This is a genomic window from Vibrio sp. EA2 (assembly GCF_033042495.1).
Taxonomy (GTDB): Bacteria; Pseudomonadota; Gammaproteobacteria; order Enterobacterales; family Vibrionaceae; genus Vibrio.
The window spans coordinates 115,344-173,014 of the sequence record NZ_JAWLID010000007.1 but is presented as its reverse complement, the minus strand read 5'-3'; the positions used below and the strand labels follow the sequence as shown (position 1 = coordinate 173,014).

The window sequence follows — 57,671 nt, the reverse complement described above, 5'->3', positions numbered from 1 at the left end:
ATGGTACGGAAGAAGGCGTAGAAACAAAGATGGCCGAGCAGTCGCTGGCGGCGATTGATGAAGCTGACGTAGTGCTATTTCTGGTTGATGGTCGTGCTGGTCTTACGCCTTCTGATGAAGCGATTGCGGCTCACCTACGTAAAAATGAAAAGCCAGCAATGTTGGTAGTAAACAAAATTGACGGTATTGATGCCGATGCTGCTTGTGCCGATTTCTGGCAGCTAGGTGTCGATGACATGTACCAGATTGCCGCTGCTCATGGCCGTGGTGTAACTGCACTACTTGAGCGTGCTCTGGCCCCGTTCTTTGATGACTTGCTGACCACTGAGTCGGAAGAAGGTGAGATTGAAGATCTGACCGAATTTGAAGATGCGGAGGTCCTGGAAGAAGAGTTCAGCGAAGAAGAGGCGGAACAAGAGTTCCAACGTTTGCAGGAGCAGCCAATCAAGCTTGCTATCATTGGTCGTCCAAATGTTGGTAAATCAACGTTGACCAACCGTATTCTGGGTGAAGAGCGTGTCGTTGTTTTCGATATGCCTGGGACCACTCGTGACTCTATTTACATTCCAATGGAACGTGATGGTCGTGAATACGTGCTGATTGATACCGCAGGGGTTCGTCGTCGTGGTCGTATCAATGAAACCGTTGAGAAATTCTCTGTCGTGAAAACGTTGAAGGCCGTAGAAGATGCAAACGTGGTTCTACTGGTTATCGATGCACGTGAGAACATTTCGGATCAAGATTTGAGCTTACTTGGTTTTGCACTGAACGCGGGTCGTTCGATCGTACTGGCAGTAAACAAGTGGGATGGTCTGGATAACGATGTGAAAGAGAATGTGAAGAAAGAGCTAGACCGTCGTCTGGGCTTTGTTGACTTCGCTCGCATTCACTTTATCTCTGCGTTACACGGCACTGGTGTTGGTCACTTATTTGAGTCGATTCAGGAAGCTTACAATTCGGCAACGACTCGTGTTGGTACTTCTGTGCTGACTCGTATCATGAAGATGGCGGTTGATGATCACCAGCCACCTATGGTTCGTGGCCGTCGTATTAAGCTGAAATACGCACACGCTGGTGGTTATAACCCACCAATCGTGGTTATTCACGGTAATATGGTTCGTGAGCTACCAGATTCGTATAAGCGCTATCTGATGAACTACTTCCGTAAATCTCTGGAAATTATGGGGACACCTATCCGCATTAACTTCCAGAACAGTGATAACCCATATGAGAATCGTACCAACAAACTTACGCTCTCTCAGGAACGTAAGCGCAAACGTATGATGTCTGCGGTTAAAAACCGTAATAAGTAATCGAATTCAACAATACCCAAGTTTTGCTTGGGTATTTTTTTATCTTCAATACTAGAAAAACGACTATGACGATTCCCGCGACTAAAATTCGCTTCTGTCATCAAACATGGCAGTTAGAAGCGCCTGTACAACGAATTCAACATGAAAATGATGTGACTTATTTGGTCACAGAGACAACGCCTTTTCATCCCGTCAGCCACATTTGGCCAGATCACCCAGCTGATAAAGGGTCGGTTGAAGTCAACGAAGAAGTGTTACCCGTTATCGACTGTCAGGTGGGGGCGGTAGAGCTTGAAACAAACACGCTGTATGTTGGGACGACAATCCCTGTAAAGCGAGATACAGAAGGCTGGGTGTTTGTTGTGGTACATGTGCTAACACGGACTGAATCACTTGAGCCGGGAACGATGGTCTCGTTGCGAGTGGATAAACAATATCAGCTTTCTCTGAGTCGTGGTCACAGTGCCGGACATCTGGCTTACTTAGCATTAAATAAAGTACTGACAGATGGATATTGGCGGAAAGATGCCGACCGTAAAGACCCCCATGGTTATTATGACTTTAACAGCTATGCTCAGGAGACGAGCTTCGTTACCCCGGACAAATGTTTGGATACGTATCGTTTAGGTAAAACGCTACGTAAAAGAGGCTTAAACAGCGCAGATATGCTGGCGGACCTTCATGATATAGAGCACAAGGTTAATGTTCAGCTATCCGAGTGGCTCCAGCGTGAAGAGACGATCGTTATTGAATGTTCTGGTCAAACATTGACGGATTCACGTTATTGGAAGTGTGACTTAGGGGAGGGGGAAATAGCGGTCATTCCTTGTGGCGGCACGCATGCCAGTCATTTAAATGAGTTTGGTTCAATACACGTGACCTTACGAGAATGTGCTCCACAAACCATTGAAATGCACACCGAAGTAAAAGCGTTTCTAGATAATTAGATCTTTTTATTAAATTCTATATTTTGTTTTTTAATCTTTCATGTGTGGAGTTTTTGTCTGCTTTAAATTGGAATGCAGAATATGTAACTTATGCTTTCGGTGTGTGGTTATATAAATATTCTTTTAAGGGGTGATCGCTGATCAAGTGGGTAATATCCGAAGATCAGAGTAAGATCTTTATTAGGCCGTACTGATGACGCACAATTCGCTGTTTCCAATACAGTGATTTTGATCAAGGTTTGCGCTGGGAATTTGTGAATACTGGCAAAAAGAAAACTGAAAGGTAAAGACGTATGCAGCAGAACATCTGTCCGACTTGTGACGTTGAATTAGAATGGACGGGTCAGTATCACTGTAATCAGTGTGACTCAGATTTCAAAAAGGTAGGGTTCTGTCCCGATTGTGACGCAGAACTGGAAAAGCTCCAGGCTTGTGGGGCTGCGAATTACTTTTGTAATACGTGTAATGAACTCAAATCAAAATCTCGAGTTCGATTTGAGTTTCAAAAGATCAACTAACTACACTCGCTCACTACTCAGTTAGTTAACCGTAGAGCGTATCTCACCATTTGCCAAACGGGTGACAAGTTGGTCGCCCGTTTTCACATCTTCAGCTTGTGTAATCACCTTGCCTTGCTCCGTTTGCGTGATTGAGTAACCACGTTTGAGTGTGGCAAGTGGGCTAACCGTATCCAGTTTTTCTGCTGCCATCGCTAATTCGTGACGCATCGTCAGTAATTTGCGATCCATAGCATCGAGTAGCTTCTGTTCTGCTCGCTCAAGTTTCGATTTTTGCTGTGTAAGGCGTTTGACTGGGGAGTTCAGCTGCAGACGATATTGTTTACGTTCAACTGCTTGTTGGCGAACACTGATGAAACGCTGCATCGCTCTTTGCAGGCGCATATCCAACTCATCAAGTTGTTGAGACTGACGCTGTAACTGATAACTTGGATGCTGACGTTCTAAACGGTGTAGCAGTTGTGCTGCTTGCTGTTTTTGCTGCGCTAAATAGTAACGCAGAGCGCTTGCCAGTTTATGCTGACGAGCAACAAGCGTTTGATCTTTATGACTGTTATCTCGGCTTACCAGCTCTGCAGCTGCGGAAGGCGTTGGTGCACGCACGTCAGCGACAAAGTCGGCAATTGTCACGTCTATTTCGTGCCCTACCGCGCTAATGATCGGGATTTGACTTGCCGCGATAGTGCGCGCAAGGATCTCGTTGTTAAAGCACCATAAATCTTCTAACGAACCACCACCACGGCCAACAATTAACACATCACATTCGTTGCGACTGTTGGCACGACCAATTGCTTGAGCGATTTCAATGGCTGCTGAATCTCCCTGAACCGTAGTCGGATAGATCACGACCGGAAGAGATGGGTCTCGACGCTTAAGTACATCAAGAATATCGTGCAATGCAGCACCGGTTTTGGAGGTGATGACGCCGACGCATTTTGGGTGCTCAGGTAGGGGGTGTTTACTGGTTTGAGCAAATAGCCCTTCCGACGCTAGCTTCATCTTGAGCGCTTCAAACTCTTGCTGCAGTCGTCCATCGCCTTCAGGCTGCATACTTTCGATGATGAGTTGGTAGTCACCTCGTGGCTCATAAAGAGATAGGCGCGCTTTTACCAATACTTGATTACCATTTGCGGGCTTGAACGTTACACGACGGTTATTGCCACGGAACATGGCGCATTTTACTTGAGCACGAGAGTCTTTAAGCGTTAAGTACCAATGACCAGAGACGGGCGCTGAGAAGTTTGAGATCTCTCCGACAAGCCAGACGATCCCCATTTCATTTTCCAACAGTAGACGGACTTCTGCATTAAGACGGGAAACGGTGAAAATGTTTTGATTGGTCTGGGAGAGCACAGCTAATCTCGTAGACGTGAGTATGGAAATTAGCGGAAATATAATACATAGCAAGGGGGGGATTGCAAGAAAAAAATGAAAAAACTTGTAGTCAAGCGATTGCGTTGAACGTATAATCCGTCCGCAATATCTAATCCAAATGTAGCTCGTCACCAAAGACAGTTACCCTCATTATGCGAAACGATGAGACTTTGGATTGCTTTTTTTTACTCCTCTAATTGTGAGATATTGCAAATGCTAAGAATTGCCAAAGAAGCGCTGACATTCGACGACGTACTGCTAGTGCCAGCACACTCCACCGTTCTCCCAAACACAGCTGATCTTCGCACTCAGCTAACAAAAAATATTGCTCTGAATATTCCAATGATTTCTGCGTCTATGGATACCGTGACGGAAGCTCGTCTCGCTATTGCACTTGCGCAGGAAGGTGGCATTGGCTTTATCCACAAAAACATGTCTATTGAGCAGCAGGCAGCTGAAGTTCGTAAAGTTAAGAAGTTCGAGTCTGGCGTTGTTACAGACCCAGTGACAGTAAACCCTGACGAAACCATCGCTGACGTAGTCGCTTTGACTGAAAAGCACGGCTTTGCTGGCTTCCCTGTAGTCACTGAACACAATGAACTTGTTGGTATCATCACTGGCCGTGACGTTCGTTTTGTTACTGACCTTTCTAAGAAAGTGTCGTCAGTTATGACGCCAAAAGAAAAATTGGCAGCAGTAGAAGAAGGTGCGACACGTGAAGAAGTGCAAGAAAAGATGCACGAAGCGCGTGTAGAGAAAGTACTGGTTGTGAATGATGATTTCAAACTGACTGGTATGATCACAGCGAAAGACTTCCACAAAGCAGAACGTAAGCCAAACGCATGTAAAGATGAACGTGGTCGTCTACGCGTTGGTGCAGCCGTTGGTGCTGGTGCAGGTAACGAAGAGCGTGTTGCTGCGCTTGTTGCCGCAGGCGTAGACGTTCTACTTATCGACTCATCACACGGTCACTCTGAAGGTGTTCTGACTCGTATCCGCGAAACGCGCGAAGCTTACCCAGATCTAGAAATCATTGGCGGTAACGTTGCTACAGGTGCTGGTGCTAAAGCACTTATCGAAGCTGGTGTAAGCGCAGTAAAAGTAGGTATCGGCCCTGGTTCTATCTGTACGACTCGTATCGTAACGGGTGTTGGTGTTCCTCAAATTACCGCTATCGCAGATGCAACTGAAGTTGCTAACCAATACGGCATTCCAGTTATCGCAGACGGCGGTATCCGTTTCTCTGGTGATATCTGTAAAGCAATCGTAGCTGGCGCGTCATGTGTGATGGTTGGTTCTATGTTTGCTGGTACGGAAGAAGCTCCGGGTGAAGTGATTCTATACAACGGTCGTTCTTACAAATCATACCGTGGTATGGGTTCTTTGGGCGCAATGTCTCAAGGTTCTTCTGATCGTTACTTCCAGTCTGACAACGCTGCAGACAAGCTTGTACCAGAAGGCATCGAAGGTCGTATCGCATACAAAGGTCGCCTAAAAGAGATCGTACACCAGCAAATGGGTGGTCTACGTTCAAGCATGGGTCTAACGGGTTCTGCAACTATCGAAGATATGCGTACTAAAGCTGAATTTGTACGTATCTCTGGTGCGGGTATGCAAGAGTCTCATGTACACGACGTTCAGATTACTAAGGAAGCGCCAAACTACCGTTTAGGTAACTAATTGCCTAGCGTAAACGTTTGCTTTTTCCTTGAAGCATTAATAAGAGGCGAGTACACTCGCCTCGGTTTTAATCACTTAGCCTAAAAAAGACTGCTCAAAATGACTAAAAATATCCATGACCAACGTATTCTGATCTTGGACTTCGGTTCTCAGTACACTCAATTAGTTGCTCGTCGCGTACGTGAAATCGGCGTTTACTGTGAACTATGGAGCTGGGATGTAGAAGAAGCGGATATTCGCGAATTCAACCCAGATGGCATCATCCTATCTGGTGGTCCTGAAAGTGTAACGGAAGAAAACTCTCCACGCGCACCTCAATACGTATTTGACTCAGGTGTTCCTGTTTTTGGTGTATGTTACGGCATGCAGACCATGGCAGAGCAGCTAGGTGGTAAAGTAGCAGGCTCTAACGAGCGTGAGTTTGGCTACGCTCAAGTTAAAGTTTCTGGCGAATCTGCACTGTTTAAAGATCTAGAAGCGATTCAAGATGTTTGGATGAGCCACGGTGATAAAGTAGTAGAAATTCCAGCAGACTTCGTAAAAGTAGGTGAGACGGAAACGTGTCCTTACGCTGCGATGGCGAACGAAGAGAAGAAATACTACGGCGTTCAGTTCCACCCAGAAGTAACGCACACTAAACAAGGTCTACAAATGCTAGAGAACTTTGTTCTTGGCGTATGTGGTTGTGAGCGTCTATGGACCTCTGAGTCTATCATCGAAGATGCTGTTGCTCGCATTAAAGAGCAAGTGGGTGACGACGAAGTGATCCTAGGTCTTTCTGGTGGTGTGGATTCATCAGTGGTTGCTATGCTGGTTCACCGCGCGATTGGCGACAAGCTAACGTGTGTATTCGTTGACAACGGCCTGCTTCGTCTAAACGAAGGTCAGCAAGTAATGGATATGTTTGGCGACAAGTTCGGCCTAAACATTATCAAAATTGATGCAGAAGATCGTTTCCTTGAAGCGCTAAAAGGCAAGTCTGACCCAGAAGAAAAACGTAAGACTATCGGCCACGTGTTCGTAGACGTATTCGATGAAGAGTCGAAGAAACTGGCTAACGCAAAATGGCTAGCGCAGGGTACTATCTACCCAGACGTTATCGAATCAGCGGCTTCTAAGACAGGTAAAGCGCACGTGATCAAATCACACCACAACGTGGGCGGTCTGCCAGAAGATATGGAAATGGGTCTGGTTGAGCCATTACGTGAGCTATTCAAAGATGAAGTACGTAAAATTGGTTTAGAGCTTGGTCTGCCTTACAACATGCTTTACCGCCATCCGTTCCCGGGTCCTGGTCTGGGGGTTCGTGTTCTTGGCGAGATCAAGAAAGAGTACTGTGACTTGCTACGTCGTGCAGACGCTATCTTTATCGAAGAGCTACACGCAGCAGACTTATACAACAAAGTTTCTCAAGCATTTACCGTATTCCTACCAGTTCGCTCTGTTGGTGTTATGGGCGATGGCCGTAAGTACGATTGGGTTGTATCACTACGTGCAGTAGAAACCATCGACTTTATGACTGCGCATTGGGCACACCTACCATACGATTTCCTAGGTAAGGTATCTAACCGCATTATCAACGAAATTGATGGCATTTCACGTGTTGTTTACGACATCTCTGGTAAGCCACCAGCGACGATCGAGTGGGAATAATTCGCAACGATTCTGTTTGATAGAACCAGCCTCCGGGCTGGTTTTTTTTTGTATTTACCTATTTAAGTATTTATGAAATCTAAGTTTCCAATAACGGCTTTTCTCTTTTACATAATGCTCAATTAAAATTTGCGCGCATTTTTTATCAACTTTTTTTAAAGGTATTTGTACATGTCGACAAAACTGGCTAACCCAGCACCGCTAGGTCTAATGGGTTTCGGTATGACCACGATTCTGCTAAACATTCATAATGCAGGATTTTTCCCACTGGACTCAATGATTCTAGCGATGGGCATCTTTTATGGTGGCCTTAGTCAAGTTATCGTTGGCATCATGTGCTTTAAGCGCGGTGACACGTTCGGTACAACTGCATTTACATCTTACGGCCTATTCTGGCTGACTCTAGTAGGTCTGATTGTTATGCCTCACATGGGGCTGCCTGCAAGCCCAGCGAGCTTTATGGGTTGGTACCTGGCACTATGGGGTATCTTTACTGGCTTTATGTTCATTGGCTCTCTTTGCTACCCAACAGCAAAACAGGTTGTATTTGGTTCACTGACTATCCTGTTCTTCTTGCTTGCCGCGCGTGATTTCACTGGTAGCGAATTAATTGGCACTATTGCTGGCTTTGAAGGCATTTTCTGTGGTGCGAGCGCGGTTTATTTCGCAATGGCTCAGGTACTGAACAACGAGTTTGGCCGTGAAGTGCTGCCTGTTGGTAAAGCAAAAATCGCTCGTAAAGTTGAAGCAGTTGCGATGGCGTAAGCGCTAATTTTAGCAAAGTTTAGAAAGCGGACCTTTAAGGTCCGCTTTTTTATTATCTGAGGTTATCTGTATCAAGTGGGAATCGTCTGATTTATAAATTGTTGTGACATTACGCGAGCTTTTTCTCAAAGAATAATTCATTATTTATGTATCCATATACAACGAGTTACATTCTATGAAAAAGCATTTGTCAGCTATTCTCACATTCGCCTTTGCGATTATCTCCTCTCCACTCTTCGCTCAGAGTAGCGACCCACTACCATCTTGGAATGAAGGTGCGACAAAACAAGCCATCATTCAATTTGTTAGTGACGTTACCGACTCAGACTCTGCTAATTTTGTTGCTCCAGCGGATCGCATTGCTACGTTTGATAACGATGGAACGCTATGGTCTGAAAAGCCGATGTACTTTCAGATACTGTTTGCTCTGGACCAAATTAAAGCGCAAGCAGGGGACCACCCAGAGTGGAAAACTACTCAACCGTACTCCCTCGTATTGAATGGTCAGCTGGATAAATTGACGACAGACGATCTGATAAAATTAGTGCTACAAACTCATACGGGTGTAATCAGTGATGAATTCACTACAGTGGTTAAAAGCTGGATCAGTACGGCAAAACACCCAGTAACTGGAGCACCATACACTGATATGGTTTTCCAACCTATGCTCGAGCTATTAGATTATCTAGAAAATAATGGATTCAAAAACTTTATTGTCTCTGGAGGCGGAAATGCTTTTATGCGTGCTTGGGCAACGGATGTCTATAACATTCCGTCGGAGCGCATTATTGGTACCCAACTTTCTGCTGGGTTGGTAAGTCTGGATGGCAGTTATCAAGTGAAGCGTGTGCCGGGCATTGACGTAAATAATGACAAAGTCGAAAAGCCGCTGCAGATTTATCAACATATTGGTAAGCGCCCAATCGCCTCATTTGGTAACTCGGATGGTGACCTGCAAATGTTGCAGTGGACAACGTCCGGTCCGGGGCCTCGTTTGGCTATGTATGTTCATCATACCGATGAAAAACGGGAGTGGAAGTACGATCGTGAGTCGAGCGTAGGCCAACTAGATAAAGGCTTGGATGAAGCAAAAGAAAAAGGCTGGGTCGTTGCTGATATGAAAAACGACTGGGCACAAATATACCCGTCTAGTGTCGCTCAGGATAAGTAAATAGCCAGATAATTCTAACGGAGAAAACAAGAAGAGAGGGGTTAGCCATTGGTTAATCCCTCTCTTTTTATTTGTATACACAGCGTATCTGCACGTTTTAGTGCAAGTTTCAGGTAAAAGCGGACGATGCGTTCGGAGATCGATTCTACTCATTAGAGTGATACAGGATAACGTCTTTGGCCTTCTTTTTTTTATCTATATAATTTTTAGTTAATTTAGTGGAGTTTGGTTTTTATCTTATGTTGTGATTTCTTTTGCTGGTTTTATTGAGTTTAAGCAGTGTTTTATTCTTATGGTAGTGTGAGTTTGCACCTAGTAAGGGCGTTACGATCATTGATTGATCATTTTAGAGAATGCCTATTTTTTATTTTTAGTTATTAAGATAACTTTTGGTTTGTGATGAGGTTTCTTGTCTTGGCTATTATCTAGTCAGTTAATAGCGAATGAGTTGTTATGAGTACAAGGAAGGGAAACCATGAGTAGCACACTATCAAGTTCACTGGAACCAGAATTGACCCACGCGGTTGATCAAACCGATAAGTCTTCTTCAGAACCACGTAAAGCGATTTTTGCCATTTCACTGGGCAATGGATTAGAGATGTATGACTTTACGGTCTACAGCTTTTTTGCCGTCATCATTGGCGAATTATTTTTTAATGTCGGTGGCACTGCTGCTGGCTTATTGTTATCACTTGCGACGTTTGGCGTGGGCTTTGTTATGCGTCCACTCGGCGCGGTACTCATTGGTAACTACGCGGATAAACATGGACGTAAAGCCGCTCTGACTCTGACCATTGCTTTAATGACTATCGGTACCGGAATGATTGCGCTAACGCCTACCTATGAGAGCATTGGCATTGCCGCAACCATAATTCTGGTCGTAGGTCGCTTATTACAGGGCTTATCTGCTGGTGGTGAAATTGGTGCAGCATCAGCAGCACTGATGGAGTCTGATAACTATAAGCGCCGTTGTTATATGGTGAGCTGGCAGTTTGCCAGCCAAGGTGCAGCTGCGTTGTTTGGTGCACTCGTTGCTTTCGCGGTAAATGGCCTGCTCACACCAGAGGACGTGCATAGCTGGGGCTGGCGTATTCCATTTATCCTTGGCCTTTTGATCGGTCCTGTAGGCTGGTACATCCGTCGTCATTTGAAAGAGTCGCATCAGGCGGATTCCCACGCGAAAGATACCCCATTTAAAACCGTTCTGCGTAAACAAGGCCGCACAATATTAACTGGCATGCTAATGATTTGGGGTGGTACAGCATGTATGTATATTGAAGTGTTCTACATGCCAACTTACTTGATTAAAGAGCTTGGCTACGCACCCACTACCGCTTTTGCTGTCGCGGTGATGGCTGGCTTTATGTTGATGATGTTAATGCCCGTGTTTGGTAAATGGGCGGACCGATTGCAAAGCCGTAAAACCCTGCCGCTGATTGGTATGTTCGGTGCTTTTGTCTTTATTTATCCTGCATTTACATTGCTCGGTGGTGAAGCTTCTTTACCGAAAGCATTGTTGATTATTGGTGGTTTAATCACGTTATTTGCTCTGGCTAATGCCTCCTTACTCGTACTGATTATGGAAGCGTTTACTCAGCAGTATCGAGCGAGTGGTATTTCAATGATTTATGGCTTTGGCGTGACGATTTTTGGTGGCTTTACTCCGCTGCTTGTCGCCAGTTTGATCGAGTTGAGTGGCAATAAAATGGCGCCAGCATTTTATCTGATGTGCGCGCTCACCATTAGCGCTCTGGCTATGTTGCGTTTCCCTGCGAGAGTACCTCAATAAGTCTCCCGCTAAAGTAATCGAATAAGTAAAAGGAATTGATGATGACAGTACCTGAATTATCACTACTCAAAAATGTCGATTTTGTTGCCAGCTGTGAGCAATTTATTCAGACTCGCCATGCCATTCATGCCCATCCAGAATTGGGAGCAGAAGTGCCTAACACGGCTAAGCTGGTGGCTGAGCTTTTAACAGAGTGGGGCTATGAAACTCACACTGGTATTGGCGGACATGGCGTGGTTGGCGTGCTGAAGCAGGGGACTTCTCAACGCAGTATTGGTATCCGTGCAGATATGGACGCGTTGCCAATTCATGAAGAGACCGGCTTACCATACGCCAGTAAGATAGATGGTCGCATGCACGCTTGTGGTCATGATGGTCACACCGCTATTTTGTTAGCTGCGGCGCATTATTTGGCGAAGCATGTTTCTTTTGACGGCACGATCAATCTGATTTTCCAGCCAGATGAAGAGGGGTTATCGGGTGCGAAAGCCATGATAGAGGATGGTTTGTTTGAGCGTTTTCCATGTGATGCGGTATTTGCGCTGCACAATATGCCTGGTAAGGAAGTTGGTCAGGCAGCAGTACGCAGTGGGGCATCGTTAGCGTCGTCAGATAAGGTGACGATCCGTCTGACAGGGAAAGGTGGCCACGCAGCCATGCCTCATCTATCAAACGATGTCACGATTGCCGTCGGTCATATCATTCTTGGGCTGCAAAGTATTGTCTCTCGCAATATAAATCCAGCCGATCAGAGCATACTCAGTATTGGCCAGATTGAAGCGGGTAAAACATCCAATGTGATTCCAAATGACGCGATGATGTCACTGTCAGTGCGTAACTTCAGTGAAGCGAATCAGGATCTGATTGAGCAGCGTATTCGAGAGGTGGTCTCCGGGCAGTGTCAGGCGTTTGGTATTCAAGGGGAAGTAGAATACCTGCGTCAGGTCCCATCGGTATTCAATTCATCAGAGGAAACACTGCGTGCCCGCAAAGTGGTCAAGGCGGTACTTGGTGAAGACAATGTCGCCGGGGATGAATCGCCAGTTGTTCCTGGCAGTGAAGATTTTGCCTGGATGCTGAAAGAACGCCCTGGATGTTATTTCTTTCTCTCCAATGGCGTTGGCGAATGGCATGGCTGTTCTGTACATAACCCAGGTTATGATTTTAATGATCAGCTAGTTACGATCGGTGCAGCCTGTTGGGTAGAACTCGTGAATGAGTACCTGGGCAGCGAATAAGTGGTGTAGAATGGCTTTGCATTAGGGACAATAAGGGCAGATATCAGGATGAAGTTACATCAAGTGAGAGCATTTCTGGCGGTGAGTCAGGCAGGAAGTCTGAAAGCCGCAGCGGAACAGTTACATCTGACACAGCCTGCCCTAAGCAAAGCCATCAAAGAACTGGAGCAACAGTATGGCGTTGCTTTGTTTGAGCGTTCTGCTGGCGGCCTCGTTCTGACTCCCTATGGTGAGCGGCTTTTGGGTTATGCGCGTTTAATGAACGAAACGGCTCGGCGTGCCAAGCAAGAGATCGACACCATGCGCGGGGTTCCTAACGGCAGTGTGACTATCGGTGTTACGCCAATTGCTTCATTACTGAAATCGTTAACCTCCAGTCTGAATACATTCATGCAGCGTTACCCAGAAATTTCTCTGAGGATAGTTGAGCTTCGCCCTGCGCCGTTACTGACACAGCTTCGCCAGGGGGAAGTTGATTTCGCGATCACATCGCAAATTCCCGTCATTGATAGTGTGCTGGAGTGGCAGGCGGTGTGTCGTATCCCTAATGTGGTCGTGACTCGTAAGTCACACCCGTTGTGTAATACCCGCTCGTTGAGGGTGTTACACCAAAGTGACTGGCTGACACTGGATTCCCCTGATGATCCGAGTACCTATTTTTATCAGCTGTTTTCCGTCAATGGCCTGCCTCTGCCATCGCGTATTCGTGAATGTACCTCGATGACATTAGCTCGTTCATTAATACAGAATGCTGATTTCGCGGCACTGTTTTCTACTGAGTCGCTTGAGCTGGACTACATTAAAAACGAGTTTACCGTAGTGCCGCTGCTGGATAATATCCCAGACAGCGTCATTTCTGTGGTGCGCCCGAAGCGGGAAATCATGACGCAAAGTGCCACTGAACTATTTGATGGCATATTGCAGGATATGCGAGAACTCTACCCAGACTATTAAAACCAGGCACAATACGAATAAGAAAGGGCCAGCGAATCGCTGGCCCTTGTTGTTGTGTATTGCTGTATTTATTTTTGTAATCTTACAGAGACGTTTCTTCTGCTGTTTTTTGTGTCGCTTCTACAGCGGCGGCGTGAGCAGACTTGCCAGTCTTACGCTTGTATTTCTCTTCCCAGTAATCAGCACCTTTAATACCTAGCGCTACTGGGTTGAACGTATACTCTGTCACCTTTTCTTTTTGTTGTCTTTCATAATCACTCAGCGCTTTAAGTGCTGGTTTAGACATAAAGAAGATGATCAGAATACCGACAATGTTTAACCAAGCCATCAAGCCTACACCTACGTCACCCATTGCCCATGCAAGGTTGGCGGTTTTTACTGTACCGTAGAATACTGCAGACAGAAGGATCAGTTTAAGAATAAACATCAAACCATCGACTTTAAACGTACGGCGGATATAGGCGATGTTTGTTTCTGCGATGTAGTAGTACGCCAGAATCGTCGTAAATGAGAAGAAGAACAGAGCAATTGCAATAAATGTTTTGCCCACGCCTGGAAGTGCACTTTCGATCGCCATCTGAGTAAATACTGGGCCGTTAGCACCAATATCTGCAGGCAGGTTCTGAATCAGGAACGCACCTTCTGCTGCACCATGTACGTTGTAAGCACCAGTGATAAGAATCATGAACGCTGTTGCTGAACAAACAAGCAGTGTATCGATGTAGATAGAGAACGACTGTACCAGACCTTGTTGTGCAGGGTGGTCAACACTTGCTGCTGCCGCTGCATGAGGGCCCGTACCTTGACCTGCTTCGTTAGAGTAAACACCACGTTTTACACCCCAACCAATTGCAGCACCAATACCTGCCATTGGTGTGAACGCATCACCAACGATCATAGCGAAGATGCGTGGCACCTCACTGATGTTAAGCAGAATGATAACAAACGCTGTTACGATATAAGCCAAAGCCATAAATGGAACAACGATTTGAGTGAAGTTTGCAATACGCTTTACGCCACCAAAAATGATGAAAGCAAGAATGACACAGACAACCGTACCAGTGAAAATTTTAGCAAAACTGATGGTACCGATAGCGGTTTCGATCATGTCACCAGAGCCAAATGCCGCTTCTACTGCGTTACCAATGCTGTTCGATTGAACGCCAGGAAGTAGCACACCACACGCAAAGATAGTCGCGACAGCAAAGATCCAAGCGTACCATTTTTGACCCATCGCTTTTTCAATGTAGTAAGCCGGACCACCACGGAATTCGCCTTCATCTTCTTCTTTATAGATTTGCGCCAGCGTTGATTCTGCGTAAGCCGTTGCAGCACCGAAAAATGCCACGACCCACATCCAGAAAACGGCACCCGGGCCACCGAAACCGATAGCGGCTGCAACACCGGCAATGTTACCTGTACCAACACGGCCAGATAGCGATACGGCCAGCGCCTGAAATGATGAAATCCCCTTTTTTGAGCTCTTTCCTGATAGCAATAGACGCCACATTTCAAAGAAATGACGAACTTGAACGAAACGAGTCATGATTGAATAGAATAAGCCAGCACCAAGGCACAAGTAGATCAGTACTGGGCTCCAGATAATTCCATTCAGAAAATCAACTAATGACTGCATGAGTATTTTCCCTGTTAGTTGTGTTTGCGGTTATTTTTCCAACAACACATTACCTTTTTTTGTAACGTAATTGTTAACCTTTTTAGCTTAAAATGCTTGATAGCGTGACGGTGAACACAGAATGATTAACTCTCGTTAATGTCTGGTTACTGTTGCTTATTCGGTGTTATTTCAAGCTAAGATTCCTTGTTTGACTAAGTATGCAGGATGTTGTTATTAAAATGTACTAAAAAATGCAAAAGTTTAATATGCTAATGTAAATGCATATCATGGTTTTATTGGCTATTTATTAATCAGGCGTAACGGAATAAGTTAAGCTCTGATTGCTCAATGACTTTGCTGTTTTCCTTCGTCATGATGCTTGCTAATAGCTGGCCTGAGCCACACGCCATTGTCCAACCTAAGGTTCCATGCCCGGTATTGGTGAACAGGTTTTCGTAAGGTGTTGCTCCGATGATTGGTGTGCCATCTGGCGTCATCGGTCTGAAACCTGTCCAGAACTCCGCCTGGCTAAAGTCTCCACTACGAGGGAATAGATCACGAATGACCATTTCAATGGTGTTTTTCCTCTTTTGCGGGATAGAGCCATCAAAGCCAGCAAGTTCCGCTGTACCAGCAACACGAATTCTGTCGTCAAAGCGCGTCATAGCCACTTTGTACGTTTCATCCATTACTGTAGAGCGAGGGGCGAATTGCTCGTTTTCGATTGGTACCGTCAGTGAATAGCCTTTCACTGGGTAAACCGGAATATTCACATCAAGCTGTTTAAGTAACGCTGTTGAATAGCTTCCCGAAGCCAGAACAAATTGGCCTGCTTTGAACAATCCACGGTTCGTTTGGACACCTGTGATCTTTTTGCCTGCAGTAACCCAATTAGTTACTTCAGTATTGAATTCAAACCTGACACCGTGTGCTTTTGCTAGTTCTGTTAGCTGCTGACAGAACTGGAAGCAGTCGCCGGTCTCATCATCTGGAAGACATAAACCACCAACGATTTTCTCTTTGACTAAAGCAAGCCCCGGCTCTTGTTTGATGCATTGTTCAACGTCCATCAATTCAAAACGTGTCCCGCTTTGCTCAAGCAGTTTGAGATCTTTTTCAATCGCAGTTAGCTGCTGCTCGGTACGAAATACTTGCAGCGTACCGAACTGACGCCCTTGGTATTCAATGGCGTGATCTTTACGTAGCTGTTCAAGACAAGCGCGGCTGTGATTCGCGATAGAAAGCATACGAGCTTTGTTAACTTGGTAGCGTGGCAAAGTGCAGTTTGCGACCATTTTTGAAGCCCAGCTGATCATGTCTGAGTTTAGTGTCGGCTTAATCTTGAGAGGCGCATGCTCTTCCATCAGCCATTTGATCGCTTTAAGTGGAATACCCGGAGCGGCCCAAGGAGATGAGTAGCCATAAGAAATTTGGCCTGCGTTAGCAAAGCTAGTTTCCATAGCGCTGCTTGGCTGACGATCAATGACCGTTACCTGATAGCCTGCCTGAGATAAATACCAGGCCGATGTTAAACCGATAACGCCACTGCCTAATACGATGACTTCCATGCTGTACTCCACACAATAAACAATAATTATTTGTGGCTAGTTTCTTTTGCTTACCTTTTATTAACAATCGATATAAATTACATCTAGAGTTTAGAAAAACTATAGGCTTGAAAATGAGAGGTAATCTAATTAGTGGATTGTGGCTATTTAGTCAAGTTGCTGAACATAACAGTTTTACTGGAGCTGCGAAGTCTTTGCACCTGACGACTGGGGCAATCAGTCAACAAATTATTCACTTAGAAGAAGCATTAGGGTTTAATCTTTTTGAACGCCACTCTCGCGGGATTCGATTAACTGCTAAAGGCAATCAGCTACAGCAGGCAGCCCTGTTTCACTTTTCTGAGTTGGGAAAACTGCTCGATGAGTTGAAGGTCGATAAACAAAACAATGAGATAAAACTAAAGCTGACACCGTCGTTTGCCTTCAAGTGGCTGGTGCCAAAGTTGGAAAGTTTTCATCTTGAATATCCTGATATACAAGTGCAAATCTTTGCCGAAGTCGCGTTGGTTAACAGTGATTTGAAAGATTACGATGTGGCAATTGATTACGGGTTGCACCCTTACCGACATCAAGAGGCAGAGCTGCTGATTGATGAGCAGTTATTGCCAGTCATGAGTCCAAAATACCTTGAGGATCATCGGTGGTTAAAAGCGTCGTTAACTAATGATGATCCTTTATCGACAATGGAGCAGTGGAAAGAAGCCACCTTATTGCATGATGCATTGCCTTGGGATAAAGCCACCCGTGATTATGAGTGGCTCTTTTGGGCCTCATCAATGGGCCTGGATTTTAAAACTGATGTCGGACACTTTTTTAACCGTACGGACATGGCAATGTCTGCGGCTGAAGCCGGAGTGGGAATCGCAATGGCAAGGATGGCGCTAATCGAAGATGAACTGGACACTCAACGCTTGGTATCACCTTTTGACCCAATACCGGCTAACGCGGGTTACTATTTGATCACCAATACCAAAAATGACTCGACAGAAAAGTTTCGTCATTGGCTACTACAGCAAGTGGCAACTGGATAAGTGATTTTCTGCCGTCCATTACCATAACAGTGGCAGGGTTAATAATATGCATTGTGACCAATAGCGACGTTTACTGTGAGAAAAGTAGGCATGATGTGTTCGGCTTTTTTAGAAATAACGAGCAAGGACGAACATGAAAGACGAAACGCTATCGATCCATTTTGGTTATGAAACGGACCCTACCACGAAGTCTGTGGCGACCCCAATTTACCAGACTGTTGCTTATGAATTTGATAACGCTCAGCATGGCGCAGACTTATTTAATCTAGAAGTACCTGGCAACATCTATACGCGCATTATGAACCCAACCAATGATGTTCTGGAAAAGCGTATGGCCGCTTTGGAAGGTGGCATTGCTGGCCTGGTTGTCAGCGCGGGCAGTGCAGCTATCAACTATGCGATTCTGACATTGGCACAGGCTGGCGATAACATCGTATCTACACCGCAACTTTATGGTGGTACTTACACCTTGTTCGCCCACATGTTGCCTAATCAGGGTATTCAAGTGAAGTTTGCCAAGGATGATAAACCGGAAAGCTTGGCGGAACTTATCGATGAAAATACCAAAGCCGTGTACTGCGAGAGCATTGGTAACCCTGCTGGTAACATCATCGATTTAGAGCGCGTTGCGGATCTGGCTCACGCACAAGGTGTTCCTGTGATCGTGGACAACACGGTTGCGACCCCCGTTCTGTGCAAACCAATCGAGTTTGGAGCCGATATTGTGGTGCACTCTCTGACCAAATATGTCGGTGGGCATGGTACAACCTTGGGTGGTGTTATTGTTGATTCAGGTAAGTTTCCTTGGGCGTTGCACAGCAAGCGATTCCCGGTTTTGAATCAGCCTGAGCCGTCTTACCATGGTGTGGTGTATACCGAAGCATTTGGTGATGCGGCATTTATTGGCCGCGCAAGAACCGTTCCGCTGCGCAATACAGGCTCTGCTCTGTCACCAATGAATGCGTTCATGCTAATGCAGGGATTAGAAACTCTATCTCTGCGGATGGAACGCCATACCGAGAACGCACTTAAAGTGGCGGAATACCTCAATCAGCACGACAAAGTTAGTTGGGTAAGTTATGCCGGTTTACCTGAATCAGATCACCATGAACTGGCGCAGAAATATATGAAAGGCAAGCCTTCAGCGATTTTGTCGTTCGGGCTCAAAGACGGTTACGAAGCGGGCGTTCGTTTTTATGATGCACTAAAAATCTTTAAGCGCTTGGTCAATATCGGTGATGCCAAATCACTGGCTTGCCATCCGGCATCTACGACTCACCGCCAATTAAGCGAAGCAGAACAAAAGCAAGCCGGCGTGTCGCCAGAGATGATTCGCCTGTCAGTGGGTATTGAGCATATTGATGATATCTTGGCCGATTTAGAGCAGGCACTAAACGCCTAAAAGCGTACCTGAACAGAGCTTTTAGTCACCCATAGGCCAGCCTTTAATAAAGCTGGCCTTTTTTGTTTTTATTACTTTATTTTCAGTTCATTAGTGGCTTTTGGTTTCCTGTATTCCAAAAGCTCATACCGGTCGAATTTTATTCCCTTGTGAGAATGGCGTTTGTTCAAGATGATGTGACGAGACGGCATTCACTTGAAGGAACTCACATGTCTTATGTTTTTCATCGTCATTGTCACAATACGTTGCCAGTAATCGACCGCGGAGAAGGGGTGTACTTGTTTGATAAACAAGGTAAACAATATTTAGATGCGTGTGGCGGCGCTGCGGTATCGAACCTTGGTCACAGCCATCAAGCGGTTAAACAAGCGATGCTAGCGCAGATAGAGCGAGTTCCTTTTGCTCATACGGGCTTTTTTACCAGCGAAAGCGGAGAGCAGCTTGCTGAGTTAATTTGCCAGCACATGCCAGAACAATTCAACCATGTTTACCTTGTTAGTGGTGGTTCTGAAGCGGTGGAATCGGCGCTAAAAATGGCGCGCCAGTACTTTGTTGAATCCGGCAAGCCAGAGAAAAAATATTTCATTGCCCGCCAACAGAGTTACCACGGCAACACCCTCGGGGCATTGTCGGTAGGAGGGAATGAGTGGCGACGTGAACCGTTCAGGCCAATTCTTCACTCTGGCCAACATATTGCGCCTTGTTACGCTTATCGCTATCAGAGAGAGGATGAGTCAGAGTTGGAATATTCACTGCGCGCTGCGAATGAGTTAGAAGCCAAAATTCTTCAACTGGGCGCGGAAAATGTGATGGCGTTTATCGCTGAGCCAATAGTGGGAGCGACTGCCGGGGCGGTACCTGCAACCGACGGTTACTTCAAACGTATTCGAGAAATCTGCGACAAATATGATGTACTTCTGATCATGGATGAGGTTATGTGTGGTGTTGGTCGCAGCGGTAGCTTCTTCGCTTTTGAACAAGAGCAAGCTGAACCAGATTTAGTCTGTGTGGCAAAAGGGTTAGGTGCGGGCTATCAACCAATTGGTGCCGTTGTGGCTAACGACAGAGTGTACCGAGCTATTGAGTCGGGGAGTGGCTTTTTCCAGCACGGTCATACCTTTATGGCTCACCCCGTGGCTTGTGCAGCTGCGGTTGCTACGGTCAAAACAATCTTCGAGGAAGATCTACTCACAGCCGTGAATCGACAAGGTGCGTTATTGCGAAATGAGCTTAGTTTAGCGCTTTCTGAGTTGCCTTTTATCGGTGACATCCGGGGAAAAGGGCTATTCTTAGGCATTGAGCTGGTGGCGGATAAAGAAAGCAAAGCACCTTTAAACAAAGCCACGATGGCAGATAAGCGTATTAAACAGCGAGCGATGGAAAATGGTTTAATGTGCTACCCAATGGGCGGCACAATCGACGGCGTAAACGGACACCATATTTTGCTCGCGCCGCCTTTCATTTTTCAGCCAAGTCACGTCGATGAATTGGTCGAAAAACTGGCTCGTACACTGCGTGAGGTATCAACAACATGGCAATAGATTCTGTATCCCTTCGAGAGCCCGTTGCGATCATTGTTGCACCAAATGGCGCGAGAAAGACCAAGCAAGATCATGCCAGTCTGCCCATGACCACTGAGGAATTGGTAGTGGAAGCGCTAGCCTGTCAGTCGGCAGGGGCTGCGATGATCCATTTGCATGCGCGTGATGGTCACGGCAAGCACTCTTTATCTGTCGAGGATAACTTACCCATTTATCGCACAGTAAAAGACGCGGTTGGCGAAAAGATGATTGTTCAGTTAACCACAGAAGCCGTCGGTCAGTATTCCCCAAAGCAGCAGATAGCATTAATTAAAGCGGTGAGGCCAGAAGCGGCTTCATTTGCGTTAAGAGAATTGATTCCAAACAATGAAAGTGAAAAAGAAGGGCACGATTTTTTTCACTGGGTTGCCGGGCAGAATATTCTAAGCCAAATGATTCTCTACGATGAGGCAGATATCGATCGATATTTTCAACTACGTAAATCGGGTGTTCTACCTGCTCACAACCAGCATGCACTTGTTGTTCTTGGTCGATACAATAAGGAGCAGCAGTCTTCACCATGGGATCTACGAAGCTTGAATCTAGAGCGATTTAGTCATGAAAGTATTCGTTGTGCTGTGTGTGCGTTTGGGGCAAAAGAACTGGACTGTTTGACGTCTGCGATGTTGCTTGGTCTCGATGTTCGGGTTGGCTTTGAGAATAACCATCTGGACGCGAATGGAAGATTAGCCAAGAGCAATGCCGCACAAGTACAGATACTCAGCGATATGAGCCGACTTTTTAATCTTCCCCTAGATGATGCTCGTAGCTTCAGATCTTCTATTTGCAGTTAAGCAAAGAGGCTTTGTCACCATTAAAAAAGGCTCCAGTTGGAGCCTTTGTTGTGTTCGTCTTTACTGTTCGGTTTGTGCTTCTGGCTGTCGAGCTTTGTGCTGAACAAATACCGCAGCAATTGCCGCAATAGCAAGCGCAAAACAGTAGTAAGAATTTGCAACCACTTCCAGCGGTGACAAATTAAATACTGAGCCGAGTAACAGCACCTGCGCACCGTATGGCAGAACGCCTTGTACAACACACGAGAAAATATCCAGCAAGCTTGCAGAACGACGAGGAGACACATTGTTCTCTTCTGCTAGTTGACGTGCAACGCTACCCGATACAATGATCGCAACCGTGTTATTCGCAGTACAGCCGTTGACCATTGAAACTAGGCCTGCGATACCCAACTCACTTGCACGACTGTTTGCATGCTTAGAGTGGCTTGAACCGAAAGTTTTGATCATACCGCTTACCAGGTTAGTCAAGAAAGCGAGGCCTCCTTGACGACGCATCAGTTCACTCAGACCACCTATGAGCATCGACAACAGGAAGATCTCCTGCATATTGCCGAAGCCAGTGTAAACATCTTGCGCCATATTCGTCAGGCCATAACCTTCGATAGAAGCAAGACCAACGCCGCCTGCAAGCAGAATACCGATAGTCAGAACCACAAACACATTCAGACCAGAGACCGCTAACACCAGAATAGTGACGTATGGCAGGACTTTCAGCCACTCAATCGGGCCAGCTTCCGGCACTTGTGTCGCTGTGCTGTTGTAAGCAAAAATCGCAATTGCAACCAGTGCTGCTGGCAGGGCAATGCGGATGTTCTCTCTGAACTTGTCTTTCATTTCACAGCCTTGAGAGCGCGTTGCTGCGATGGTGGTATCAGAGATGATCGACAGGTTGTCACCAAACATAGCACCACTGAGCACGACACCTGCGGTGAGTGGTAAGCTCATTCCCGCTGATTCCGCAATACCTAACGCGACCGGTGCCACAGCAGCAATCGTCCCCATTGAGGTACCCATTGACGTCGCGATGAAAGCTGAAATGAGGAACAGACCTGGTAAGATCATGCTGGTTGGAATCGCTGACAAGCCTAGATTCACCGTTGCATCTACACCACCAGAGGCTTTGGCTACGGCTGCAAATGCACCTGCAAGCAGGTAGATCATGCACATAGCAATGATGTCTTGGTGACCTACGCCACGCATAAAGTGTTCGATCGAGCGATTGAGCGTATCTTTACTCAGTAGAAAAGCAATGATGATCGCAGGCAAAACTGCAATTGGCGCGGGCAGCTGATAGAAGGCAAACTCTACCCCTTGTAGCGACAAGTAGGTCCCTACACCAATGAATAGTGCAAGAAAGACAATAAGTGGAATGAGTGCGACCGCAGAAGGTGCAACTGCTTGAGTAGTGTGCTGAGAACCGGACATGTAAAACGACAAATCTAATAACAATGAAGGCGAGAAGACTAATCTCACCGCTAAGAGAAGTCAACGTCTAGACGTCTAAATGGCTGGTCAGTAGTGTGCTACGAGCAAGTAAAAACACCGGTTAATGTTTTATCTTATTGATACTATTCGCTTTAATTTTGAGCTTAATTATTCAACAGATTTTGCTTTTTTTCGTTTGATAACCCAAAGTATCATCCATACAAATAAAGCGGCGGTAATTACCCAGACAAAGTACTTGTATTGGGTATATAAATGACTCAGAGAGCTGATGTTCTCAAACGCAAAGTGAGCCAGCAAGCTGAACACCATCACCCAAATAGTTGCCGCGAGCGCATTGCCTAACAGGAATTCTTTACGGGGCATTTTGGCTATGCCACAAGCCAACGGCATAAACTGTTTCATACCTTCAATAAAGCGGCTAACGACCAGGCAAGCGGGCCCGTACTTTAATATTGCTCCCTGAAGCTTCTGCATTTTTGGCCCAGAGATGTAGCCTTTTTCGTCTAACCAGCCTTCAAAGTAGTAGCCAATTAAGTAACCGCAAGTATTGCCGAAAAAGCAGCTTAACCAGGATACCGACATTACAAGCGTGAGGTTCATGACTTTTTCGGAAGAAAGAATCGAAGCCGCGACCATTAAAGATTGGCCAGGCATAGGAATGCCGATACCTTCGAGGAAAATGCTGACAAAAAGCGCTAAGTAACCATACTGCTCAAGCAGCGGCTTCATGGTGATAAGGAGTTCGTTGATCTGTTCCACAAGCTTTACCGTACTTTCCCGGAATAAAGGCAAAAGGCAGCGTTGCCCCAGCGACTGGTTGTCATGTTAAGTTGGTTTATTATTCGAGAGTAAATGATGACTCTCGAATAATGGTTTATAAAGTTTGCAGAAAACGTCCGCCAGCCTCTGTAAATACAGTAGGCTGGCGAGAGTTTGTTATTGCTCTTTCGCCAGGGTAAAACCACCATAAAGGTCGAGACGACGATGACGCAAGTTAGTCACGGAGCCTTCTGTATTAAGTTGCTTGAGCTTGGTTAAGTCGACATCCGCGAAAATGATCATTTCGGTATTCGCGCTTGCTTCTGTCAACGTTGCATCGTGTGGGAAGTAAATGTCAGAAGGTGAAAATACGGCTGACTGGGCGTATTGAATATCCACGTTGTCGACGCGAGGCAAATTACCTACACTGCCGCCAATCGCCACATAACACTCGTTTTCGATCGCGCGGGACTGAGAACAAATTCGTACGCGCTGATAACCGTTTTTGGTATCCGTCCAAAATGGCACAAACACGATTTGTGCGCCCTGTTCGGCCAGCATTCGACCCAGTTCTGGGAACTCACTGTCGTAGCAAATCAGAATGCCAACTTTACCGGCATCTGTTTCAAATACCTGAACGTTATCGCCACCGTCAATGACCCAGTCTCGTTGCTCGTGGGGTGTGATGTGAATTTTGTACTGGGCGTTTATCTCACCGTCGCGTTGGAGCAAGTAGGAGACATTGTAGAGTTTACCGTCCTCTTCAATCACCGGCATGCTTCCCGCAATGATATTGATGTTGTAGGTGACCGCCATTTGCGAGAAGCGATTTTTAATTTCTTCTGTGAAGCTGGCGAGAAAACGGATTGCCTCGACGGAGTTTTGATCTTTTTGTAGTCCCATTAGCGGGGCGTTAAAGAACTCCGGGAAGAGCGCAAAGTCAGCTTTGTAATTAGCTAAAGAAGAGATGAAGAATTCCGCTTGATCCAGCAAATCTTCCAAATCGTTCATTGCGCGCATTTGCCATTGCACAACACCAATACGAATCAGCGTTTTTTCGACATCGTGGACAGACTGAATATCCTCTTCGTAGAAAAAATTGTCCCATTCAAGTAGCGTCGCGTAGCCCATAGACGCATCGTCCTCTGGCAGATAACCACGCATAATACGCTTTACATCAAAATCGTTGGCCAGTTGGAATGACAGGATCGGATCGTGAAGTTCACGTCGCTTAACTTTATCGATGTACTCGGCAACGCTGAGTTCATCCGCGTATTTATGGTAATTAGGAATACGCCCACCGGCTAATATCGCTTTAAAGTTTTTACTGCGACACAACTCTTTACGCGCATCATACAGACGACGTCCTAAGCGTAAGCCGCGATAATCTGGATGGACAAACACATCTAGCCCGTACATGGCATCGCCAGTGACTTTGTTTTGAATTACGTTATTTTCAGTGATGATGTCGCTGTAGAGGTGGGGGAGTGAGATTCGATTGTAATCGACTTTCATAGTCAGCGCCGCACCAACAATCTTACCGTTATCTTCAATACAAATTTGGCCATCCGGAAACTGGTGGATGAGATCCATGATGGTCAGGCGCGGCCAGGAACCTCCTACATCCGGAAATACCAAGTCCATTAATTCTGCGAGCTCCGGGTAGTCCGTAGGCTCAATAGTACGTAAAGAGAGTTTCGGCGTGTTGCTGTCCATATACTACTATCCATTTATCCTTTTTAAACAGTATGGATGAGAATGCCATATTTTTAAGCATACATACACCCAGCTAGGGTTAAGGTTATGCAATCAAAATAGGATTCTTTAAACGTGATGGGGCAACTTACTCTTTAGCCAATCGTAAAACAGTGACACTTTTCTGGCGTTTAAACGGTAACTCGGAATGATCACGTAGTAGCCGTATCCACTTTGCAGAGTCATATTATTTATATGCTGAATATCTCCTCGCTGGATAGAAAACTGCGCCATAAAATCAGGCAACAGTGCCAGACCTTTTTCCATCCTTACAGCTTCACAAGCCAGATAGAAATGCTCAAACCCGACCGAGTGATAAGTGATCGGGTTTTCTAGTGCGTGTTCAATCTTGAACTGTTCCCAAAGCTGAGGACGAGTGGTTTGGGGAATGAACGGATAATGACTAATTGCCTGTTTGTCTTTAAGCGGTGGGTATTGGGTACTGCCAACCAGCAGCAAGGTTTCTTCACACAACAAATGGCTGTACTCGTAATGCGTAGAGAGTGGTAGGCATCTCACGCTGAGATCGTTGTCATTGTTGAGATCTTTGATGGCACCATCACCGGTACGAATTTTGACTCTGATATTTGGGTGCAGCTGGTGGAAGTCATCAATGTTGGGCACTAACCATAAGCTGGCAAAAGAAGGTGTGACATCAACCGTCAGTAGCTCTTGTTCAGAGTTGAATTGAATGAGGCTTGCCGTGGCGTGTTGGATAATCTCAAGCGCTTCCGTTATCTGTGGTAAGTAGCGTTTGCCTTCAGCGGTCAGTTCCACGCCATGAAGACCCCGCTTAATTAACGGTAAACCTAAAAGTTGCTCTAATGAGGCGATTTGTTTGCTCACGGCACCTTGAGTTAAACAAAGTTCATCCGCGGCTTTGGAAAAGCTCAGATGGTTAGCGACAGCCACAAAGGTTCTTAATGCACGGATGGAAGGGTACTCACTGCCTTTTAACATTCATTCTGTTCCATTGAATGGTGATTATTTTCAGAGTAGAAGATTTGCCGGTTGAAGCAAAGTGAAGGAATCAGACAATGACAAAGCGGGTTAGCTGATGAGGTGTTTGGATTTAGAGGCGCTAAAAAGCAAAGGTCTGGTTTGTCACCAGACCTTGCCCCTACGCTTCGAAGCATGCGAATTGTCCACTCTCTGTGCCCCTTACATCACAAAGCGCGGACCTCTAACATCCCCCCGAAGTAAAAGTACGGTTTGTACCGCTGGGTTACCTTAAGCTAGTCATCCTTAAAGGTTGAATTCTTGCTTGAGGATTTCCATGTTTTCTTTAGTCACACCTTCTGGCTCATAACCAGCGGATGTACACATCAGGTACAGCTTGGCACCCTTATTAGCCACATCAACATAATCAAATGCTTGTAGAACATCTGCACCAGAAGCTGTTGCACCGTGTTTTTCCCAGATCGCGACATCATGCTCTTGCAGCGCCGCAGTTGTTCCATCCGCCATCTCTTCTGAAGAAGGCAGGCAGTATGGGATCATACCGATACCACGTGGCACGAATGCGCGTACTTCTGGTAGCATTTTCCAACAAGTATGTGTGAACAGTTCGCTGCTCTTAGAGATATCTGGGTGATGAGATAAAGCGATCAGCTCTAGTGGGTGAGTGTGAACCACTGATCTGTGATCAGAGCCAGACTTGATTTTATCGACCAAGATTTTGATATGGCTAATGAACTCAGAAGTCGGTGCGAAATCATCACTCGCCTTACCACCCCAAAGAATTTGGTAGCCGTTGGCTGCTGAGTTGATTTTAAGTACACAACCAGCGTAGGCAGGATCACGTAATTCACGAATACGTTGACCGGTACCTTTTACGTAGTAAATGCGGTTCGCACTTTCGATTGGTAGTTGTAGTGGCAGTGCTTTTTCTTGCACGTTGACTTGAGGAATCTCGTCGAATAAGTCAGTCACGTCCACGGAGATGTTGCCGCCATTACGTTCAGCCCATTCACGTTGCCACAAGTATTGAGAAACTTCGCTGACTTTCTCGATTTCGCGCATCACTGCATCGTTTAATTGAATCATAGTATTAGCCTTTATATCTAGTTAACCAAACAAGCCAGATAGTGAATCTGACTTGTTTGTTGTTGAGCGATTTGAATTAACGTGTTTCCAGAATGGTTGCTTCGTAGTCTTTCACGTCGTTGATCCAATCAAAGCCAACAGGGACTTCGTTTTGCAGACAGTGGTAGTTCCATACTGCTGCCCATGGTAGAGAGTGTGTTTCTTCGATTAGACCCAAACGAGTGGTGTAGTCGAATGACTCTTCTGCCGCTTTTAGTTGCGCTACGGGTTCTAGCAGCGCTTTAAGCAATGCTTTTTGTGCGTTACGAGTACCGATAACCCAAGCAGCAACACGGTTGATTGATGCATCAAAGAAATCCAGGCCGATAGCGACGCGGTCGAGCAGGTTGTTGCGTACGATTTCACGCATGATTGCCTGAGTTTCGTCGTCGAAAGAAACCACGTGGTCAGAGTCCCAGCGTACCGGACGCGTAACGTGCAGTTGCAGGTCGTTTACGTACAGTGAACATGCGCTGATTTTGTCACTGATGACTTCTGTTGGGTGGAAGTGGCCCGCATCCAGACAGAGTGCCGTACCTCGAGTTGCTGCGTATGCTAAGTAGAACTCGTTACTGCCAACCGTATACGCCTCTGCGCCGATACCGAACAGTTTGCTTTCTACCGCGTCTTTGTGGAATGCAGTGTCGATTTTCTCAGCCAGTGCTTTATCCAGAGAATCTTGCAGACGAGCACGTGGAGACAGGCGGTCAACGGGTTGATCTTTCATGCCGTCTGGGATCCAGATGTTCATGAACGATGCAGAGCCAAGCTCACGACCGAAGTATTCAGAAATCTTACGGCTCGCTTTTACGTGGTCGATCCAGAACTGACGGATCTCTTCATTTGGGTGAGACAGCGTCAGGCCGTCATCTGCCTTCGGATGAGAGAACAGAGTCGGGTTAAAGTCCAGGCCTAGATCTTTCTCTTTTGCCCACTCGACCCAACGTGCAAAGTGTTCCGGTTTGATTTGATCACGTTCTACGTACTCATCAGCGTCGATGTAGATAGCGTGTAGGTTTACACGTTTTTTGCCTGGAATGAGTGAGAAGGCTTTTTCCATGTCCGCACGCAGTTGCGCTGGTGTTTTTGCTGCGCCAGGATGGTTACCCGTCGCTTGGATACCGCCACTTAATGCCGTATCTGGAGATTCAAAACCACGTACATCGTCGCCTTGCCAGCAGTGCATAGAGATTGGCGTTTGGTTTAGTAGTTCTAGTGCTTTGTCAGTATCCACACCGTACTTTTCGAAAACCGCTTTTGCTTGCTCGTAAGCTGAAATGATCTGCTCTTTGCTCATGGTCAGGTACCTTATTTAGTGATTTGTTGGAATTGGGATTTGATTTGTTCCAATCCCTCAATATGGTTTGCAGTAAAGTTCTTCACATCAGAAGAGGCATCGATAATTTGGCGGCCTTCTTCCAGCGAGGTAATAATGTCGGACGCGATAAATTGATTAATCACGTTGCCTAATGCGGAGGCTTCTGTCGGTTCGGTCGAGACCTTGATTTGACAGACATCCGCACAAAGTTGGTTAAGGAACTGGTCTTGCGTGCCACCACCGACGATGCGCAATTCAGTAATTGGTTTGCCGGTGACTTCTGATAGCTCAGTCAGTACCTTATCGTATGCCAGTACTAAGCTGTCGTAGATACAGCGAATGACTTCGGACAGGGTTTCTGGCGCTTCAAGGTCACGTTTCTTAAACCAGTTTTTAATCGCTTGGGTCATCGATGCCGGGTTTAAGAAATCGTTGTCATTTGGGTTGACGATGTACTTAAACGGCTCAGCTTGACGTGCAAGGCTGGCAATATCAGGGAAAGTCAGTGATGGGTTTTCTGCTTTTATGCGCTGAATCAGCCATAAACCCATGATGTTTTTCAGCACGCGATAACGACCGTCAACACCACCTTCATTGGTCAGGTTGTATTGATAAGCTAGCTCACCAGTGTACGGTTCGAAGCTTTCAATACCTACCAGTGACCATGTGCCTGAACTCAGGTAAGCCATGGTGTTATGTGCGATAGGTGTTGCAGCTACTGCTGAAGCGGTATCGTGACTTGCTACCGAGCAGACCGGAATTTGCACGTCACCCACATGGTATTGACCAATAATGCGGTTAGGCATTTTAGGTGGCAGGAACCACTCCATCTTCGCGCCACAAGCATCCAGTAATGGTTTGTTCCAGATCTTATCTTTGCATTCCAGTAATTGGCTGGTGGACGCATTGGTATACTCACAATGCTTAACGCCACTGAGTTTGTAGTTCAGGTAATCAGGAATAAACAACAGAGTATCGATATCTGAGAACCATTCCGGTTTCTGATCAGCAATCGCTTTTAACTGGTAAAGTGTATTGAACGGTAGAAACTGAATCCCAGTTTGCTGATAGATTTGCTCACGTGTCAGTTGGCTATCTTCAAGTAGTTTTTCCAACGTACCTTCAGTTCGCGCATCACGGTAGCTGACGAACTCGCCTAGGTGGCGGCCAAACTTGTCCAGCAAGACAAAATCTACACCCCAGGTATCAATGCCCAGAGAAGTAATCTCTATTCCAGTCGCAAGTACTTTATTGATGCCTACTTTGATCTCTTCCAAGATTGAGTAGAGATCCCAGCACGACTCATTACCATGCATCACTTGCTGGTTTTGAAAACGGTGAAACTCTTCGAGATCGATTTTTCCGTTGTTCAGATAACCGACCATGACACGTCCGCTTGACGCCCCAAGGTCTATTGCAATCACAGCCTTCATCATGATTCACACCTCTTGTTCTTTAGAGGTATTACACCGTGTTTTTCGCTTGAATAACTTCAAAAATCCCCCTGAAAAAACCTATTTGGTGCGTTTTTCTCAAGAAGCTCTTGCGGTATTTCAAACTTTTGATAACTAGGTTCTGCCTTAGTGCGTTGAGGGCAGATAGAACGGGGGAATCGGTATGGGGTACACCTTTTTTTAGAGTGGTTTTTGTCTCTTAAATAAGGGGTTTTGCTGTCGAATTGAAACTGTAGAGAATAGAGTGGGTAGGACAAAAAACTAAGCCCCGCGAAATGCGGGGCTTAGATATACCTTTTCAACCTTAAGCTAGATAAAACACGGAATCTAGAGCGACAGACTGTGGCGAGTTGTCCGGGTTGGTCGCCATAATGTCTTGCATAAAGGACCACCATTTCTGGCAGGCTTCCGTTTCGGCAACTTGCTGCCAGCGCTCCTCGTTCTCGATTTCGACATAGCCAAACAGTTGATTGGTGTCTTCATGGAGAAAGATGGAGTAATTATGGCCACCGTGACTTTTTAATACATCTACCAACTCTGGCCAGATCTCGTCATGTCGTTTTTTGTATTCCGCCTTACAGCCTTGATTTAACTGCATGACAAAGGCTTTTCGAATTAGATTATCCACGCGTTAGTCTCCTATGCTTTATCACGCAGAGTGATCCAGGTAGTTGCTGTAATAAAGTAAATGACGGTCGGATAAATCGCGAAAGATTTAAAGGATTCGAAGGCCGCTTGATAGTCAGCGCCAGATCCCCACACATTCAGTGCCGAAATGACGATTGCTGCCAAAGAAGCCAGAGCAACTGCGCCAGATACCTTCTCCAGCATGCTGGCTGGTTTCGCTTCTGTCTGTTGTTCTTCTTCACGTTTTGCTAGCTCCGCATGGTACGTTTCACGCTGTTTTAGCTCTTCGTGATATTCCGCTTCCTGCTGAGTGTAGTCATCAGCCGCACCCATGGATTTTGCTAACACGATGTAGATCGCCATCGATAGTAGGTAAGTCGGTACGAATAGGAAGAACAGGTGTAAGAAGCCTAGCTGTTCACAAGTCACGGCGAAGACGACGCCAATTGCCCAAGTGATCAGTGCGGCTTTGTTTAGGTCGTTACCTTGGTATTTTGACCATAGTGGTGTCAGACCAATTTTCTTAAATACCCAATGCTCCGAAACGATGATCGCGCCAACCGGTGCAAGCAATAGACCCATGTAACCAACAAAGTCTAATAGGCGAGTAAATACGAATGGGAAACACGCAATAACCGCAGTAACCACACCAACGATAGTCGTGATGTATGCACGTGATTTATTCGGGAAGATACTTTGGATAGCCAAACCTGCGCGGTAGATCGTTGGGTTTGAGGTTGTCCAGCCTGCGATAATAACTGCAACAATACCTGTAGAGCCAAGCACTGCGTAAGCGATACCGCCTGCGTCAAGATTAGCCATGCCAGTTTGCATTAGCAGCATCGCACCTGCGCCCATTACACCAGCACAAATCCATGCAATGTAGTGGCCGAAGAACATACCAAACGCTGAGAAGTAACCGTATTTTGCACTTTTCGCGAAACGTAGTAGCGCCATGTCACCCAAAGAACCGTGCATTGCCAGATTACATACCCAAGCAAAAGCCGCGATTTGCCAGAACGTCATTGATGGTGAACCATCTGGTGTTTGTCCTGTCCAGATGTATTGATCCGCCAGAGATAGGAACTGGCCAAATCCAGTAAAGGTTTCACCGTTACCAACGTTGCTCAGTGCAGGAAGGGCTACCATGCCGCCAGTCACAAAGATAATCAGCAGCCAAGGTGAGCAGACGGTTGCGAACTGAGCACATTTTTGAAAGCCCAATACCGCAATTGCTACCACGATAGCACCTACAGCGAGTGCAACGGCAATAAACGCGGCACTATTTGGATACCAGTGAGTTTGCGCTGGAATATCAAATAAAATACGTACTGCAGAGGCCGACACGGTAATCATCGCCCCGCCCAATGCACAGAACAACACGGCGTTGACCACGTTGTAGACTTTGTTGAAGCCAGGGCCAGCGACTCTGCGCAGATATTCGTAAACGGTTAAGCGAGATTGGGTTGCGATCGGCGCGGTGATCAATGCCCAGGTCAGTACTGCCATTACGTTACCAACCAGCAGCCCCATCAGGATATCAAATGTACTGGCTCCCCATGCGACAAAAGCGGCACCGATAACAAATTCGGTACCGGCTACGTGTTCGCCGGAATAGGAGCCAAGAAAGTGCCGCCAGCCAAGCAGTTTATGTTTGGGCACTCGTTCTTGTTCATATTCATTGAGGGTAACTTCTGTTTCTTGCGTTTGTGTAGAGGTAATAGTTTCAGACATGATTGTCTCCTTGCTATTCGTAAGCTTTTGTTTCTTATGTCTTTATTTTTATAATTTAAAATTTTATTTTCTGTTTCCCCTCTGAACTTCTGACAGTTGTAATCTTTGTCATCAGAAGGATTAGTGTCAGCTTACAAACTTGGTAAATTTTAACCTTGGAGAATTAACATAGATAAGAGGGTATTTTGGTGAGTTTTTTAAGGTGAGCAACTTTGCCTTCACATTTTTGAAAATATCATTAAAAGAGTGATGAAAAGTGAGATACTCGGCTAAGAAAATAGATAGCGAAGCCTCTACATTTAGCCCGTAAAATAAAGAGGTGTAAAATGATCTATCTTAAATCGAGAGAGTTCTTTATGAACTCAAATAGTCCGGTCACTACCGAGCTTAGAGCTCCTCAGGAACCTTATCCTGAGCATGCGCACTCATTTGAAGAAATCATTATTGTTTCAGAGGGTTGTGGTACACATGTCATGAATGATGTACCTATGAATCTGAGCAAAAATTACGTCTGTTTTGTTAAAAAGGAAGACCGCCACTTATTTGATTCAGTCGATGATCTTTATTTGAGTAATATCCTGTTTGAAAAGGAGAAACTCCAAGTTTGCTCGGAGCTTAAGCGATTCATGCCCAGTGAATCAGATAAAGAAACGGGCTGGTTTATTAATCAAAAGACGGCACAGCAAGTGAGTCAATTAATAGATCGATTGCATATTGAGTCTCATATTAATAGTGAAGAGTCGAGAATGATTGCTCAATTCATTTTCCAGCAGATTATTGTTGAACTCTGGCGCGGAAAAATACAAGACGTTGATTTACTGAATAGTAACGATAAAGTTATTTACGCTTTATCACATGTTCAAAAGAATTATTCTGAGGTCAATGAGATTGATGAAGTTGCGCAGGCGGTAAAACTATCATCACGCCAGTTGACGAACAGTATCAAGAAACTAACTGGAATGAACTTTAACCAATATTTACACTATACGCGCGCCAGTAAAGCGCTTTCAGATATTCTTTATACTGATCAATCTATTACTGATATTGCTTTTGGGGTTGGGTATCAGGACAGTAATTACTTCTCGACTAAATTCAAGCAAGTCTTTAATCAGACTCCACGAGAAGCACGAATGCGCCATTCCGGTAATTAATCTTTTATCCTAGCCTCTAATTGCCTGAGCTTAATTATAAAATCCGGATGTAAGACAATGAACAAATAAAAAGACCACCCTAGGGTGGTCTTTAGTTTATGTGGGCTTAATAATTGGAGCAGCTTGTGATAGTGGGGTAACTATCGTATGAAAATAGAAGTGAGCGTCATTGACTGACGCTCAGGTATTTTTACTAAAATGAAACACTTGAAATATTTGAGCAGTTACCGCTTGATTGGTCACATACTTTATAGGTGTACATACCGTACGCATCACTTGCTAGTGAGTCAGAGTAAGCGCCGTCATTATTGGTTGTAGAAATGATCGTACCATTACGGTACACATCTACTTTACGCGCGCTAGCGTTAACCCATTCCAAATCAACGCTAGAACCTCTTTTGCCATTGGATACGGAGGTAGAAAGTTCAATGTATGCTGCTGTTTGTGCATCACAGCCATTCTCTAGTAAGTACGCGTTGGCATCCGCAACTTTTACAATGCCATAGCCGAAGTAGTTATCGTGGCCAGACGAGCCCGCATCAAACGCCGTTTCTTTTAGTGCTTCACGGATTTGAGAACCAGTACATTCTTGATGATTTGACCACAGTAACGCAGCCATACCAGCGACGCCTGGTGTGGCCATTGAGGTACCACTCATAAACCCGTAATCTGAGCTACTAACCTCTACGTTAATCGTCGAAGATGCATGCAGTTGAGCACGATCTTCTAGCGCGGCTCCCACTGCAGGAATAGAAGTCGTGGTTGTTTCACCCAGTGTACCATTCAGCATACCTTCAACATTGTTGACGACAACAGCACCGATACCACCTGAGTTTTCACAGTTCAGTACTTTTTCATCAAAGGTTATTTCACCACGATCTATCAAACAAACCTTGCCGTTAGCATCGGTATCAACAGCGTTGCCTAATCCCATGTAATGTACTTCACCTAAAACATCACCCTGACCTGAGTAGGTAAAGCCAGATGAAGCAACAATTTGCTCGCCAGCCATTAATACTGACGTAGAGGCCATGTCTGCAGGGTAAGTGGAAAGCGTGTTTACACCGCCAGCGGTGACTTCAACACAGGTTGAGTCAATGATCTCTTGGCTGTGTTTGCCTTTTTTACCGCTATACGCGATGGTACATTCTGGGAACTGAGAGAAGGCTGCGATTTGATCGTTATTGTCGTTTGCGCCGATCATCATTACCGATTGGTAGCCAGCAGGGTAAGAAAGGACATCATTGCCATCGTTACCTGCTGCCGCAAGAACTAGCCCGCCGTTGTTAGTAAAGGCTTTAAACGCATTTTCTTCTGCCGTAGTCGGAGCGCCACCACCTAAGCTCATATTGATGATATTAGCGCCAGCATCAGCACATTTTTCTGCTGCGTAGGCGAGATCTGAAGAGTAACCCCAACCATCGGCGTTAAATACTTTAACGATGTGCATTGGTACGCCTGGTGCCATACCGATAATACCATAGCCGTTATCTGCCGCACCTATGGTTCCAGCTACGTGCGTACCATGTGGACCACCGTGCTCATTCCACTTGCCTGTGCCTGAGTCATCATCACCCAAAATATTGTCCCATTCGAAGTCCGTATTAGAACTGTCTAACCCCGAGTCAATAACACAGACTTTAACGGAAGTATTCGGTTGAAAAGTCAGTTGGTCTGCTTGTGATTGATACACGGCGTAGGGTGTTAACTGAGTTTCACGTGCATCTCCGAGGTCATCGCTGTAGCTAAGTAGCTTACGTTTTGCGTCTTCTTCAATAAGCTGAATATGTGGGTTGTTTAAAAGCCCTTTAACGGTTTTTAAATCTTGACCGGTGAAGGTCGCGGCAAAAAATTCTTCACCTTCGATATTGATATCAGCACCCAGTTTTTTGGCTAGGTTTTTAACAACGCCTTTGTTTGCGCTGTCGACTTGAATGATGTAACGATCATCGGCTGCATGCGCGCTAAAAGATAAGCAAATGCCCATCGCGATTAGCGATTTATTTAATATTTTCATAATCATCCCTAAAGATTGTAACGTCCAGTAATCCGCTGAATATTCAATGAAAGCGGTGTGGTGTGTTTCTTTTCTGAATTATCCTCTTCTGCAAGGATAATAAGGTGTCCGTTGAAACTATTTCTGTTTTTTTAAAAGGTGGCTACCCTTTCGTTAGCCACCTTTCATCCATTAGAAATTAATCAGTTAAGTGTTCACAGCGACCAAATTCAGCGCCAGCTTTCACCTTATTAACTAACCCATTCGGGAAACCTGTTTTCACTGAGGCGCCGTTTTCACAAACATACACTTGAGACATGTCAACATGGAAAGCAACAGAGTAACCAGCCACACCACCTGTCATTTTCGCACCTGCACCTGATAGTGACATTGGGTTATCCATGTAGGCGTTTTGCGCTTCTAATACACCTTGCTTCTTGTAGAAATCATCTAATGTCATCCAGCCTAAGCCTTTGATGTAGATTGCACCCGTAAAGCCTGTACGAATATCTCCAGCACGGCCAATAATCACGTCACCGTTATCGCTCATATCACTAGGCGTCAGCCCTGTGTATTTACCAACTGCGGCATGAACCCAATCAACGCCTCTGCTTTCACAGAAGTCACTTCCTAGCATGACTAGCGGTACATCGTTACACCATTCTAAGCCGCCAATATCAGTAAATGCTGCATCGCCTTCTTTAGTGTGATCCCACAACAGAACGTTACCTGTTCTCGTTTGAAGTGCTACTTGCTTGCCATCGTGAGAAGAGGTGTACGCGCCCATTGCACCAACAGCGTCATAAAGGTTGATCATTTCACCTTCATTGACCCATGCTACCGCTTTGTAGCCGCCAAGAGCGCCCAATACTACTTCACCGTTACCTGAAACAGCATGTGCACGAGCCCAAGCATCATTTGACCAGTCAACATTTCTGGTATCTAGCTCGCGCATACCTTCTTTAGGTGTCCAGATGAACGGCACAACATCACCGGTAAAGTAAGTAGTACAGGTTCCATTACCATCAGCATCTTTATAAGCGGTACCAACTACCGTATTTCCTGATGCATCAATATCCCAACCTGTTGCTGCTGATTTACCTTGCTCACTTGCACCACCACACGCATTGCCCGTAAGGTCACCCAGTGGCATCACGCCATTTGCGTCTGTCCAAATAGCCGGTTCGTTCACGCCATTTCTGTCATGATCAGAATTGACAAGGAGCTTGTTACCATTAGCGCTCATTTTTGCAGAGCCAGTGCTGAGATAATCAGGAAGAAGCTTAAAGCCCTTGTTTTGGTCCCAAACGAAAGGAGTGCTACCTGCCATACCTATTGAAGATTTACCATTTTTTGCTAAGTCACTGAGATGTGCAAAGACAACTTGTTTGAAGTCCACGCCATCTTGGTAGCCGTTAAACACTAAATCCGCGGTTTTCGTTTGACCCGCTTCGGCAACGATAGGTGTTACGTCACATGGGTCATCTGAAACTGGGTTACTGCTTTCGTTGTCATTCCAGTATTCAGCAACGGAAAGGATCTCAGATGTTGCCGTTGGGTACGCACCGCTGTTAATTTCTTCTGTATACAACACGTAACGTTGACCCGGAGTCAGGCCATTGATTTTATAGTAACCATCAGGACCGACTTTACCCTGTGTTTGGTTACCTGATTGTGCCGACACGGCATCAAAAAGTGGATCATCGACATTACGTGCGATGATATTTACACCACTGTATTCCGTTGAACCATCTTTTAAGCGCAGCTTACCTTCAATCGAACCATACTGACTCAGATACTCTTGCGTCGGATAAAGGTTAGAGATAGCAACTCGGTCATCTGTGATGTTTACTGTACTTTGTGCTATCGCACCAGCGCCATGGTGGCCAATGAATGGGTACATGGTTTCAATAATCTCAGGATCAGCACGATTAACCGGTACGGTGTAGTAATCACCAGCGTCATGAGCGTGAACGGCTTCGACGTTACAACCTTTTACGCCAGGGAACTTTGGTGAAGATGGCGTACTCGTATAGGCGATATGACCGTTTGTTTGCGAGTGCGACAGGTTGATTGCGTGTCCAATCTCGTGGGAGAACACGCCCGCAATTTGCAGACCTGCATTGTCATTGGCGTATACGTTCCAACCGTTGATGACGGTCGTCGCTTCGATAATCTTATTATTATCATCTGCTATTTCAGGGAAAGAGATACCTAATACAGCTTGTCTGGACACACCAAAGACATTTTCTAAGATGCTGCCATCTGTATCGTAAAGTACCCAAAAGCCGTAGCCATTCTGCTGGGTATAAAATTGCAGTGCGTTAGAGCCGTCAACGTCAGCAACACCTGTTTGCGACTCAATTGTGATTAGGTTTTCGATATCAGCGCTAAAGGTTGAGGTTTCAACATTATTCCATTGAGCGAAAGCAAACTGAGTGATTTGCTGTGCTCGCTCTGTCGACAAAAATACAGAGCCATCATAGTCATAAGTAAATGCGTCACCGCCATCGACGTAGACTGGAATAGGGCCATTAGAGGTGTCCCATACGAAAGGGGTCGGGGCGCCATCATCAGTGGTATATAGTGGACCACCCGCTTGTACTGCACTTGCAGAAAGTAGAGCGGCAATCGCAATTGTTAATGTATTACGTTTCATTATTTCATCTTCCCATTGCTGATCCATTGCTCTGATACCGCTTTACCAAGCAGACTCATAAAAACCGTTGCGTTGTAAGCACCTTGTGTATCCACCATTTGTTGCTCAGCAGGAGCAAGAGCGCCTTCGGCAAATTCCAGATTTTCGAAGATACCTTGGTTATCAAACTCGTTGACCACTTTGCCACCTCGGATAACGAATTTACCGTTCGCCAGACCTGCCGTTGAACGTAGACCAGTCAGTGATGCCGCTTTGTGCATGAACACAACAACGACTTCATCTTGATTCCAATGTGGGAAACCTTCTGGAGCCATCGCTAGCATTTTGTTGCCATTTGGCAGAGTGCGAGGCTTGAGTAAGCCAAACTGACGAAATGTGTATTCAGAGTCTTTGGCATGATTACCTAATGCAGACTCGCCAACTTTGATAGTGACTTCCGTGTAAGGAAAACCTTGTTCAGAAATGCCATCAGTGACGCTTTGAACCTGACCTGAAATGATACTTTCAGATTCAGTAATGAGTTGTTTGAGGTTTTGCGGATTGAGCTTGGCGGCTTGTGCGACGGGCGCAAGCAGCATAAACGCTGACAGCAGCACAGCCATTTTTGATCTGAGTTTCATTCGTTATCCTTGACTATATATTTTTAGCAATTTATTCAGGTAGATCCTCTACCATCAAATCAAAATAACGAATGGCACTTAATTGCGATATCAGGGATTCCCTGATTTTTTGAGAAATATATCATCACGACAGGATTTATTTAATGAGAGTAGATGAGGGGAGTTGGTTGGGAGTATTACGGGCTACAAGTACATCTTTGCTCGATATATTGTTGTTTTTGAAAGGGGGAGCCTTTATGGGTATTTTTCTTCCATTTTTTGTTTTATTTTTTAATGGTAGAGTTCTTGCTCAACTTTTCTTTGCACAAGGGTTGACCTTGCTTCCATAAAATTGCGTCTATCCTTTGATTTTGCAGCATTACAAATGTCTGATTTATTCTGTTTAATTAGATTTGTTCTCTATCTATTTTATGTCTTTTGCAGATATTGATTTATTAAAGGTGTTAATATCAATACATATTGTTGTGAGAGCGATGGTTAATCATTTATTTATTTAAGTTGATGTAAAAAAATAATGGTGTTATTCAAATGTTAATCAATGCATTAAAGGATTAATGCATCACGCTTTAGACACGTATAGTTTATAAGTGTACTAGCTAACTAGTGTAATAGAGTGTTGAGTTTTTTGCTAGTTGAATGGTTCTATAGATCGAGGTAAGAGCCACATGGATTGTGTCAACTTTGAAGATCCAGATAGATGGATACGTTTTCTTAATCAAAAATTACAAAACATCAAGGAGGAAGAGAGAGCAAGCATATCGAGGGAGCTACATGATGACCTTGGACAGATATTAACTGCCGTCCAAATCAACTTACAATTACACAAAAAAGAGTGTTGTCATAGCCGCGACCGAGTAGATGACTCAATAGAGCTAATTGAAGACCTGATAGAAAAGGTGCGCCATAAGTCTGCCGAGCTTAGGCCAGGTATTATTAGTGAACTGTGTTTTATTGATGCAATAAAACGACTTCTTAAGAAAATGTCTGCTTCACAATCAAATAAAATAGACTTTACATCTAAGCCAAACTTTCCGGATGTTAGTCAACAATTAAAAATAGACTTATTCAGAATAATTCAAGAATCTGTAACTAATGCTATTCGCCATGCTAATGCGAGTACTATCTTCGTTAATCTAGACTTTAATGCCGAAAAAATAACCGTTTCTATTTCTGATAATGGTATTGGTTTTGAAATAAAAAAAATAAAACGCAAAGTAAATACTTATCTACATCTTGGACTGTTAGGTATGGAAGAGAGAGTTAAGCGTCATAAAGGAAAAATCCATATCCAATCAGAGATAAATACTGGAACAAAAATATTAGCGGAATTGAAATATGATCTACACGAGTAAAGTATTCATTGTTGACGACCATGATATCGTCAGAGCAGGTATTTGCAGTATTTTAAACACATTACCAAACGTTGAAGTGGTTGGAGAAAGTGGGACTGGAAGCAACTTGATACCTAATTTGAAACAATCTAAAGCAGATTTACTTATTCTGGATGTTTCAATCAAAGGCATCAATGGAATCGAGCTGGTAAGTATGATCCGAAAGCATAAGATAGCCATTAATATTTTAATGCTATCGATGCATAAAAATATTGAGTATGTAGCCAGATGCTTAAGAAATGGGGCGCAAGGCTATTTACTTAAAGACTCTGCCGTAGAAGAATTGGAATTAGCGGTTGCCTCAGTGATGAGTGGCAGCAGTTATATTAGCCAGAAAATCGATAAACCTATGCTTAAGGCTCTGTTAGCTAAAACGCAAGATACCGAGCCTTTGGACTTATTAACTAGCAGGCAGAGGCAAATCCTTCAGCTAATAGTGGAAGGCTATTCAACAAATAAGATTGCAGATGATACCTGCATAAGCATTAAAACCGTTGAAACTCACAGATCAAACATCATGAAGAAATTGAATATTAAGGATATCCCCAATCTTGTTAGGTTTGCCATAGAGAACAAACTGTTGGTTACAACGAGCTGAGATTATTTAGTTTTGATAATTCCCCCTAAGTCTCAGACAAAAAGATTCGACTTCGAATCGTGTTTGGTTAAGGTTGCCATTACAAATTCTTGAACATTTATCGCCATGCTCTCGACCGCTCAACGCAGAAACGAAATTTTGCAATATATCCAAACTCATCAGAAAGGTGAGGTGTCCTATTTTGCTGAGCGATATGGCGTATCAGAAGTGACCATCCGCAGTGATCTTAACCAATTAGAGCGACAAGGCTGCGTTACTCGTTGCTATGGTGGCGCGCTGTTAAACTCTCAGTTTGCTTTCGAAAAACCGCTCAACGACAAAAAGCAGCTCAATAGCGATATCAAGGCGAAGTTGGGGCAATACGCCGCATCTTTGATCCACGATGGCGACAAGATCATCCTTGATTCTGGCTCAACCACAGAGCAAATTGCCTACCACCTGAAAGGCAAAAGCAACATTACCGTGATGACCAACGGGATAAACATCGCTTACCACCTTGCCAATCAGGAAAATGTGGAGGTGATGGTAACGGGCGGTTTAATGAGGAAGAACTCTTATTCCTTATACGGTGCAGGTGGCGAAGCATTTCTCTCAGGTTTTTGCTTTAACAAACTGTTTTTAGGCGTCGATGGCTTTAACAAATTGACGGGGGTAACAACACCGCACCAAGGCGAAGCGGATATTAACCGACAAATGGTTGAAGCCGCGCAAAGTATTATTGCGATTACCGATTCATCGAAGTTCGACCAGCAAAGCTTTTGCTTAATCGCTCGTCCGGAGCAGCTCAATATGCTGATTACTGATAGCGGAATTCCACAAGACTATGTGGCAGAACTCTCTTCTCTCGGCGTAGAAGTACATATTGTTGAATAGGTTGGAGTGACAACCTATTCATTTATTGTTCCCGTTTCCACTTTTTTCATGTTTCATTCGGTCAATCAATAATTTACCCTAATATAAAAACTGTGAAATCACGCAGTTTTAACTTCGAAACCCTATCTTTTTCAACTACTTGCTTGCAGCTTTCACTGTGAAATATAGACAGCCTTTATTTACCTCGATTTCGGCACAGAGTCTTCGTTTTTGAGTGAAAGTTTTACCTTTCACTTCCTTCCAAACGAAAGGCTTTTTTGGCTTAAACCGAAAGGCAAGCGAATGTGAACTCGCTTTAAACTTCACTTTCTGACAGCTGTTTTAATACCAATCAAGCTAAGGCTATCTCTCAACATAAAATTCAAAATCTGCCCGCTGAAATTGTGATGCACAAGATCATGGAAGTCACTGAGGTGTATTCCAAAGCCTGTTATTCCAACGCAGTGGCGCAAAAGGAGACTATTCAATGACTGCTTTTTTAGGCTACGAACGCTCTTGGTTAGAACAGTACAACGGTATTCACACCGCGCAAGAAATCAGCCACCAACCTCGTTTATGGCGTGCTCTCGCGACGATTCTCGAACAAAGCTACAACCAGTTAAGCGCATTCATTGACCCATTACTCGCTCGCGAAGATCTGCGCATCATCCTAACCGGCGCAGGTACATCCGCTTTTGTCGGAGATGCCGCAGCACCTTTTATCCAAGCGGGGTTACGCTTCCAAGTAGAGTCGATTCCGACCACCGATTTGGTATCGAACCCAGAGCAATATTTAGACCCGAGCCGCCCGACGCTTTTAGTCTCCTATGCTCGTTCGGGTAACAGCCCAGAAAGTGTTGCCGCGGTCGCGCTGGCCGATCAATTGGTCGAAGATTGCTACCACCTATTTTTGACCTGTAACGGCGACGGTGAGCTCTCTCGCTACGCAGAAAACGCCAAGAATGCGTACTGCCTGCTGATGCCGGAAGGCTCAAACGATAAAAGCTTTGCCATGACCTCAAGCTTCAGTTGCATGTTGATGTCGACGTTGACGCTGCTTGGTGGTGGAACTCCGCAGCAGTGGCAACGCCAAATCAGCGCTACCGCCACATTATGTGAAGCCAAAATTGACCAGTGGCAAGCAAGTATCAAATCCCTTGCGGCTCTGCCTTACCACCGTTTGGTGGTATTGGGCAGCGGCGGTTTTGCCGGACTTGCCCGTGAAGCCTCTCTGAAATCTTTGGAGCTGAGCGCAGGCAAGGTGATGACAACCTTCGACTCGTCTTTGGGTTTTCGTCATGGGCCTAAGTTCTCCATCAACGAGCAGACACTCGTGATCCAGCTGCTTTCCAGTGACAGCTACACCCGTCAATACGATTTGGATCTGTTTGATGAGATTCGTCGTGACAACCAAACGCTCGCACACGTGGCGATCAGCGAATTTGCTATGAGTGAAGACGCGGTTTTTGAACTTGGTCAGTTTGGTTTAAGTGACCAATGGCTCTGCTTCCCATTCATTCTGTTCTGCCAAATGTTGGCGTTTGAAAAGTCGCTCCAGTTGGGATTGGGGCCGGATAACCCGTGCCCGACAGGTGAAGTTAACCGTGTGGTGCAGGGTGTCACTATCTACCCATTCAATTACTCATTTTAAAAGGAATAAACCATGCCAAATATCGTTTTAAGTCGCATTGATGAACGCCTTGTTCACGGACAAGTAGGTGTGCAATGGGTAGGTTTTGCCAACGCCAACATTATCGTCGTCGTTAACGACGAGGTAGCTGAAGATTCCATTCAGCAAAACCTGATGGAAATGGTACTCGCAGACGGTATCGCAATCCGCTTTTGGACGGTGCAGAAAACCATCGACACCATTCATAAAGCCGCTGATCGCCAACGCATTCTGTTGGTATGCCGCACGCCAAAAGACTTCCGTCAATTGGTGGAAGGTGGCGTACCAATTAGCAATATCAACGTAGGTAACATGCACTACGTGGAAGGAAAAAAACAAATCTCCAAAACGGTTTCAGTGGATGCTGTAGACCTGGCGGAATTTGAACAATTAAAAGCGCGTGGAGTGACCTGCACTATCCAAGGTGTGCCCACTGAAAGCGCAACAGACCTCTTTACTCTTATCTAAATATTAAGGACACCAATTATGGAAATAGGACTATTTCAGGCGTTGATGCTCGGCATTTTAGCCTTCTTGGCCGGCCTAGATTTATTTAACGGTCTCACCCACTTCCACCGTCCGGTTGTACTCGGCCCTCTTGTCGGCCTCATTTTAGGCGACTTACAAACCGGTATTTTGGTCGGCGGTACTCTAGAACTGATCTGGATGGGGCTCGCCCCTCTAGCGGGTGCGCAACCGCCAAATGTCATCATCGGTACGATCGTCGGCACAGCCTTCGCCATCACAACCAAAGTAGAGCCAAATGTCGCGGTTGGTGTCGCGGTGCCATTCGCTGTCGCAGTTCAGATGGGTATTACGCTACTCTTCTCAGCGATGTCAGCGGTGATGTCTAAATGTGATGAGTACGCGCAAACCGCCGACACCGACGGTATCGAACGTGTCAACTATATGGCGCTTGCAGTACTAGGGGCGTTCTACTTCTTATGCGCATTTTTACCTATCTACCTAGGTGCAGAGCATGCTGGCAAAATCGTGGAAGTTCTGCCAAAAGACCTCATCGACGGCTTAGGCGTCGCCGGTGGCATCATGCCAGCGATTGGTTTTGCAGTGCTGATGAAAATCATGATGAAGAACGCTTACATCCCTTATTTCATTCTTGGTTTTGTCGCAGCGGCGTGGATACAACTACCAATCCTAGCGATTGCTGCCGCAGCCACCGCGATGGCGATCATCGACTTTATGCGCAAATCAGAACCAACCCCAGCAATGACAGCATCAGTAGAGGACTTTGAAGATGGAATCTAATGTAAGTGTAAGTAACGAACTCGACCTCCGTGGCCAAACTACTGATGTGCAACCTGCACCTGGAGTGTCTCCTGACGAGTACGAGAATAAAGAGATTGGTGCTGAGTTAACCAAAGCCGACATCAACCGTATGGCGTGGCGCTCACTGCTGTTACAAGCGTCTTTCAACTACGAACGTATGCAGGCATCGGGTTGGTTATACGGCCTGATCCCTGCGCTGAAAAAGATCCACACCAATAAAGCTGACCTGTCCAAAGCGATGCAAGGCCATATGGGTTTCTTCAACACCCACCCATTTTTGGTGACATTTGTCATGGGCATCGTACTGGCGATGGAGCGTTCAAAACAAAACATCAACAGTATTCAAAGCACCAAGATTGCCGTAGGTGCACCAATGGGCGGTATCGGCGACGCCATGTTCTGGCTCACGCTATTGCCGATTTGTGGTGGTATCGGCGCAGACTTAGCGCTGCAAGGTTCCATCATGGGCGCGGTGTTCTTCTTCGTATTGTTTAACGTGGTGCACTTTGGTTTGCGCTTTGGTCTTGCTCACTATGCCTACCGTATGGGGGTTGCTGCGATCCCTGTCATCAAAGCCAACACCAAGAAAGTTGGGCATGCGGCCTCTATGGTCGGTATGACGGTGATTGGGGCATTGGTTGCGACTTACGTACGCCTGTCAACAACCGCTGAAATTACCGCAGGCGACGCCGTGGTGAAGCTGCAGGGCGATGTTATCGATAAGTTGATGCCAGCGTTTCTGCCACTGGTATACACCCTTACGATGTATGCCCTTGTTAAACGTGGCTGGAGCCCTCTCAAGCTTATCGGTATTACGGTTGTTCTTGGTGTTGCTGGTCGCTTTATGGGCTTCCTATAACTCTTATTTCCACATGCAGTATTGGGGCTGTTAAGTCAGCCCCTGTAAGGACAGAAACATGATTGCAGTTATTCTTTCTGGTCACGGTGGGTTTGCATCGGGCATTGAGAAAGCGATTCACCAAGTGATTGGCGAACAACAACAATTCATCGCGTTAGACTTTCCTGAAGCATCCACCACGCAGCAACTTGAAGCGCAGATGCGCCAAGCGATCCAAGAGATCGACTCAGGTGAAGGTATTGTTTTTCTCACTGACTTGCTCGGCGGCACGCCTTTTCGTACCGCATCGCTGCTCAGCCAACAGCGCGATGATATTCAGGTCGTAACAGGCACCAATCTACAAATGACCGCCGAAATGTTGTTAGAACGCGACGAGCTCAAGCTTATCGAATTTCGTGACCAAGCAATTGAATGTGGTCATCGCGGCATTACCTCACTTGCCGCTGAAATGGCGTTGAAAGACAAAACAACCACAGCGGAAGAACATGATGGTATCTGATACTCACCGCTACCGAGCCCAAAGAGTGTTGCACGGCGAGCATTGGCTAGACGACGCCGTGGTCACCGTTGTTGATGGCATCATTGACGCCATTGAACCTTTTGACCAACAGCAACACGACAACACTACCGATTTAGGCCAAGTCAGCCTGATGCCAGGTCTAATTGACACCCATGTGCACGGCGCAAAAGGCTGTGATGTGATGGATGCAGAGCACAGCAGCTTAGACACCATGTCTCGCTTTTTTGCCAGCCAAGGCGTTACCGCTTTTGTTGCGACAACCGTGACGGCTCCGGTCAGTAAAATTCGCGCAGCGTTACATCAAGTCGCCAAAAGCAAGCAATGCGGCGTGCAAGGTGCTGAAATTCTTGGTGCGTATTTGGAAGGGCCTTATTTCACCGAGAAAAATCGCGGAGCTCATCCAACCGAATGGTTTAGAGAACTGTCTGTTGAAGAGTTAGAACAGTGGATTTCATACAGCGATAACCAGCTGATCACATTCGCACTTGCACCAGAAAAACAGGGCGCTCTAGATGCAATTCGCTACTTAAAAAAGCAAGGCATCAAAGTCATGCTGGGGCATACCGATGCCAGCTATGACCAAGTTCAGCAGGCACTCGATGCGGGCGCGAGTGGCATCGTGCATTGCTATAACGGCATGCGTGGACTCCACCACCGAGATCCAGGCGTAGTGGGCGCTGGCTTGTGTCATCCCAACAGCTACATCGAGATGATCGCCGATGGTCATCATGTGCACCCTTGCGCGATTGATATTGCCCATCGCTGCAGCGGATCACGCATGACCTTGATTACTGATGCTATGTGCGCAGCAGGTATGCCTGATGGTCAATATACCCTTGGTGAGTACACCGTAGAAATGAAAGACGGCGTGGTCACTACCGATACTGGTAGCCTTGCGGGCAGCACTCTGACTTTGCTCAACTCCGTCGTCAATATTCAGAACTGGCTCAATTTACCGCTTGAGCAAGCGTGGTTGATGGCTTCTTTAACTCCCGTGCAATCACTCAATTTACAACATCAACTCGGCACTCTGGAAGTGGGCAAACGCGCTTCTATGGTGGCGATTCACTCAGATTTCTCAATTGCAAAGATTGGGTTAACGGACGTCTAGTATTCGACCACGACGCAGTATCCAGTCAGGAGGCTTTATGTATCTAATTTCTTCTCGTGAAATGCTTAAACGTGCTCAACAAGGCGGCTACGCTGTACCGGCATTTAATGTTCATAACCTTGAGACAGTGCAAGTCATCGTCGAAACCGCCTCTGAATTGGGTTCACCCGTTATCTTGGCTGGCACACCGGGAACGTACGACTACGCTGGTATCGACTACCTAGTCAGCATTTGTAAAGAAGCGGCGCACAAACACTCAACTCCATTAGTACTGCACCTTGACCACCATGAAGACTTGCAAGACATTCGCAATAAAGTCGAACACGGTATCCGCTCGGTGATGATTGATGGTTCTCACCATGCGTTCGAGCAGAACATCGAGATTGTTCGCTCTGTGGTCGAATACTGCAGCCGATACGATGCCAGCGTTGAAGCCGAGCTTGGTCGCCTTGGTGGTCAGGAAGATGATCTGATTGTCGATAGCGCAGATGCGTTGATGACAGACCCAGCCTCTGCGGCTGAATTCGTTCGCCGCACTGGTATCGACTCACTGGCAGTCGCGATCGGTACCGCGCACGGCCTGTACAAAGCAGAACCTAGACTGGATTTTGCTCGCCTAGAGCAGATCCTCGCAGTGGTCGATATTCCATTGGTACTGCATGGAGCGTCAGGCGTACCGGATGAGATGGTGCGTCGTTGTATTGAGCTGGGTGTATGCAAAGTGAATGTGGCGACAGAGCTGAAAATCGCGTTTTCGAATGCCGTTAAACAGCATTTCTCTGAAAACCCAGATGCTAACGATCCACGTAAATACATCACGCCGGGCAAAGCGGCAATGAAACAGGTCGTGATGGATAAGATTTATATGTGTGGAAGTGAAGGAAGATTATGAAAACTTGCCGTTTACTAAAGGTACTTTTATTGCCTGTCATTCTAACTACACGTATTGCCATTTATTTACCTATTTGAGTCTCCCAAAATACCCTAGATTCAATAAGAGGATAAATCATTGGGTACTAAAAACGTGAGTAGATATGAGACAGAATAAGACAGAGAAGTAAGTTAACTATCTGAATTATGAAGCTTTTAGATACAAAAAAGGCCACCCGAAGGTGGCCTTTCCAAACGTTTGGTGGAGCTGGCGGGAGTTGAAATGGTTTCTCGACTTTCATAAATTCAGTAACTTATATCGATGTTACCAATTTGGTGTTGCATCAAATGTTACATCAGTTTCCTACTTAAAAAGGAACTGAACCCGCGTCCACTTATGCGTTTTTGTATTTTTTAGGCGCTGTCGATAGAGCAAAATGTTCTAACCAAGGCGGCTAGTGAACTGCACAATGAGTAATCCTAACGTAGCTGATTTTAGAGTGCTTGTGCAAGCAAGTTAAGAAAAGCAGATGATTCCTCATACGTGAATTTCGAGTTGTTTTTCATCTCCCTGCTAAGCACATCCATCAATGCTTCTTTTTTAAATAGCTCCTCTTGTAGAAACTTTTTAGTTGGCCCTGAAGCTATAACAGCGATATCGGCACCAAGTTTACAAGCACAGGCTTTTAACTCATCATAATCTTGTGCATCCATGAAACCTTCTTCGTAGAGAGCATCATAGACTGAAGGTATCTTGCTATAGGTGCTAATAAGATATAACAGGTCAGTGGCATCTTTTTTTCGTTTGTCGCTGTCTCTATCTAGCCAGGCAATTAACTTTAAGATCGCTATGCCCGCTGGAGCACAAACAGGCAGAACCAACTCAGGATCATCTTGCACTAGAACTTGCCATGAACTGTCCAACGCTTCTTGAAACCCCAGAACATTCATAACGAAGTCTCCTTTCGGAGGCCAAGCAATATTATTGTCATTTGCTATTTCACCAAATGGAACGATATCCAGTTCCCATGTCATGCCGTCACTGCATTGTCTATGAAACCGATGACTTACGTGTTCATCTTGAATGAAGCCTATGGCAATCAAGTTGGTAGCCAGATTATTGAATAGATCCCAAGATTCCACGCAGATCCCAAAGTCTACATCTCTAGTTCCTCGTTCGATCTTTGCGTCAAATCCATGGACGAGCACTAGGTCACGAGCCATTGCCCCTACGATCATATAAGGGATAGCTAGTTTTTGTGCTTCACTGTTTACATCAGCATAGAGTTCAGTAAGGCCTTTGGGGAACTTTTTATTAATTTTGACGTAGGTATTGGTCATATAGCTTCTCTGCAACCTCAAGGTTTCTCACGTCGTCTGACGCTAGTAGTTCTGCATAAACAATTAAAGGGTTCACTAAATTTCCGACAGGACCTTTTAAGACATCTAATTCGGTAAAAGGCTCTATAATCTCTATTTTTACTGAGGAGTGCTCATCTTCACGAATCTGCTTTAAGCGACCATAACGTAGTAGTAACTTGGCGTTTTCTTTGGATATATAAACTCGCGCTTTATTTGAGCTTAGAAAGTGGGTGTATCGATCAGCTGCTGCATCTCCACCTAACAATGCGTTGCATTGATTAAGCAGCTCATTGGTACACCAATCGATATTGTCAGTTGTGTACTGGATGTTAGGTGCGTTTTTTACTAGGAGATAGCCATACTCTTTAGCCCATCTCTGCATAAGGCTTTTTCCGTTTAGAAGCGTTTTTCTGTTCTTGTCAATGTAGCCCTGATTATCTAAATCCAGCATGACATCTCCAATAGTACCAAGGGATACATTTGAGGTTTTGGCTAACTCTCGATAAGGCAACGTTATAGCTTCGGGTTTGGTTAGCAAAACATATATGACTTGTAAGCCTTTCTTTCCAAATGCTTTTCCTAATACTTGCTTTTCTTTCAGTACGTTACGAGTTTTTTGTTTGTTGCCTTTGACAAAAATAAAGAATTTACCTTGGTCAAGGTATGCATTTCCACTGTGATCTATGAACTGGATTTTAGCCTCTTTTAGTCGTTGAGCTAGAGCTGGGTTTACATGATCAGTTAGAAAAACATATTTGCAAGGTGATGGAGATTGGTTTTTATAGTCGGCTATCTGCACGACAGTTAAAGGTGTTTTTTGAGTTAAACAATGAACAAAGAGTGGCTCTTTTGACCATTGATAGCTAACCTTGCCAACTGTGCCATGGCTAGAGTTATGGATGATGTCTAAACTGGAGACTGGTACGTGGTATTCATCTTTTAGTAGTGAATATGCACCTTCAAGAAGCTCTTCTTCTGCATTGTAATAGGTGTGACTATTCATCCATTTTCTCCTAACTCCTACGTTAGCTATAAATGTAGTGGAATACTGTTCACTTTTCTATAGCGTTCATTTTAAATGAACGTAAGATAAAAGTGAACATGGATGTTCATTTTTATATATCGTTCAAATTAAATGAACGTAATAAACTAATGAACAAAAAATGGTTGGGAGGAGAAAGCCAAAGGCTTCCATAAATCAAATAAAAGTATGAACTTTCCTTAAAGGTAGTATGCCTTGATCTTCAAGCCTCCTGACTTGAGTGGGATAGAGCCTTTTGGATTGCAAATGAAAGTGGTGCTGCCAGCAATGATCTTTTCTACGGGATCGTGTTGATGACCAGCAATCCAGTATCGTGCTTTAGATATCAGTTCGTCGCTTAAACTAGCATGGTAGTACGGAGCATAATCGCTGCTGGCATTTTTCTCGACAGCAAAAGCTTCTTTTGTTGGAAGGTGATGAGATATTGCTATATCAACTTTCTCTGGAAAGTTGTTAATGAATGCCTTGTGCTGATCTTCAATTATTTGATTGCTGATGTACTTTGTATCATTCATCAGTTCTGAGTACGCATCTATCAGAGCAGGTGAGTATGTGTGGATAGGAAACCAAAGAGTGCCTCCATAAATGGTATATCCATCTAAATCAATTGGTTCATTATCCAGAAAAAACAAGTTCGCAGTTGTGTCACTGTGCGTCTTAAGCTTTGCTATAGGGGAATATGCTTGATTATTAATACTGTCTGAGAAACTTATTGAAACTTGTTTGCGCAGATAGCCAGAACGGTAAGATTTACTTTTACTACTGTACCACTCGTGATTTCCTGCAACGAGGACAACGGCTCTAAAGTAAGAGCAAAGAACATTTTTTACATACGCAATGCCATTGAGTGCATTTGCAGTGTCACCTGCAATAATCAAAACTGCGTCATTATCGAAGTTATGCCAGAAGCTTCGATGGATGCCGTGTAAATCTAAGTGCAAATCAGATACCGCGTAAAATTTCAATGTATCCACCTGGCTGAGTTTGAAAATGTGTCCTTTGCGTACAGTATACCTCCTACTAATTAAGAGTTAGCTATTCCTATACGCGCCGAGGATGAAAAATAGCCAATCATCACGCTTCAAATTAATTTCATCATCTCATTATTTGCATTTTTTGAGATGAAATTGATTTATGGTATGCGTGTATTTGTTCCAGAGCACACAAAATAGGAATTCCATTGGTGATCGATAGGGAGGAGTTGTCACCTCTAATGATACCTTTCCTGCTCATAATTTGGATGTAAGTTTGTTTATGAAACTTTAACTACTCATTAGCCGTTTTCAGAGTTTGAGTCTTTAGAAACAAAAGCTAGGAATATCATTAGGTGGTGTTCATTTTATTCTTCTGTTCATAAAAAATGAACAGAAGAATAAAATGAACGCTTGATGGGGTTCTTATCTTGATGAGATCTCGCTAGCGTATAGGTGGCTATGGCATTTAGGGCAGATTGGTTTACTAGGTAGTGTAACTTGCCAATGGCATTGACACATGATGCACTCAAATTGAGCTGAACGCGTTGGCATTTGCGTTGACTGGTTGGCTTTCGTTGCTGGCAGCCATGAGTCGGAACGATGAAGCTCGAAACTCCTTGGATTGCGATTACGATGTTGGTCATTATGAAAACTCGGAGTAGGGGGCGGAGTGTACTGAGATGCTTTTAAGGATAATCGCTCAGTCGCTTCTTGCTCCGATTGAGCGTAGCGTGGGTGAAATACCCACACTTTAGATTCGACATCGTGTTGAAGGTAATCTTTCAGTCTGTCTAGTTGCCGAATCCCTGAGACTTTATCACGTGTAAATAGGTGATGTGTATCATCTAGCTTGATTTCGAGTATACCGCATTGCCTGTTATGTGGAATGAGCAATTCACTTGGAAGTGGACGGTTTGGGTGGGTGAAATAAATAACAAAGGTGAACTCACCTACTCTGCCCATGACGTCTACAACACATTTCTCAAATGAAGCTTCTTTATCGACGTTATCAAGTAAGATGGTGGATGACTTAGCAACCAAAAAATCTTCTTTGAAGCACTTTCCCTTCGCTTGTTTTGTGAGGGAACTCCTGTACTCAGGAAGAATAATAGATATACCTGTTTCTATCACTTGTCTCGCCATCATGCGAACAGAAACAAAAAAAGAAAAATCACACTCTTTATCAGTTCCTTCAACCTTGCGGCTCGCATGAGCAAAGTGCCATTGCTTTTCTTCACCTTGTCTCGCAATCAGTGGTGTGTGGCAAGAAGGGCATATACAGCCGCAATTTTTCCCTCGCACAACATCTGCGACATCCACGAATGTCTGATCTTGGGTTCTTAAGCCGAAAGGTACATGTTGCAGCATCATCAAAACGTTAATAACTCTCAATTTAGTGACGGTATGTACTGATTTTAGGCAAGAATGCTTTATAAATATGTTAAATAGGTTATGAACTGTGCCTTTGTTTTCGTATTGTCTTTTATACAATCGATTATTAACTGCATGAAAGTGATGTAATAGTCGGGGCTATATATGGATGAGCTTGAGATAATTGAACAAAAGATTCATGAGCTGAAAAAGGAGCTTGCTCAACTTGAACAGCAGAAGCAGCGTCTATTGACGCAGGAAGCGATTAACAAGGCACCTGCATGTGAAATGTCACCTCAACAAAAACTGTCTATCTATCAGAGTTATTTTAAAGGCAATACTCAATGCTATGCACATAGGTGGCAGAATCAACAAGGCAGAAGTAGTTATGCAATCGCTTGCGAAAACGAGTGGCATCAAGGTGTATGTGGCAAACCTAAAGTAAAGTGTTTGGAGTGCCCCAATCAAGCATTCAAGCCGTTAGATGATGCCGCTGTGTATACCCACCTTACTGGTAAAGAAGTTGTTGGTTTGTACCCTATGCTAGCGAACAACACCTGTTGGCTACTCGCGGTTGATTTTGACAAAAGTGATTGGCGAGAAGCCTCTCTTGCATATGTCGAAGTGTGTAAAGTAAAAGGTATCGATTGTTTATTAGAGAGGTCTCGTTCAGGTCAGGGGGCGCATGTATGGATTTTCTTTGCACAAGCGACTGACGCAAAAGTGGCTCGACAATTAGGGTTCTATTTACTTGATGAAGCCATGAAAATTCATGGCGCTTTGTCATTTGATTCCTATGACCGCCTATTCCCCAACCAAGACGTGCTACCTATCGGGGGAATTGGGAATCTGATTGCTTTGCCGTTACAAAAACAAGCTCGTGCAAACGGAAACTCGGTGTTTGTTGATCAGTCCTTTACACCATACTCTGATCAATGGGAGGTGCTAGCGTCGATGGGACGACTATCTATTGAGAAAATAGAATTACTTCTCGAAAGCAGAGTGGAGCATCGAAATGATGCCGAGGACGGTGTATCAATTAAGCCCTGGGAACGAACATTGAACACTAGAGTTTCCATCCCAGACAAACCTAAGGTGCTGGACATCGTTTTTGCTAACCGATTGTACTTACCGATAAGCCAAGTTCCGAATCCTTTAATCGCCCAGTTTAAGAAATTGGCATCCTTTTCGAATCCTAAGTTTTTCAAAGCCCAAGGGCTGCGTTTATCTACCAACGGAATTGCACGTTTTATATGCTTGGCGGAATTAGACAGTGGTTACTTGTGCTTGCCAAGGGGCTGTTGGGATGACTTAAAGGCTATTTGCTCAGAATTAGGTATTGCTCTCCAAGTAACGGATAATCGTTTTGTTGGTCAGACGCTAGCAGACATGACATTTGTTGGCTCTTTGCGCTCAGCGCAAAGTAAAGCGATTGATGTGCTAATGCAGCATGACATCGGTGTACTTCATGCTCCTACTGCCTTTGGCAAAACGGTAACAGCAATTGGTTTAATACAAAGGCGAGGAGTCAATACTCTTATCTTGGTGCATAACAAGCAGCTTGTTGACCAGTGGCAAGAGCGTTTAAAAGCTTTCACCCAGGGTATCGATATCGGCGTGTATACAGGAACCAAGAAGAAACCAACAGGACAAGTTGATATCGCGACTTATCAAAGTTTGATAAATAAGAGCGACAATAGTGTGCATTCGTTGGTGAAAGAATATGGTCAAATCATTGTGGATGAATGCCACCACCTTTCTGCACCTCAATACGAACAGGTGTTATCTGAAGCGCATGCTAAGTATGTCGTTGGGGTTAGTGCAACACTTGAAAGGCGAGATGGGCATCAACCGATAATATTTATGCAAGCTGGTAAAGTAAGGCATACCATAAAGTCAGACCGAAACAATCAGTTTGCTCAGGTATTAGACCGCCGAGAGCTGAACCTAGAAGTGCCTTTACATTTATCTTCGAACGAACCTAAACCTCATATTTCTGAGATTTATCGTTGGTTAATGCTTCACCCTATACGTAACGCCACTATTGTCGAGGGAATTCAAAAGGAAGTCTCTAATGGCCGAGTTCCGATCGTGTTAACCGAGCGGAGAGAGCACGCCAATATCATTGCAGGTTTGCTTAATGATGTGGGGATCACACACCAAATATTAGTGGGTTCGATGAAGAAAAAGCAGCAAGCTGAGGTAATGTCGAAGCTAGACAGTACACAAGTCATTGTTGCCACAGGACGTTTTGTAGGTGAGGGTTTTGACCTTCCACGTCTAGACACTTTGATATTGGCGTTGCCTGTGTCTTGGAAAGGATCGTTAATCCAATATGTAGGGCGAATACAACGCGATTACAAAGGAAAAGAGGAGGTGAAAGTGATCGACTATGTTGATGCAAAAATTCCAATGCTGCTCAGGATGTTCAATAAACGAGAAAAAGGGTATCGGGCACTTGGCTTTTCATCAGAATCAATAATCCAAGAGCAATTGATTTAGTCTTGGTTTTACCTCGATATCTAACAGGTATCGATAAACGTTAAGTACTCTACAGAAGTTACTTGAAGTGTAACTTCTGTACAGGTAATGACTGGAAGTGTTGTTTTATTTTTCAGCACTAAGATTTAGACACTAACTTTTAGTGTCTAAATCTTAGTTGACTTTAACTGTCTGAAATTGTTTTCTTTTATTGTTTCTAGTTAAGATTTTTTGATTAGAGCGACATCGCTGAGACTAGTGAGAATGTCATTGTGCTACCGTAACTACGGGTAGGCATATTTATGAATGAGGTTTATATGACGCATAAGGCTAAAAGAAGTGATAGTGAGCAAGCCGACTCAAATGATAGTGACATTGCGCTAAATGGGTTTCTTGACTTGCTTGATCACGACATTTCTAACAACCCTGAAAAGCTAGTTGAAGTAACTGAAGCCCTCACAGAAGAACTGGATGAGATAATCGGTGGCTATCAAGTTGATCTCGACGGTAAGTATTAAAAACAGTCTTCACTTGAACCTGCACAGCATAAAGCTGTGCTATGTAAGCGGCATGCGCCGCAGTAACGAGTGATGGGTATCATGCATGATAGCTTTCTTGCAGGGTATTCTCTAATTCCTTGCCGAGAATAATCTCAAAGTCAGTAAATACAGCAATAGGGCGGCAAGCGCTGCCTTTTTCCTCGAACTGGATGAATCCTTTTGATGATAAGTCGTCGAGTGTTCGTGAGAGTTCGCGGATATGATGATCGCTAATCTCCGCAAGCTCAGCTAGGCTTTCAGGCTTTTCTCTACTGATCAGAAGCATTAGTTCGATATTATCATTAGATAGTAGCTTTGAAGCTTCATTTAGTGACGTGAACCAAAAAGTGGGGAGATGCTTGCTATGATTAATGTTGCCTGCGGCCACATTAATCATGTGCCTACGAATGAGATCTTCCGATGTAACCCCAATGCGAGCTTTCATGAGTCATCCTTCTCAGAACGAAGTAATAGAATCCTAGTGTATACGACGCTGTTCTGAAAGAAAAAGTGGATAGTTATATTCGCTATGCTAATTGACGCCCCTTTCACGAGTAAAAGGTCAAGAGACTATTCTCATCGAACCCCTTTCGATTCAGCGACCTAAGGTCTACGAGCGATCTCAAGAAACAATTTTCTGTGGTCTATGAGCGATCCTCTCCATAAAAGCCAGGTGCAGGAGCGAGCAGAACGAGATGCGTGAGTGGTTAGATAGAATAGAAGAACAACGATACCAAAGTACTATAAACTCTCATTAACTAACTGATAGTAATGGAAATTATGATATTTTACGATCACGTAACCTTTGACCGATCATAAACATCGTTGGGTAACGATTCAAAAATCTATCTTAGAGATCAAGGAAAACAACGATACCAGAGGACGCCACTTTCATGATCGAGAGGTCAAGAGAAACAACGATGCCCTATTCTCATCGAATCCCTTTCGATTCAGCGACCTAAGGTCTACGAGCGATCTCTAAAAGCAAATTGCTATGGTCTAGGAGTGATCCTATTCTAGATGGATATAGCTATAAACTATTGTATTTACTTTATTATTTCTTTAAAGGCTTTTGGTCTACGTGCGATCTCAAGAAACAATTTTCTGTGGTCTATGAGCGATCCTCTCCATAAAAGCCCAGGTGCAGGAGCGAGCAGAACGAGATACGTGAGTGGTTAGATAGAATAGAAGAATAACGATACCAAAGTACTATAAACCATCATTAACTGACTGATAATAATGGAAATTATGATGTTTACGATCACGTAACCTTTGACCGATCATAAACATCGTTGGGTAACGATTCAAAAATCTATCTTAGAGGTCAAGGAAAACAACGATACCAGAGGACGCCACTTTCATGATCGAGAGGTCAAGAGAAACAACGATGTCCTACTCTCATCGAACTCTTTTCGATTCAGCCCCCTAAGGTCCACGAGCGATCTCTAAAAAACAAATTTCTATGGTCTAGGGGTGCTCATCTTCTAGATGGATGTGGCTATAAACTATTGTATTTACTTCGTTGTTTCTTTAAATGCTATTGGTCTACGAGCGATCTCAAGAAACAATTTTCTGTGGTCTATGAGCGATCCTCTCCATAAAATCCGAGGTGCAGCAGCGAGCAGAACGCTATACGTGAGTAGTTAGATAGAATAGAAGAATAACGATATAAAAGTACTGTAAATGGTCATTAACTCACTGATAATAATGGATATTGTGATGTATTGCGATGACGTAACCTTT

47 protein-coding genes and 2 pseudogenes (1 of these 49 only partly in view) are annotated in these 57,671 nt (G+C 44.9%); 29 read left to right on the top strand and 20 right to left on the bottom strand.

What is annotated here, in order from left to right:
* The 3 genes from der to RXX31_RS15735 form a co-directional block, all read left to right on the top strand.
* A protein-coding gene (gene der / locus RXX31_RS15745; protein ID WP_317590515.1) for a ribosome biogenesis GTPase Der crosses the window boundary here: on the top strand, positions 1–1,313 show its 3' portion. The gene continues 184 nt to the left of window position 1, outside the view; 1,313 of the gene's 1,497 nt are visible here — the last part of the coding sequence; its start codon lies beyond the left edge, outside the window; its stop codon occupies positions 1,311–1,313.
* A 65-nt stretch (positions 1,314–1,378) separates the two neighbouring features.
* Positions 1,379–2,260, top strand: coding sequence for an alanyl-tRNA editing protein (locus RXX31_RS15740; protein WP_317590514.1), 882 nt, complete (start codon positions 1,379–1,381; stop codon positions 2,258–2,260).
* Positions 2,261–2,553: 293 nt separating this feature from the next.
* Positions 2,554–2,778: a zinc ribbon domain-containing protein gene (locus RXX31_RS15735; RefSeq protein ID WP_317590513.1), complete on the top strand. Its 225-nt coding sequence runs from the start codon at positions 2,554–2,556 to the stop codon at positions 2,776–2,778.
* A 21-nt stretch (positions 2,779–2,799) separates the two neighbouring features.
* Here the strand turns inward: RXX31_RS15735 and xseA are convergent, their stop codons facing one another.
* Positions 2,800–4,131 carry an exodeoxyribonuclease VII large subunit gene (gene xseA / locus RXX31_RS15730; protein WP_317590512.1) on the bottom strand — a complete coding sequence of 444 codons (1,332 nt, stop codon included), beginning with the start codon at positions 4,129–4,131 and terminating at the stop codon, positions 2,800–2,802.
* A gap of 234 nt (positions 4,132–4,365) precedes the next feature.
* Here xseA and guaB point away from each other — a divergent pair, with 234 nt between their 5' ends.
* The 7 genes from guaB (at position 4,366) to RXX31_RS15695 (ending at position 13,402) form a co-directional block, all read left to right on the top strand.
* Positions 4,366–5,832: an IMP dehydrogenase gene (gene guaB / locus RXX31_RS15725; RefSeq protein ID WP_317590510.1), complete on the top strand. Its 1,467-nt coding sequence runs from the start codon at positions 4,366–4,368 to the stop codon at positions 5,830–5,832.
* A gap of 99 nt (positions 5,833–5,931) precedes the next feature.
* A complete protein-coding gene (gene guaA / locus RXX31_RS15720) occupies positions 5,932–7,485 on the top strand; it encodes a glutamine-hydrolyzing GMP synthase (RefSeq protein ID WP_317590509.1) in 1,554 nt (517 codons plus the stop codon).
* Between the two features lie 171 nt (positions 7,486–7,656).
* Positions 7,657–8,250 carry an acetate uptake transporter gene (locus RXX31_RS15715; RefSeq protein ID WP_014230950.1) on the top strand — a complete coding sequence of 198 codons (594 nt, stop codon included), beginning with the start codon at positions 7,657–7,659 and terminating at the stop codon, positions 8,248–8,250.
* Between the two features lie 175 nt (positions 8,251–8,425).
* Positions 8,426–9,421 carry an HAD family hydrolase gene (locus RXX31_RS15710; protein ID WP_317590507.1) on the top strand — a complete coding sequence of 332 codons (996 nt, stop codon included), beginning with the start codon at positions 8,426–8,428 and terminating at the stop codon, positions 9,419–9,421.
* Between the two features lie 475 nt (positions 9,422–9,896).
* On the top strand, positions 9,897–11,210 hold the full coding sequence (locus RXX31_RS15705) for an MFS transporter (protein ID WP_317590505.1): 1,314 nt from the start codon (positions 9,897–9,899) through the stop codon (positions 11,208–11,210).
* 41 nt (positions 11,211–11,251) lie between these two features.
* Entirely contained in the window at positions 11,252–12,448 is a 1,197-nt protein-coding gene (locus tag RXX31_RS15700; protein WP_317590503.1) for a M20 aminoacylase family protein, read from the top strand.
* Positions 12,449–12,496: 48 nt separating this feature from the next.
* The gene (locus tag RXX31_RS15695; protein WP_317590501.1) at positions 12,497–13,402 is read left to right on the top strand and encodes a LysR family transcriptional regulator; all 906 of its coding nucleotides are present in this window, start codon (positions 12,497–12,499) and stop codon (positions 13,400–13,402) included.
* Positions 13,403–13,484: 82 nt separating this feature from the next.
* Here RXX31_RS15695 and RXX31_RS15690 read toward each other — a convergent pair whose 3' ends face one another.
* Positions 13,485–15,038, bottom strand: coding sequence for an alanine/glycine:cation symporter family protein (locus tag RXX31_RS15690; protein ID WP_317590500.1), 1,554 nt, complete (start codon positions 15,036–15,038; stop codon positions 13,485–13,487).
* A 293-nt stretch (positions 15,039–15,331) separates the two neighbouring features.
* Positions 15,332–16,588 (bottom strand): D-amino acid dehydrogenase, encoded by a 1,257-nt coding sequence (locus tag RXX31_RS15685; RefSeq protein ID WP_317590498.1) that lies wholly within the window; start codon positions 16,586–16,588, stop codon positions 15,332–15,334.
* A 113-nt stretch (positions 16,589–16,701) separates the two neighbouring features.
* On the opposite strand from RXX31_RS15685, the gene RXX31_RS15680 reads away from it, so the two are divergent.
* The 4 genes from RXX31_RS15680 (at position 16,702) to RXX31_RS15665 (ending at position 21,395) form a co-directional block, all read left to right on the top strand.
* Positions 16,702–17,619, top strand: coding sequence for a LysR substrate-binding domain-containing protein (locus tag RXX31_RS15680; RefSeq protein ID WP_317590497.1), 918 nt, complete (start codon positions 16,702–16,704; stop codon positions 17,617–17,619).
* A gap of 133 nt (positions 17,620–17,752) precedes the next feature.
* On the top strand, positions 17,753–19,021 hold the full coding sequence (locus RXX31_RS15675) for an O-acetylhomoserine aminocarboxypropyltransferase/cysteine synthase (RefSeq protein ID WP_317590495.1): 1,269 nt from the start codon (positions 17,753–17,755) through the stop codon (positions 19,019–19,021).
* A gap of 209 nt (positions 19,022–19,230) precedes the next feature.
* Complete coding sequence (locus RXX31_RS15670; RefSeq protein ID WP_317590494.1) at positions 19,231–20,562, top strand: aspartate aminotransferase family protein; 1,332 nt, start codon at positions 19,231–19,233, stop codon at positions 20,560–20,562.
* Positions 20,553–21,395 carry a 3-keto-5-aminohexanoate cleavage protein gene (locus RXX31_RS15665; protein ID WP_317590493.1) on the top strand — a complete coding sequence of 281 codons (843 nt, stop codon included), beginning with the start codon at positions 20,553–20,555 and terminating at the stop codon, positions 21,393–21,395. Before RXX31_RS15670 ends, RXX31_RS15665 begins: the two co-directional genes overlap by 10 nt.
* 60 nt (positions 21,396–21,455) lie before the next feature.
* Here RXX31_RS15665 and RXX31_RS15660 read toward each other — a convergent pair whose 3' ends face one another.
* The 9 genes from RXX31_RS15660 to RXX31_RS15620 form a co-directional block, all read right to left on the bottom strand.
* Positions 21,456–22,823 carry a Na+/H+ antiporter NhaC family protein gene (locus RXX31_RS15660; RefSeq protein ID WP_317590491.1) on the bottom strand — a complete coding sequence of 456 codons (1,368 nt, stop codon included), beginning with the start codon at positions 22,821–22,823 and terminating at the stop codon, positions 21,456–21,458.
* 168 nt (positions 22,824–22,991) lie between these two features.
* Positions 22,992–23,579: a DedA family protein gene (locus RXX31_RS15655; RefSeq protein ID WP_317590579.1), complete on the bottom strand. Its 588-nt coding sequence runs from the start codon at positions 23,577–23,579 to the stop codon at positions 22,992–22,994.
* Positions 23,580–23,780: 201 nt separating this feature from the next.
* Complete coding sequence (locus tag RXX31_RS15650) at positions 23,781–25,319, bottom strand: bifunctional GNAT family N-acetyltransferase/carbon-nitrogen hydrolase family protein (protein WP_317590490.1); 1,539 nt, start codon at positions 25,317–25,319, stop codon at positions 23,781–23,783.
* Between the two features lie 108 nt (positions 25,320–25,427).
* A complete protein-coding gene (locus RXX31_RS15645; protein ID WP_317590489.1) occupies positions 25,428–26,318 on the bottom strand; it encodes a LysR family transcriptional regulator in 891 nt (296 codons plus the stop codon).
* Positions 26,319–26,603: 285 nt separating this feature from the next.
* A complete protein-coding gene (gene rhaD / locus RXX31_RS15640; protein WP_317590488.1) occupies positions 26,604–27,404 on the bottom strand; it encodes a rhamnulose-1-phosphate aldolase in 801 nt (266 codons plus the stop codon).
* Between the two features lie 76 nt (positions 27,405–27,480).
* Positions 27,481–28,740 carry an L-rhamnose isomerase gene (locus RXX31_RS15635; RefSeq protein ID WP_317590487.1) on the bottom strand — a complete coding sequence of 420 codons (1,260 nt, stop codon included), beginning with the start codon at positions 28,738–28,740 and terminating at the stop codon, positions 27,481–27,483.
* Positions 28,741–28,751: 11 nt separating this feature from the next.
* Positions 28,752–30,197 carry a rhamnulokinase gene (rhaB, locus tag RXX31_RS15630; protein WP_317590486.1) on the bottom strand — a complete coding sequence of 482 codons (1,446 nt, stop codon included), beginning with the start codon at positions 30,195–30,197 and terminating at the stop codon, positions 28,752–28,754.
* Positions 30,198–30,519: 322 nt separating this feature from the next.
* Entirely contained in the window at positions 30,520–30,843 is a 324-nt protein-coding gene (gene rhaM / locus RXX31_RS15625) for an L-rhamnose mutarotase (RefSeq protein WP_317590485.1), read from the bottom strand.
* A gap of 11 nt (positions 30,844–30,854) precedes the next feature.
* Entirely contained in the window at positions 30,855–32,576 is a 1,722-nt protein-coding gene (locus RXX31_RS15620) for a nucleoside transporter (RefSeq protein ID WP_317590484.1), read from the bottom strand.
* 326 nt (positions 32,577–32,902) lie between these two features.
* Between RXX31_RS15620 and RXX31_RS15615 the strand changes: the two genes are divergently transcribed.
* Complete coding sequence (locus RXX31_RS15615) at positions 32,903–33,727, top strand: helix-turn-helix domain-containing protein (RefSeq protein ID WP_317590482.1); 825 nt, start codon at positions 32,903–32,905, stop codon at positions 33,725–33,727.
* A 193-nt stretch (positions 33,728–33,920) separates the two neighbouring features.
* Here the strand turns inward: RXX31_RS15615 and RXX31_RS15610 are convergent, their stop codons facing one another.
* The 3 genes from RXX31_RS15610 to RXX31_RS15600 all read right to left on the bottom strand — a co-directional run bounded on the left by RXX31_RS15610 (position 33,921) and on the right by RXX31_RS15600 (position 39,002).
* On the bottom strand, positions 33,921–35,744 hold the full coding sequence (locus tag RXX31_RS15610; RefSeq protein ID WP_317590481.1) for a S8 family serine peptidase: 1,824 nt from the start codon (positions 35,742–35,744) through the stop codon (positions 33,921–33,923).
* 178 nt (positions 35,745–35,922) lie between these two features.
* Positions 35,923–38,382: a hypothetical protein gene (locus tag RXX31_RS15605; RefSeq protein WP_317590480.1), complete on the bottom strand. Its 2,460-nt coding sequence runs from the start codon at positions 38,380–38,382 to the stop codon at positions 35,923–35,925.
* Complete coding sequence (locus RXX31_RS15600; RefSeq protein WP_317590479.1) at positions 38,382–39,002, bottom strand: hypothetical protein; 621 nt, start codon at positions 39,000–39,002, stop codon at positions 38,382–38,384. Before RXX31_RS15600 ends, RXX31_RS15605 begins: the two co-directional genes overlap by 1 nt.
* Positions 39,003–39,145: 143 nt before the next feature.
* Between RXX31_RS15600 and RXX31_RS15595 the strand changes: the two genes are divergently transcribed.
* The 12 genes and pseudogenes from RXX31_RS15595 to RXX31_RS15540 all read left to right on the top strand — a co-directional run bounded on the left by RXX31_RS15595 (position 39,146) and on the right by RXX31_RS15540 (position 48,181).
* The gene (locus RXX31_RS15595; protein ID WP_317590478.1) at positions 39,146–39,331 is read left to right on the top strand and encodes a hypothetical protein; all 186 of its coding nucleotides are present in this window, start codon (positions 39,146–39,148) and stop codon (positions 39,329–39,331) included.
* A 336-nt stretch (positions 39,332–39,667) separates the two neighbouring features.
* Positions 39,668–40,354 carry a sensor histidine kinase gene (locus RXX31_RS15590; protein ID WP_317590477.1) on the top strand — a complete coding sequence of 229 codons (687 nt, stop codon included), beginning with the start codon at positions 39,668–39,670 and terminating at the stop codon, positions 40,352–40,354.
* The gene (locus tag RXX31_RS15585) at positions 40,338–40,991 is read left to right on the top strand and encodes a response regulator transcription factor (protein WP_317590476.1); all 654 of its coding nucleotides are present in this window, start codon (positions 40,338–40,340) and stop codon (positions 40,989–40,991) included. Before RXX31_RS15590 ends, RXX31_RS15585 begins: the two co-directional genes overlap by 17 nt.
* Before the next feature lie 105 nt (positions 40,992–41,096).
* Positions 41,097–41,864, top strand: a complete 768-nt coding sequence (gene agaR / locus RXX31_RS15580) for a transcriptional repressor AgaR (protein ID WP_317590475.1) — start codon at positions 41,097–41,099, stop codon at positions 41,862–41,864.
* Between the two features lie 329 nt (positions 41,865–42,193).
* Positions 42,194–42,334 (top strand): annotated as a pseudogene (locus RXX31_RS15575) (tagatose-bisphosphate aldolase); the annotation flags it as partial.
* Positions 42,331–43,494 carry an SIS domain-containing protein gene (locus RXX31_RS15570; protein ID WP_317590474.1) on the top strand — a complete coding sequence of 388 codons (1,164 nt, stop codon included), beginning with the start codon at positions 42,331–42,333 and terminating at the stop codon, positions 43,492–43,494. The pseudogene RXX31_RS15575 and the gene RXX31_RS15570, both read left to right, overlap by 4 nt.
* 12 nt (positions 43,495–43,506) lie before the next feature.
* Positions 43,507–43,980 (top strand): PTS N-acetylgalactosamine transporter subunit IIB, encoded by a 474-nt coding sequence (agaV, locus tag RXX31_RS15565; protein WP_317590473.1) that lies wholly within the window; start codon positions 43,507–43,509, stop codon positions 43,978–43,980.
* An 18-nt stretch (positions 43,981–43,998) separates the two neighbouring features.
* Entirely contained in the window at positions 43,999–44,778 is a 780-nt protein-coding gene (agaW, locus tag RXX31_RS15560) for a PTS N-acetylgalactosamine transporter subunit IIC (protein WP_317590472.1), read from the top strand.
* Positions 44,768–45,658, top strand: a complete 891-nt coding sequence (gene agaE / locus RXX31_RS15555; protein ID WP_317590470.1) for a PTS N-acetylgalactosamine transporter subunit IID — start codon at positions 44,768–44,770, stop codon at positions 45,656–45,658. Before agaW ends, agaE begins: the two co-directional genes overlap by 11 nt.
* Positions 45,659–45,716: 58 nt before the next feature.
* Entirely contained in the window at positions 45,717–46,157 is a 441-nt protein-coding gene (gene agaF, locus RXX31_RS15550) for a PTS galactosamine/N-acetylgalactosamine transporter subunit IIA (protein WP_317590468.1), read from the top strand.
* Positions 46,147–47,336, top strand: a pseudogene (nagA, locus tag RXX31_RS15545) (N-acetylglucosamine-6-phosphate deacetylase). The gene agaF and the pseudogene nagA overlap by 11 nt, the downstream one beginning before the upstream one ends.
* Positions 47,327–48,181, top strand: a complete 855-nt coding sequence (locus tag RXX31_RS15540) for a tagatose bisphosphate family class II aldolase (RefSeq protein WP_317590466.1) — start codon at positions 47,327–47,329, stop codon at positions 48,179–48,181. The pseudogene nagA and the gene RXX31_RS15540 overlap by 10 nt, the downstream one beginning before the upstream one ends.
* A gap of 473 nt (positions 48,182–48,654) precedes the next feature.
* On the opposite strand, the gene RXX31_RS15535 is transcribed toward RXX31_RS15540, so the two are convergent.
* The 4 genes from RXX31_RS15535 to RXX31_RS15520 all read right to left on the bottom strand — a co-directional run bounded on the left by RXX31_RS15535 (position 48,655) and on the right by RXX31_RS15520 (position 52,905).
* Positions 48,655–49,500 carry a nucleotidyl transferase AbiEii/AbiGii toxin family protein gene (locus RXX31_RS15535; protein ID WP_317590465.1) on the bottom strand — a complete coding sequence of 282 codons (846 nt, stop codon included), beginning with the start codon at positions 49,498–49,500 and terminating at the stop codon, positions 48,655–48,657.
* Complete coding sequence (locus tag RXX31_RS15530; protein WP_317590464.1) at positions 49,475–50,524, bottom strand: type IV toxin-antitoxin system AbiEi family antitoxin; 1,050 nt, start codon at positions 50,522–50,524, stop codon at positions 49,475–49,477. The genes RXX31_RS15535 and RXX31_RS15530 overlap by 26 nt, the downstream gene beginning before the upstream one ends.
* Before the next feature lie 218 nt (positions 50,525–50,742).
* Entirely contained in the window at positions 50,743–51,528 is a 786-nt protein-coding gene (locus RXX31_RS15525; protein ID WP_317590463.1) for a metallophosphoesterase, read from the bottom strand.
* Positions 51,529–51,960: 432 nt separating this feature from the next.
* Complete coding sequence (locus RXX31_RS15520; RefSeq protein WP_317590462.1) at positions 51,961–52,905, bottom strand: competence protein CoiA family protein; 945 nt, start codon at positions 52,903–52,905, stop codon at positions 51,961–51,963.
* Between the two features lie 168 nt (positions 52,906–53,073).
* Between RXX31_RS15520 and RXX31_RS15515 the strand changes: the two genes are divergently transcribed.
* Positions 53,074–55,410 carry a TOTE conflict system archaeo-eukaryotic primase domain-containing protein gene (locus RXX31_RS15515; protein ID WP_317590461.1) on the top strand — a complete coding sequence of 779 codons (2,337 nt, stop codon included), beginning with the start codon at positions 53,074–53,076 and terminating at the stop codon, positions 55,408–55,410.
* A 296-nt stretch (positions 55,411–55,706) separates the two neighbouring features.
* Positions 55,707–55,907 carry a type II toxin-antitoxin system PrlF family antitoxin gene (locus RXX31_RS15510; protein ID WP_317590460.1) on the top strand — a complete coding sequence of 67 codons (201 nt, stop codon included), beginning with the start codon at positions 55,707–55,709 and terminating at the stop codon, positions 55,905–55,907.
* Between the two features lie 79 nt (positions 55,908–55,986).
* On the opposite strand, the gene RXX31_RS15505 is transcribed toward RXX31_RS15510, so the two are convergent.
* Positions 55,987–56,373, bottom strand: coding sequence for a transcriptional regulator (locus RXX31_RS15505; protein ID WP_317590458.1), 387 nt, complete (start codon positions 56,371–56,373; stop codon positions 55,987–55,989).
* Positions 56,374–57,671: the final 1,298 nt, after the last annotated feature.

Excerpts from the sequence above, each read along its gene's own strand:
- RXX31_RS15740 (WP_317590514.1), top strand. The coding sequence starts at position 1,379 with ATGACGATTCCCGCGACTAAAATTCGCTTCTGTCATCAAACATGGCAG.
- RXX31_RS15735 (WP_317590513.1), top strand. The coding sequence starts at position 2,554 with ATGCAGCAGAACATCTGTCCGACTTGTGACGTTGAATTAGAATGGACG.
- guaB (WP_317590510.1), top strand. The coding sequence starts at position 4,366 with ATGCTAAGAATTGCCAAAGAAGCGCTGACATTCGACGACGTACTGCTA.
- guaA (WP_317590509.1), top strand. The coding sequence starts at position 5,932 with ATGACTAAAAATATCCATGACCAACGTATTCTGATCTTGGACTTCGGT.
- RXX31_RS15715 (WP_014230950.1), top strand. The coding sequence starts at position 7,657 with ATGTCGACAAAACTGGCTAACCCAGCACCGCTAGGTCTAATGGGTTTC.
- RXX31_RS15710 (WP_317590507.1), top strand. The coding sequence starts at position 8,426 with ATGAAAAAGCATTTGTCAGCTATTCTCACATTCGCCTTTGCGATTATC.
- RXX31_RS15705 (WP_317590505.1), top strand. The coding sequence starts at position 9,897 with ATGAGTAGCACACTATCAAGTTCACTGGAACCAGAATTGACCCACGCG.
- RXX31_RS15700 (WP_317590503.1), top strand. The coding sequence starts at position 11,252 with ATGACAGTACCTGAATTATCACTACTCAAAAATGTCGATTTTGTTGCC.
- RXX31_RS15695 (WP_317590501.1), top strand. The coding sequence starts at position 12,497 with ATGAAGTTACATCAAGTGAGAGCATTTCTGGCGGTGAGTCAGGCAGGA.
- RXX31_RS15690 (WP_317590500.1), bottom strand. The coding sequence starts at position 15,038 with ATGCAGTCATTAGTTGATTTTCTGAATGGAATTATCTGGAGCCCAGTA.
- RXX31_RS15685 (WP_317590498.1), bottom strand. The coding sequence starts at position 16,588 with ATGGAAGTCATCGTATTAGGCAGTGGCGTTATCGGTTTAACATCGGCC.
- RXX31_RS15680 (WP_317590497.1), top strand. The coding sequence starts at position 16,702 with ATGAGAGGTAATCTAATTAGTGGATTGTGGCTATTTAGTCAAGTTGCT.
- RXX31_RS15675 (WP_317590495.1), top strand. The coding sequence starts at position 17,753 with ATGAAAGACGAAACGCTATCGATCCATTTTGGTTATGAAACGGACCCT.
- RXX31_RS15670 (WP_317590494.1), top strand. The coding sequence starts at position 19,231 with ATGTCTTATGTTTTTCATCGTCATTGTCACAATACGTTGCCAGTAATC.
- RXX31_RS15665 (WP_317590493.1), top strand. The coding sequence starts at position 20,553 with ATGGCAATAGATTCTGTATCCCTTCGAGAGCCCGTTGCGATCATTGTT.
- RXX31_RS15660 (WP_317590491.1), bottom strand. The coding sequence starts at position 22,823 with ATGTCCGGTTCTCAGCACACTACTCAAGCAGTTGCACCTTCTGCGGTC.
- RXX31_RS15650 (WP_317590490.1), bottom strand. The coding sequence starts at position 25,319 with ATGGACAGCAACACGCCGAAACTCTCTTTACGTACTATTGAGCCTACG.
- RXX31_RS15645 (WP_317590489.1), bottom strand. The coding sequence starts at position 26,318 with ATGTTAAAAGGCAGTGAGTACCCTTCCATCCGTGCATTAAGAACCTTT.
- rhaD (WP_317590488.1), bottom strand. The coding sequence starts at position 27,404 with ATGATTCAATTAAACGATGCAGTGATGCGCGAAATCGAGAAAGTCAGC.
- RXX31_RS15635 (WP_317590487.1), bottom strand. The coding sequence starts at position 28,740 with ATGAGCAAAGAGCAGATCATTTCAGCTTACGAGCAAGCAAAAGCGGTT.
- rhaB (WP_317590486.1), bottom strand. The coding sequence starts at position 30,197 with ATGATGAAGGCTGTGATTGCAATAGACCTTGGGGCGTCAAGCGGACGT.
- RXX31_RS15620 (WP_317590484.1), bottom strand. The coding sequence starts at position 32,576 with ATGTCTGAAACTATTACCTCTACACAAACGCAAGAAACAGAAGTTACC.
- RXX31_RS15615 (WP_317590482.1), top strand. The coding sequence starts at position 32,903 with ATGATCTATCTTAAATCGAGAGAGTTCTTTATGAACTCAAATAGTCCG.
- RXX31_RS15610 (WP_317590481.1), bottom strand. The coding sequence starts at position 35,744 with ATGAAAATATTAAATAAATCGCTAATCGCGATGGGCATTTGCTTATCT.
- RXX31_RS15605 (WP_317590480.1), bottom strand. The coding sequence starts at position 38,382 with ATGAAACGTAATACATTAACAATTGCGATTGCCGCTCTACTTTCTGCA.
- RXX31_RS15600 (WP_317590479.1), bottom strand. The coding sequence starts at position 39,002 with ATGAAACTCAGATCAAAAATGGCTGTGCTGCTGTCAGCGTTTATGCTG.
- RXX31_RS15595 (WP_317590478.1), top strand. The coding sequence starts at position 39,146 with ATGAGAGTAGATGAGGGGAGTTGGTTGGGAGTATTACGGGCTACAAGT.
- RXX31_RS15590 (WP_317590477.1), top strand. The coding sequence starts at position 39,668 with ATGGATTGTGTCAACTTTGAAGATCCAGATAGATGGATACGTTTTCTT.
- RXX31_RS15585 (WP_317590476.1), top strand. The coding sequence starts at position 40,338 with ATGATCTACACGAGTAAAGTATTCATTGTTGACGACCATGATATCGTC.
- agaR (WP_317590475.1), top strand. The coding sequence starts at position 41,097 with ATGCTCTCGACCGCTCAACGCAGAAACGAAATTTTGCAATATATCCAA.
- RXX31_RS15570 (WP_317590474.1), top strand. The coding sequence starts at position 42,331 with ATGACTGCTTTTTTAGGCTACGAACGCTCTTGGTTAGAACAGTACAAC.
- agaV (WP_317590473.1), top strand. The coding sequence starts at position 43,507 with ATGCCAAATATCGTTTTAAGTCGCATTGATGAACGCCTTGTTCACGGA.
- agaW (WP_317590472.1), top strand. The coding sequence starts at position 43,999 with ATGGAAATAGGACTATTTCAGGCGTTGATGCTCGGCATTTTAGCCTTC.
- agaE (WP_317590470.1), top strand. The coding sequence starts at position 44,768 with ATGGAATCTAATGTAAGTGTAAGTAACGAACTCGACCTCCGTGGCCAA.
- agaF (WP_317590468.1), top strand. The coding sequence starts at position 45,717 with ATGATTGCAGTTATTCTTTCTGGTCACGGTGGGTTTGCATCGGGCATT.
- RXX31_RS15540 (WP_317590466.1), top strand. The coding sequence starts at position 47,327 with ATGTATCTAATTTCTTCTCGTGAAATGCTTAAACGTGCTCAACAAGGC.
- RXX31_RS15535 (WP_317590465.1), bottom strand. The coding sequence starts at position 49,500 with ATGACCAATACCTACGTCAAAATTAATAAAAAGTTCCCCAAAGGCCTT.
- RXX31_RS15530 (WP_317590464.1), bottom strand. The coding sequence starts at position 50,524 with ATGAATAGTCACACCTATTACAATGCAGAAGAAGAGCTTCTTGAAGGT.
- RXX31_RS15520 (WP_317590462.1), bottom strand. The coding sequence starts at position 52,905 with ATGCTGCAACATGTACCTTTCGGCTTAAGAACCCAAGATCAGACATTC.
- RXX31_RS15515 (WP_317590461.1), top strand. The coding sequence starts at position 53,074 with ATGGATGAGCTTGAGATAATTGAACAAAAGATTCATGAGCTGAAAAAG.
- RXX31_RS15510 (WP_317590460.1), top strand. The coding sequence starts at position 55,707 with ATGACGCATAAGGCTAAAAGAAGTGATAGTGAGCAAGCCGACTCAAAT.
- RXX31_RS15505 (WP_317590458.1), bottom strand. The coding sequence starts at position 56,373 with ATGAAAGCTCGCATTGGGGTTACATCGGAAGATCTCATTCGTAGGCAC.